The 56,197-nt window shown below is 70.9% G+C and carries 56 protein-coding genes and 1 riboswitch (2 of these 57 cut by a window edge); of the genes, 34 read left to right on the forward strand and 22 right to left on the reverse strand.

All coding sequences use genetic code 11. The annotated features are described in order from the left end of the window. Together AC6CCG_RS14280 and AC6CCG_RS14285 are read left to right on the forward strand one after the other, a co-directional pair. On the forward strand, positions 1-3,610 hold the 3' portion of the coding sequence (locus AC6CCG_RS14280; protein WP_496655211.1) for a DNA-directed RNA polymerase subunit beta'. It extends 248 nt beyond the left edge of the window; 3,610 of the gene's 3,858 nt are visible here — the last part of the coding sequence; its start codon lies beyond the left edge, outside the window; it ends in the stop codon at positions 3,608-3,610. 83 nt (positions 3,611-3,693) lie between these two features. Beyond that, positions 3,694-4,515: a helix-turn-helix domain-containing protein gene (locus AC6CCG_RS14285; RefSeq protein WP_496655212.1), complete on the forward strand. Its 822-nt coding sequence runs from the start codon at positions 3,694-3,696 to the stop codon at positions 4,513-4,515. On the opposite strand, the gene AC6CCG_RS14290 is transcribed toward AC6CCG_RS14285, so the two are convergent. The 6 genes from AC6CCG_RS14290 to AC6CCG_RS14315 all read right to left on the reverse strand — a co-directional run bounded on the left by AC6CCG_RS14290 (position 4,512) and on the right by AC6CCG_RS14315 (position 11,361). Then, the gene (locus tag AC6CCG_RS14290) at positions 4,512-5,423 is read right to left on the reverse strand and encodes an NAD(P)-dependent oxidoreductase (protein WP_496655213.1); all 912 of its coding nucleotides are present in this window, start codon (positions 5,421-5,423) and stop codon (positions 4,512-4,514) included. The genes AC6CCG_RS14285 and AC6CCG_RS14290 overlap by 4 nt on opposite strands. 100 nt (positions 5,424-5,523) lie before the next feature. Next, positions 5,524-6,471 (reverse strand): SRPBCC family protein, encoded by a 948-nt coding sequence (locus AC6CCG_RS14295; protein ID WP_496655214.1) that lies wholly within the window; start codon positions 6,469-6,471, stop codon positions 5,524-5,526. Then, the gene (locus AC6CCG_RS14300) at positions 6,468-6,815 is read right to left on the reverse strand and encodes an ArsR/SmtB family transcription factor (RefSeq protein ID WP_496655215.1); all 348 of its coding nucleotides are present in this window, start codon (positions 6,813-6,815) and stop codon (positions 6,468-6,470) included. The genes AC6CCG_RS14295 and AC6CCG_RS14300 overlap by 4 nt, the downstream gene beginning before the upstream one ends. Positions 6,816-6,871: 56 nt before the next feature. Beyond that, complete coding sequence (locus AC6CCG_RS14305; protein WP_496655216.1) at positions 6,872-7,765, reverse strand: phosphotransferase family protein; 894 nt, start codon at positions 7,763-7,765, stop codon at positions 6,872-6,874. A gap of 41 nt (positions 7,766-7,806) precedes the next feature. Further along, the gene (locus AC6CCG_RS14310) at positions 7,807-10,722 is read right to left on the reverse strand and encodes a helix-turn-helix transcriptional regulator (protein WP_496655217.1); all 2,916 of its coding nucleotides are present in this window, start codon (positions 10,720-10,722) and stop codon (positions 7,807-7,809) included. An 87-nt stretch (positions 10,723-10,809) separates the two neighbouring features. Next, positions 10,810-11,361 (reverse strand): P-loop nucleotide/nucleoside kinase family protein, encoded by a 552-nt coding sequence (locus tag AC6CCG_RS14315; RefSeq protein WP_496655218.1) that lies wholly within the window; start codon positions 11,359-11,361, stop codon positions 10,810-10,812. Positions 11,362-11,431: 70 nt separating this feature from the next. Between AC6CCG_RS14315 and AC6CCG_RS14320 the strand changes: the two genes are divergently transcribed. The 6 genes from AC6CCG_RS14320 (at position 11,432) to AC6CCG_RS14345 (ending at position 16,475) form a co-directional block, all read left to right on the forward strand. Then, positions 11,432-12,151, forward strand: a complete 720-nt coding sequence (locus AC6CCG_RS14320) for an MgtC/SapB family protein (RefSeq protein ID WP_496655219.1) — start codon at positions 11,432-11,434, stop codon at positions 12,149-12,151. Between the two features lie 38 nt (positions 12,152-12,189). Beyond that, positions 12,190-12,585, forward strand: a complete 396-nt coding sequence (locus tag AC6CCG_RS14325) for a TOBE domain-containing protein (protein WP_496655220.1) — start codon at positions 12,190-12,192, stop codon at positions 12,583-12,585. Then, positions 12,582-13,367 carry a molybdate ABC transporter substrate-binding protein gene (gene modA, locus AC6CCG_RS14330; protein ID WP_496655221.1) on the forward strand — a complete coding sequence of 262 codons (786 nt, stop codon included), beginning with the start codon at positions 12,582-12,584 and terminating at the stop codon, positions 13,365-13,367. The genes AC6CCG_RS14325 and modA overlap by 4 nt, the downstream gene beginning before the upstream one ends. Next, positions 13,351-14,157, forward strand: coding sequence for an ABC transporter permease (locus tag AC6CCG_RS14335; RefSeq protein WP_496655223.1), 807 nt, complete (start codon positions 13,351-13,353; stop codon positions 14,155-14,157). Before modA ends, AC6CCG_RS14335 begins: the two co-directional genes overlap by 17 nt. Further along, positions 14,154-15,284 carry an ABC transporter ATP-binding protein gene (locus AC6CCG_RS14340; RefSeq protein ID WP_496655224.1) on the forward strand — a complete coding sequence of 377 codons (1,131 nt, stop codon included), beginning with the start codon at positions 14,154-14,156 and terminating at the stop codon, positions 15,282-15,284. Before AC6CCG_RS14335 ends, AC6CCG_RS14340 begins: the two co-directional genes overlap by 4 nt. A 138-nt stretch (positions 15,285-15,422) precedes the next feature. Continuing rightward, positions 15,423-16,475 (forward strand): phosphotransferase, encoded by a 1,053-nt coding sequence (locus tag AC6CCG_RS14345; RefSeq protein ID WP_496655411.1) that lies wholly within the window; start codon positions 15,423-15,425, stop codon positions 16,473-16,475. A gap of 8 nt (positions 16,476-16,483) precedes the next feature. On the opposite strand, the gene AC6CCG_RS14350 is transcribed toward AC6CCG_RS14345, so the two are convergent. Beyond that, positions 16,484-17,065, reverse strand: a complete 582-nt coding sequence (locus AC6CCG_RS14350; RefSeq protein ID WP_496655225.1) for a hypothetical protein — start codon at positions 17,063-17,065, stop codon at positions 16,484-16,486. A gap of 60 nt (positions 17,066-17,125) precedes the next feature. Then, on the reverse strand, positions 17,126-17,920 hold the full coding sequence (locus AC6CCG_RS14355; protein ID WP_496655226.1) for a helix-turn-helix domain-containing protein: 795 nt from the start codon (positions 17,918-17,920) through the stop codon (positions 17,126-17,128). An 87-nt stretch (positions 17,921-18,007) separates the two neighbouring features. On the opposite strand from AC6CCG_RS14355, the gene AC6CCG_RS14360 reads away from it, so the two are divergent. From AC6CCG_RS14360 to AC6CCG_RS14370, 3 genes are all read left to right on the forward strand, one after another. After that, on the forward strand, positions 18,008-18,382 hold the full coding sequence (locus AC6CCG_RS14360) for a nuclear transport factor 2-like protein (RefSeq protein WP_496655227.1): 375 nt from the start codon (positions 18,008-18,010) through the stop codon (positions 18,380-18,382). A 14-nt stretch (positions 18,383-18,396) separates the two neighbouring features. Further along, on the forward strand, positions 18,397-19,026 hold the full coding sequence (locus AC6CCG_RS14365; protein ID WP_496655412.1) for a hypothetical protein: 630 nt from the start codon (positions 18,397-18,399) through the stop codon (positions 19,024-19,026). Between the two features lie 61 nt (positions 19,027-19,087). Next, the gene (locus AC6CCG_RS14370; RefSeq protein ID WP_496655228.1) at positions 19,088-19,597 is read left to right on the forward strand and encodes a mycothiol transferase; all 510 of its coding nucleotides are present in this window, start codon (positions 19,088-19,090) and stop codon (positions 19,595-19,597) included. Between the two features lie 7 nt (positions 19,598-19,604). Here the strand turns inward: AC6CCG_RS14370 and AC6CCG_RS14375 are convergent, their stop codons facing one another. Both AC6CCG_RS14375 and AC6CCG_RS14380 read right to left on the reverse strand, forming a co-directional pair. Further along, entirely contained in the window at positions 19,605-20,789 is a 1,185-nt protein-coding gene (locus AC6CCG_RS14375; RefSeq protein WP_496655230.1) for an MFS transporter, read from the reverse strand. Continuing rightward, positions 20,782-21,537: a DeoR/GlpR family DNA-binding transcription regulator gene (locus AC6CCG_RS14380; RefSeq protein ID WP_496655231.1), complete on the reverse strand. Its 756-nt coding sequence runs from the start codon at positions 21,535-21,537 to the stop codon at positions 20,782-20,784. Before AC6CCG_RS14380 ends, AC6CCG_RS14375 begins: the two co-directional genes overlap by 8 nt. 209 nt (positions 21,538-21,746) lie before the next feature. Here AC6CCG_RS14380 and AC6CCG_RS14385 point away from each other — a divergent pair, with 209 nt between their 5' ends. Then, positions 21,747-22,850, forward strand: a complete 1,104-nt coding sequence (locus AC6CCG_RS14385) for a DNA glycosylase AlkZ-like family protein (protein ID WP_496655232.1) — start codon at positions 21,747-21,749, stop codon at positions 22,848-22,850. 9 nt (positions 22,851-22,859) lie between these two features. Here AC6CCG_RS14385 and AC6CCG_RS14390 read toward each other — a convergent pair whose 3' ends face one another. Both AC6CCG_RS14390 and AC6CCG_RS14395 read right to left on the reverse strand, forming a co-directional pair. After that, a complete protein-coding gene (locus AC6CCG_RS14390) occupies positions 22,860-23,753 on the reverse strand; it encodes a TIGR03619 family F420-dependent LLM class oxidoreductase (protein ID WP_496655233.1) in 894 nt (297 codons plus the stop codon). After that, positions 23,750-24,271 (reverse strand): nucleoside deaminase, encoded by a 522-nt coding sequence (locus AC6CCG_RS14395; RefSeq protein ID WP_496655234.1) that lies wholly within the window; start codon positions 24,269-24,271, stop codon positions 23,750-23,752. Before AC6CCG_RS14395 ends, AC6CCG_RS14390 begins: the two co-directional genes overlap by 4 nt. Before the next feature lie 52 nt (positions 24,272-24,323). Here AC6CCG_RS14395 and AC6CCG_RS14400 point away from each other — a divergent pair, with 52 nt between their 5' ends. The 6 genes from AC6CCG_RS14400 (at position 24,324) to tuf (ending at position 30,026) form a co-directional block, all read left to right on the forward strand. Then, positions 24,324-24,707 (forward strand): MerR family transcriptional regulator, encoded by a 384-nt coding sequence (locus AC6CCG_RS14400; RefSeq protein ID WP_496655235.1) that lies wholly within the window; start codon positions 24,324-24,326, stop codon positions 24,705-24,707. A 10-nt stretch (positions 24,708-24,717) separates the two neighbouring features. Continuing rightward, positions 24,718-25,389 (forward strand): MOSC domain-containing protein, encoded by a 672-nt coding sequence (locus tag AC6CCG_RS14405; RefSeq protein ID WP_496655236.1) that lies wholly within the window; start codon positions 24,718-24,720, stop codon positions 25,387-25,389. A gap of 271 nt (positions 25,390-25,660) precedes the next feature. Continuing rightward, positions 25,661-26,032 (forward strand): 30S ribosomal protein S12, encoded by a 372-nt coding sequence (gene rpsL / locus AC6CCG_RS14410; protein WP_152361955.1) that lies wholly within the window; start codon positions 25,661-25,663, stop codon positions 26,030-26,032. Continuing rightward, positions 26,032-26,502 carry a 30S ribosomal protein S7 gene (gene rpsG, locus AC6CCG_RS14415; protein ID WP_179751233.1) on the forward strand — a complete coding sequence of 157 codons (471 nt, stop codon included), beginning with the start codon at positions 26,032-26,034 and terminating at the stop codon, positions 26,500-26,502. The genes rpsL and rpsG overlap by 1 nt, the downstream gene beginning before the upstream one ends. Positions 26,503-26,592: 90 nt before the next feature. After that, a complete protein-coding gene (gene fusA, locus AC6CCG_RS14420; protein ID WP_496655237.1) occupies positions 26,593-28,689 on the forward strand; it encodes an elongation factor G in 2,097 nt (698 codons plus the stop codon). A 140-nt stretch (positions 28,690-28,829) separates the two neighbouring features. Beyond that, a complete protein-coding gene (gene tuf / locus AC6CCG_RS14425) occupies positions 28,830-30,026 on the forward strand; it encodes an elongation factor Tu (protein WP_496655238.1) in 1,197 nt (398 codons plus the stop codon). A 69-nt stretch (positions 30,027-30,095) separates the two neighbouring features. Here the strand turns inward: tuf and AC6CCG_RS14430 are convergent, their stop codons facing one another. Further along, positions 30,096-30,707: a GNAT family N-acetyltransferase gene (locus AC6CCG_RS14430; protein WP_496655239.1), complete on the reverse strand. Its 612-nt coding sequence runs from the start codon at positions 30,705-30,707 to the stop codon at positions 30,096-30,098. A gap of 94 nt (positions 30,708-30,801) precedes the next feature. Here AC6CCG_RS14430 and AC6CCG_RS14435 point away from each other — a divergent pair, with 94 nt between their 5' ends. From AC6CCG_RS14435 to AC6CCG_RS14460, 6 genes are all read left to right on the forward strand, one after another. Then, a complete protein-coding gene (locus AC6CCG_RS14435; protein ID WP_496655240.1) occupies positions 30,802-31,671 on the forward strand; it encodes a TetR/AcrR family transcriptional regulator in 870 nt (289 codons plus the stop codon). Between the two features lie 203 nt (positions 31,672-31,874). Beyond that, positions 31,875-33,968, forward strand: coding sequence for a hypothetical protein (locus tag AC6CCG_RS14440; protein ID WP_496655241.1), 2,094 nt, complete (start codon positions 31,875-31,877; stop codon positions 33,966-33,968). Positions 33,969-34,175: 207 nt separating this feature from the next. Beyond that, entirely contained in the window at positions 34,176-34,745 is a 570-nt protein-coding gene (locus AC6CCG_RS14445; RefSeq protein WP_496655242.1) for a dihydrofolate reductase family protein, read from the forward strand. Between the two features lie 59 nt (positions 34,746-34,804). Next, the gene (locus tag AC6CCG_RS14450) at positions 34,805-35,710 is read left to right on the forward strand and encodes an ABC transporter ATP-binding protein (protein WP_496655243.1); all 906 of its coding nucleotides are present in this window, start codon (positions 34,805-34,807) and stop codon (positions 35,708-35,710) included. Beyond that, positions 35,707-37,332, forward strand: a complete 1,626-nt coding sequence (locus AC6CCG_RS14455; RefSeq protein ID WP_496655244.1) for an ABC transporter permease — start codon at positions 35,707-35,709, stop codon at positions 37,330-37,332. Before AC6CCG_RS14450 ends, AC6CCG_RS14455 begins: the two co-directional genes overlap by 4 nt. Positions 37,333-37,370: 38 nt before the next feature. Further along, a complete protein-coding gene (locus AC6CCG_RS14460) occupies positions 37,371-37,841 on the forward strand; it encodes a GbsR/MarR family transcriptional regulator (protein ID WP_496655245.1) in 471 nt (156 codons plus the stop codon). Here the strand turns inward: AC6CCG_RS14460 and AC6CCG_RS14465 are convergent. Continuing rightward, positions 37,762-38,313, reverse strand: coding sequence for a hypothetical protein (locus AC6CCG_RS14465; RefSeq protein ID WP_496655246.1), 552 nt, complete (start codon positions 38,311-38,313; stop codon positions 37,762-37,764). The two genes, AC6CCG_RS14460 and AC6CCG_RS14465, sit on opposite strands and share 80 nt — an antisense overlap. 49 nt (positions 38,314-38,362) lie before the next feature. On the opposite strand from AC6CCG_RS14465, the gene AC6CCG_RS14470 reads away from it, so the two are divergent. After that, the gene (locus AC6CCG_RS14470; protein ID WP_496655247.1) at positions 38,363-38,866 is read left to right on the forward strand and encodes a MarR family winged helix-turn-helix transcriptional regulator; all 504 of its coding nucleotides are present in this window, start codon (positions 38,363-38,365) and stop codon (positions 38,864-38,866) included. Between the two features lie 4 nt (positions 38,867-38,870). On the opposite strand, the gene treY is transcribed toward AC6CCG_RS14470, so the two are convergent. Then, positions 38,871-41,123, reverse strand: coding sequence for a malto-oligosyltrehalose synthase (gene treY, locus AC6CCG_RS14475; RefSeq protein ID WP_496655248.1), 2,253 nt, complete (start codon positions 41,121-41,123; stop codon positions 38,871-38,873). 50 nt (positions 41,124-41,173) lie between these two features. On the opposite strand from treY, the gene AC6CCG_RS14480 reads away from it, so the two are divergent. Next, positions 41,174-41,791, forward strand: a complete 618-nt coding sequence (locus AC6CCG_RS14480; protein WP_496655250.1) for a mycothiol-dependent nitroreductase Rv2466c family protein — start codon at positions 41,174-41,176, stop codon at positions 41,789-41,791. Between the two features lie 63 nt (positions 41,792-41,854). Here AC6CCG_RS14480 and AC6CCG_RS14485 read toward each other — a convergent pair whose 3' ends face one another. Continuing rightward, on the reverse strand, positions 41,855-42,847 hold the full coding sequence (locus tag AC6CCG_RS14485) for an SDR family oxidoreductase (RefSeq protein ID WP_496655251.1): 993 nt from the start codon (positions 42,845-42,847) through the stop codon (positions 41,855-41,857). A 176-nt stretch (positions 42,848-43,023) separates the two neighbouring features. Here AC6CCG_RS14485 and AC6CCG_RS14490 point away from each other — a divergent pair, with 176 nt between their 5' ends. Further along, positions 43,024-43,812 carry an IclR family transcriptional regulator gene (locus AC6CCG_RS14490; RefSeq protein WP_496655252.1) on the forward strand — a complete coding sequence of 263 codons (789 nt, stop codon included), beginning with the start codon at positions 43,024-43,026 and terminating at the stop codon, positions 43,810-43,812. Here AC6CCG_RS14490 and AC6CCG_RS14495 read toward each other — a convergent pair. The 4 genes from AC6CCG_RS14495 to AC6CCG_RS14510 all read right to left on the reverse strand — a co-directional run bounded on the left by AC6CCG_RS14495 (position 43,751) and on the right by AC6CCG_RS14510 (position 47,856). Further along, positions 43,751-44,596, reverse strand: a complete 846-nt coding sequence (locus AC6CCG_RS14495; protein ID WP_496655253.1) for an ABC transporter ATP-binding protein — start codon at positions 44,594-44,596, stop codon at positions 43,751-43,753. The genes AC6CCG_RS14490 and AC6CCG_RS14495 overlap by 62 nt on opposite strands. Next, positions 44,596-45,624 (reverse strand): FecCD family ABC transporter permease, encoded by a 1,029-nt coding sequence (locus AC6CCG_RS14500; protein ID WP_496655254.1) that lies wholly within the window; start codon positions 45,622-45,624, stop codon positions 44,596-44,598. The genes AC6CCG_RS14495 and AC6CCG_RS14500 overlap by 1 nt, the downstream gene beginning before the upstream one ends. 95 nt (positions 45,625-45,719) lie before the next feature. Further along, on the reverse strand, positions 45,720-46,937 hold the full coding sequence (locus AC6CCG_RS14505; RefSeq protein WP_496655255.1) for an ABC transporter substrate-binding protein: 1,218 nt from the start codon (positions 46,935-46,937) through the stop codon (positions 45,720-45,722). An 87-nt stretch (positions 46,938-47,024) separates the two neighbouring features. Beyond that, a riboswitch (cobalamin riboswitch) is annotated at positions 47,025-47,228 on the reverse strand. 205 nt (positions 47,229-47,433) lie between these two features. Next, positions 47,434-47,856, reverse strand: coding sequence for a PPOX class F420-dependent oxidoreductase (locus AC6CCG_RS14510; protein ID WP_496655256.1), 423 nt, complete (start codon positions 47,854-47,856; stop codon positions 47,434-47,436). Positions 47,857-47,925: 69 nt separating this feature from the next. Between AC6CCG_RS14510 and AC6CCG_RS14515 the strand changes: the two genes are divergently transcribed. Next, complete coding sequence (locus AC6CCG_RS14515; RefSeq protein WP_496655257.1) at positions 47,926-48,162, forward strand: hypothetical protein; 237 nt, start codon at positions 47,926-47,928, stop codon at positions 48,160-48,162. 8 nt (positions 48,163-48,170) lie between these two features. On the opposite strand, the gene AC6CCG_RS14520 is transcribed toward AC6CCG_RS14515, so the two are convergent. Continuing rightward, complete coding sequence (locus AC6CCG_RS14520) at positions 48,171-50,027, reverse strand: DUF2207 domain-containing protein (protein ID WP_496655258.1); 1,857 nt, start codon at positions 50,025-50,027, stop codon at positions 48,171-48,173. Positions 50,028-50,137: 110 nt separating this feature from the next. Here AC6CCG_RS14520 and AC6CCG_RS14525 point away from each other — a divergent pair, with 110 nt between their 5' ends. The 6 genes from AC6CCG_RS14525 (at position 50,138) to AC6CCG_RS14550 (ending at position 56,160) form a co-directional block, all read left to right on the forward strand. Next, positions 50,138-51,049: an ABC transporter ATP-binding protein gene (locus tag AC6CCG_RS14525; protein WP_496655259.1), complete on the forward strand. Its 912-nt coding sequence runs from the start codon at positions 50,138-50,140 to the stop codon at positions 51,047-51,049. Further along, positions 51,046-51,906 (forward strand): ABC transporter permease, encoded by an 861-nt coding sequence (locus AC6CCG_RS14530; RefSeq protein WP_496655260.1) that lies wholly within the window; start codon positions 51,046-51,048, stop codon positions 51,904-51,906. The genes AC6CCG_RS14525 and AC6CCG_RS14530 overlap by 4 nt, the downstream gene beginning before the upstream one ends. A gap of 63 nt (positions 51,907-51,969) precedes the next feature. Continuing rightward, positions 51,970-53,190, forward strand: a complete 1,221-nt coding sequence (locus tag AC6CCG_RS14535; RefSeq protein WP_496655261.1) for a sensor histidine kinase — start codon at positions 51,970-51,972, stop codon at positions 53,188-53,190. Continuing rightward, positions 53,187-53,810 carry a response regulator gene (locus tag AC6CCG_RS14540; protein WP_496655262.1) on the forward strand — a complete coding sequence of 208 codons (624 nt, stop codon included), beginning with the start codon at positions 53,187-53,189 and terminating at the stop codon, positions 53,808-53,810. The genes AC6CCG_RS14535 and AC6CCG_RS14540 overlap by 4 nt, the downstream gene beginning before the upstream one ends. Before the next feature lie 87 nt (positions 53,811-53,897). Then, positions 53,898-55,325, forward strand: a complete 1,428-nt coding sequence (locus AC6CCG_RS14545; RefSeq protein ID WP_496655263.1) for a hypothetical protein — start codon at positions 53,898-53,900, stop codon at positions 55,323-55,325. A 10-nt stretch (positions 55,326-55,335) separates the two neighbouring features. Further along, positions 55,336-56,160 (forward strand): PfkB family carbohydrate kinase, encoded by an 825-nt coding sequence (locus tag AC6CCG_RS14550; protein WP_496655264.1) that lies wholly within the window; start codon positions 55,336-55,338, stop codon positions 56,158-56,160. Here AC6CCG_RS14550 and AC6CCG_RS14555 read toward each other — a convergent pair whose 3' ends face one another. Then, positions 56,161-56,197, reverse strand: the end of a protein-coding gene (locus AC6CCG_RS14555; protein WP_496655265.1) for a helix-turn-helix transcriptional regulator. 890 nt of this gene lie beyond the right edge of the window; 37 of the gene's 927 nt are visible here — the last part of the coding sequence; the start codon falls outside the window, past its right edge; it ends in the stop codon at positions 56,161-56,163.

The raw sequence follows: 56,197 nt of genomic DNA on the forward strand, positions 1-56,197 counted from the left end.
CCGGTCCAACGTCCGGCGGGACCGGATGGGCCACATCGAACTGGCCGCTCCGGTCACCCACATCTGGTACTTCAAGGGTGTCCCGTCCCGGCTGGGCTACCTGCTCGACATCGCGCCGAAGGACCTGGAGAAGGTCATCTACTTCGCCGCGTACATGATCACCGAGGTCGACGTCGACGGCCGGCACCGCGATCTGTCCTCGCTCGAGGCCAAGATCGACGTCGAGCGCAAGCAGCTCGAGGGCCGCCGCGACTCCGACATCGAGAATCGGATGCGCAAGCTCGAAGAGGACATGGGCGCGCTGGAGGCCGAGGGTGCCAAGGCCGACGCGAAGCGCAAGGTCCGCGAGGGTGCCGAGCGCGAGGTCAAGCAGCTGCGCGACCGCGCCCAGCGCGAGCTGGACCGGCTGGACGCCGTCTGGGACCGGTTCAAGAACCTCAAGGTCCAGGACCTCGAGGGTGACGAGGTGCTCTACCGGGAGATGAAGACCCGGTTCGGCAAGTACTTCTCGGGCTCGATGGGCGCCCAGGCGATCAAGAAGCGGCTGGAGACCTTCGACCTGCAGGCCGAGGCCGCCAACCTGCGCGACACCATCCAGAACGGCCGCGGCCAGCGCAAGACCCGGGCCCTGAAGCGGCTCAAGGTCGTCTCGGCGTTCCTCACCACGAAGAACAGCCCGGCCGGCATGGTGCTCGACTGCGTCCCGGTGATCCCGCCGGAGCTGCGGCCGATGGTCCAGCTCGACGGTGGCCGGTTCGCCACCTCCGACCTGAACGACCTGTACCGCCGGGTGATCAACCGGAACAACCGGCTGAAGCGCCTGCTCGATCTCGGCGCGCCGGAGATCATCGTCAACAACGAGAAGCGGATGCTGCAGGAGGCCGTCGACTCGCTGTTCGACAACGGCCGCCGCGGGCGTCCGGTCACCGGCCCGGGCAACCGGCCGCTGAAGTCGATCTCCGACATGCTCAAGGGCAAGCAGGGCCGGTTCCGGCAGAACCTGCTCGGTAAGCGCGTCGACTACTCCGGCCGTTCCGTGATCGTCGTCGGCCCGCAGCTCAAGCTGCACCAGTGCGGTCTGCCGAAGGCGATGGCGCTGGAGCTGTTCAAGCCGTTCGTGATGAAGCGGCTGGACGACCTGAACCACGCCCAGAACATCAAGTCCGCGAAGCGGATGGTGGAGCGGCAGCGGCCGGTCGTCTGGGACGTCCTGGAAGAGGTCATCGCCGAGCACCCGGTGCTGCTGAACCGCGCACCGACCCTGCACCGGCTGGGCATCCAGGCGTTCGAGCCGCAGCTGATCGAGGGCAAGGCCATCCAGATCCACCCGCTGGTCTGTACGGCCTTCAACGCCGACTTCGACGGCGACCAGATGGCGGTGCACCTGCCGCTGGGCGCCGAGGCGCAGGCCGAGGCCCGGATCCTGATGCTGTCGACGAACAACATCCTGAAGCCGGCCGACGGCCGCCCGGTGACCATGCCGACCCAGGACATGATCATCGGCATGTACTACCTGACCATGCAGTCCGACGAGGCGGCGGGCGCCGGCCGGGTGATCTCCTCGATCGCCGAGGGCCTGATGGCCGCCGACCACGGCGAGCTGAGCGTTCAGGCGCCGATCCGGATCCGGCTGTCCGGGATCACCCCGCCGGCCGGTGAGGAACTGCGTGCCGACGGCACCATCCTGCTCGAGACCACCCTCGGCCGGGCCCTGTTCAACGAGGCCCTGCCGGCGGACTACCCGTACGTCAACTACGAGGTGGGCAAGAAGCAGCTGGGCCAGATCATCAACGATCTCGCCGAGCGCTACCCGAACGTCGAGGTGGCCAACTGCCTGGACGCGCTGAAGGATCTCGGCTTCCACTGGGCGACCCGGTCCGGGGTCACCGTGTCCATCGGCGACGTCGAGACCCCGCCGGACAAGCCGGAGATCCTGGCCGCGTACGAGGAGCGGGCCGCCAAGATCGACAAGCAGTACGATCGCGGCCTGATCACCGAGGACGAGCGGCGCCAGGAACTGATCGAGATCTGGACCGACGCGCTGAGCCGGGTCGGGATGGCGATGGAGAAGAACTTCACCAAGACCAACCCGATCTTCATGATGGTCGACTCGGGTGCCCGCGGAAACATGGTGCAGATGCGCCAGATCGCGGCCATGCGAGGCCTGGTGGTGAACCCGAAGGGCGAGATCATCCCGCGGCCGATCAAGGCGAACTTCCGCGAGGGTCTGTCCGTGCTGGAGTACTTCATCTCCACTCACGGTGGTCGTAAGGGCCAGGCCGACACCGCGCTACGGACCGCCGACTCGGGTTACCTGACCCGTCGTCTGGTGGACGTCAGCCAGGACGTGATCATCCGCGAGGAGGATTGCGGCACCGAGCGCGGCCTGAACAAGATCATCGCCGAGGAGATCGACGGCAAGCTGGTCGTCGACGAGCACGCCGAGACCGCCGTCTACGCCCGGACGCTGGCGACCGATGTCACCGGCCCGGACGGCGACGTGCTGCTGCCCGCGGGCACCGACCTGGGCGATGTCAACATCGCCAAGCTGGTCGAGGCCGGGGTGACCACGGTCAAGGTGCGCAGCGTCCTCACCTGTGAGGCGATCACCGGCACCTGCGCCATGTGCTACGGCCGCTCGCTGGCCGCCGGCAAGCTGGTCGACGTCGGCGAGGCCGTGGGTATCGTCGCGGCCCAGTCCATCGGCGAGCCCGGCACCCAGCTGACGATGCGTACCTTCCACACCGGTGGTGTGGCCGGTGACGACATCACGCAGGGTCTGCCGCGGGTCCAGGAGCTCTTCGAGGCCCGGGTCCCGAAGGGCAAGGCGCCGATCGCCGAGGCCGCCGGCCGCGTCGAGATCGTCGACGGGGACCGGTCCAAGAAGATCGTCGTCACGCCGGACGACGGCTCGGAGCCGACCGAGTACACGGTCACCCGCCGGGCCCGGTTGCTGGTCGAGGACGGGGAGCGGGTCACGGTCGGGCAGCAGCTCACCGCCGGCACCGCCGACCCGCAGGACGTGCTCCGGATCCTCGGTGTCCGCAAGGTGCAGGAGCACCTGGTGGACGAGGTCCAGTCGGTCTACCGGACCCAGGGCGCGCCGATCCACGACAAGCACATCGAGGTCATCATCCGGCAGATGCTGCGCCGGGTGACGGTGATCGAGTCGGGCGACTCCAACCTGCTCGCCGGTGACCTGGTCGACCGCCTGATGTATGAGGCGGAGAACCGCAAGGTCGTCGCCGAGGGCGGCACCCCGGCCTCCGGCCGTCCGGTCCTGATGGGCATCACCAAGGCGTCGCTGGCCACCGATTCGTGGCTGTCGGCGGCGTCCTTCCAGGAGACCACCAAGGTCCTCACCGACGCGGCGATCCACGGCAAGTCGGACTCGCTGGTCGGCCTGAAGGAGAACGTGATCCTGGGCAAGCTGATCCCGGCCGGCACCGGCCTGGACCGGTACCGCAACATCCGGGTCGAGCCGACCGAGGAGGCGAAGGCGCAGGCGTACTCGATGGTCGGGTACGACCCCTTCGACTACGACTTCGGCTCCGGTTCCGGTGCCGCGGTCCCGCTCGAGGACTACGACCTGGGCAGCGACTACCGCTGATCTGTCGATCAGGAACGCCCCTTCCGGATTCGTCCGGGAGGGGCGTTTCTCTTTTCCGCGGGCGGTGGGGCGAAGATGAGCGGGTGGACGGTACGGAGTCGGGGTTTCGGTTCCGGGCCGGCGCGGGCGGCCGAGCCGTGCAGCGATGGGCGGTGTCGCTGAACTCGGTGGCCTACTCGCGGCACCGGCACGAGAGCTATGCCATCGGGGTGACCCGGGCCGGCGTGCAGCGCTTCTTCTACCGCGGTACGCACTGGGCCGGGACACCGGGCGAGTGGCACGTGCTGCATCCCGACGAGGTACACGACGGCATGCCCGGCGACGGTACGGGTCTCGGCTACCGGATCTTCTACCTCGACCCTGCCGCCGCGCTGGCGGCCGGTCCGACCGGCAGACTGCCGTACGTGACCGAGCCGCTGGTGCGGCCGGACCGGGTGCCGGCGTCGGCGGCGGAACTTCTGGAAGGCCTCGACGAGCCGCTCGAGGAACTGCGCGAGATCGAGTTGATCGCCGACCTGGCCCAGTGGCTGACCGAGCTCTCCGACGGGCGGCGGCCGCCGCCCGAGACCCGTCCCGATCGGTCGGCCGTCGGCCGGGTCGCGGCAATGCTGCGGGAGGAACCGGAACGATCGCACACCGGCCCGGAGCTGGAGTCGCTCTCCGGCCTGAGCCGCTGGTCGCTGGCCCGCCAGTTCCGGGCCGCCGTCGGGGTGAGCCCCAGCCGGTTCCGGCTGGCCAGCCGGGTTCGCCGGGCGCAACAGTTGATCTTGGCCGGCGTCGAGCTGGCCGGCGTCGCCGCCCAGGCCGGGTTCAGCGACCAGGCGCACCTCACCCGCGCCTTCCGTTCGGTGCAGGGCATCACGCCGGGTCGCTGGCGTACCGGCGTAGCGGCGGACGGCACCTAGCGGCGATCGCTGGGGTGACCCGGCCCGCCTTCGTCGCGGGCCGCGATCGCCTTGATCACCGCGGCCATGTCCTGGTCCGCAACGCCGAGCGAGACGGCCTCCCGGAACAGCACCCGGCAGTCCTTCAGCAGGGGGTCGGCCGCGCCCACGGCCACGGCGGCGTCGTGGACGAGATCGCAGTTCTTCAGGACGTCAGCGATCGCGGCCTGGGCCGGGAACGTGTCGTCGACCAGCTGGGCCGCCTTGCCGCGGGACACCACCGACGCCATCGGCCCGGCATCCAGGATGTCGCGGAGCAGGCCCGGGTCGAGGTTGTTGCGGCGGGCGAAGTGAAAGGCCTCGGCCAGTCCGGTGACCATCGTGATCAAGAAGATGTTCACGGCCAGCTTCATGATCAGCGCTCCCGGTACGGCGCCGCAGTCGAAGCGCTGGGCGCACAGCGCGTCGATCACCGGCGCCACCTCGGCCACCGTGACCGGCTCGCCCGCGAGCATCGCCACCAGCGTGCCGTCGGTCGCGGGACCGCGGGAGCCGGAGACCGGCGCCTCGACGTAGTGTCCGCTGGCCGCGGTCACGTCGGCGGCCAGCGCGCTCGAGAAGCCGGGCGAGAACGTACCCATCTGGACCACGACGCGGTCCCGGACCAGTGACGCGAACTCGGGCGTGCCGCGCCGCAGCACGGCGTCGACGGCCGGCTCATCGGCGAGCATCAGGATGATCGTCCGGCAGCGGGAGAACACCTCGGCGACGTCCGAGGCGACCACCGCCCCGCCTGCTGCCAACTCCGCCGCGGGCTCCGGTGATCGGTTCCAGACCACCAGCGGGTGACCCGCGCGGAGCAGGTTGAGGGCCATCGGTCGTCCCATGATCCCGAGGCCGATGAAGCCGATCGGTTCGTTGTCGTCCATGCCGGCGACGGTAGGCACCGGCACCGACGCCGGTCTTGAACGGCTGTGCGGCACGGACTCCTCGGTCGGTACGAACCCGGACGCGGCGGCCGCCGAGCGGTCAGGCCAGGTCGGCGGCGTACTCCCGCTCCAGTTCCTCGGTACGGTCGGCGGGCCAGGGGCACCGGACGTCGCCGAACAAGGCGGCGTAGAACAACTCCAGGTGCGTGTGCCACGCGGCGAGCACGGTCGGCCGGAGATCGGCGAGCCGATCCGGGATCGTCTGGACGAGCTCGACCCGGGTGCCGGCCGCTGGGTCGGCGACGATCATGAACTCGACCGTGCCGGCCGGCTCGCCCCGGTGCAGCCAGGTGTAGCCGAGGGCATGCGGCGGCGCCGACCGGATGACCGGGCCCGGCTCCACGTACCCGTGGGTGGCGGGCAGCGGCGCCTGGCCGCCCACCTCAGGAGAGTCGCCGCCGGTGAGCAGGTCCCAGACGGTGTCGGCGGATCGCCAGACCAGGTCGCGGACGAACCGGACCCGGTAACCGTCGGCGGTGTCCTCGACCTCGCCGCGATCCAGACCGAACCGCCTCAGATAGTGCTCCATCCGGGGCAGCGGGCTGGTCTCGACCGGCGGTTCCCGTCCGTCGAGGCGCGTCTCCAGGGCGGCCAGGCAGGCGTCCCAGCCGGCCGCGTTGCGCGCCGCGCCCAGCCTGGCGATCGCCCCGCCGCCCAGCTCGTGGGTGAACGTCAGCCGGGTGCCCGGACCGTCCGGGGTCAGCTCGATCCGCAGCACGTCCGTGTCCCAGCTGAACGCGAACCGGCGCGGCGGGTCCACCTCCAGCACCTGGCCGGTCGTGTGCGGGTCGTCCTCGCCCTCGCCGGCCATCCGGAACCTGATCGGCGCTCCGGGCTCCAGCCGCAGCTCGACCTCGGCGGGGAACCAGTGGGCGAGTTCCGCCGGCTCGGTCACGGCGCGCCAGACCAGCTCCGGCGGATGCGGGTAGCGGCGTTCCAGGACGAGCACGGCGGTGCCGCCGCGGTCGGTCAGCGTCCCGTCGGTCATCGATCGGTTTCCTTCCGGTCGGGGTCGTCGTGGTCGGCACCGGCCAGGGCGTCGAGGCGGTCGCCGAGCCGGTCCAGGGCGCCCTCCCACAGGGCTCGGTACGGAGCGAGCCAGGAGTCGAGCTCGGCCAACGGCTGCGGCTCCAGCCGATAGAAGCGACGCTGGGCGTCCCGCCGCACCGTGACCAGGCCGGCCCGGCGCAGCACGGTCAGGTGCTTCGACACGGTCGGCTGGCTCAGCTCGAGCCGGCGCACCAGCTCGCCGACCGGACGCTCCGACTCGCGCAGCAGATCGAGGATCTGCCGCCGCCGGGGCTCGGCCAGCACCTCGAAGGTAGATGCCATACGGGCAATATAGCCCATTTGGCATATACGCGCGGGCTGGGAAGCTCGAGGCTGGCTCAGCCGAACAGGGCCTCGGCCAGCTCGTCGAGTGTCGCGAACTGGTGCAACCCGACGAGTTCGTCGATCGCGGTGACGGCGTTGAACTGGAACTCCAGGACACCCTGCAGGGCGCGGCGCGGGAAGTCGTCGGAGCGGGTCCAGCCGGCGCCGTCGAGCATGATCGAGAACAGTCCGGCGTCGCCGTCGAGGGCGTCGAAGCGGGTCGCGACGAGCTCGCAGTACGGGTCCGCCGGGATCGCGTCGGCCCAGTCGATGATCCCGGCCAGACCATGATCATCGAGGAAGACGTGATCGGCGGTGAGGTCCGCATGCACCAGGACCCGTTCCGCCGAGGCATCGGCGAGGAAGTCCGGCACCTGCTCGGCCAGGCGATCCGGCGGCCCGAACCCGCGGAGTCGCTCCGGTGCGGCGGCTCGCCAGCCCGGCAGGGGATCGCGGGCGGCGATCACGTCCGGCACCGGCAGCCGGTGCAGCCGGCCGATCGCCGTACCGAGTTCGGCCGCCACGGCCGGAACCGACGGGGCGGTCCGGGCCTCTCGGATCGGCACCGAGGTCAGCCGTTCCATGATCAGGTACGGCCACGGCCACGGCCAGTGATCATGATCGTCGTTCAGGCGGCCCGACGCGACCAGGCCCGGGGCCGGGATGCCCGGCTCGGCGGCCAGCAACTCGGCCATGGCCAGCTCGGCGGCGAAGCAGTCGGCGCCGTCGAACGTCTCCCCGAACAGCTTCACCACCACGTCGCCGGCCAGGAAGGTCGGGAACGTCCCGACGAACGGTGCCTCGATCCGGTCGGTCGGCAGCCCGGACCGCTCCAGGGCCGCACGGACATAGGCGCCCCAGTAGTCCACGTCGCCGAGGTGTTGCCCGTAGTGCGGCTGGTCGGTCACCGGTCGAGGAAGGGCCACGGAGTCCGCCTGACCGTCCCGGGTCAGCCGAGCAGGCCGCGGCGGCGGGCCAGCGCGGCGGCCTCGGTCCGGGTGCCGGCGCCGAGCTTGGTCAGGATGTTCGAGACGTGCACGCTCGCCGTCTTCGTGCTGATCGTGAGCCGGAGCCCGACCTCCCGGTTGCTCAGTCCCTCGGCGACCAGCGCCAGCACCTCCTGCTCCCGCGGCGTCAGGACACCGGCGCCGCCCGGCCGGTCGGCCGGGGCGAGCGCGGACAGTTCGGCGAGCATCGGCCGGGCGTCGAGCTGCTCGGCCACGGCACGGGCCTCGGCCGCGACCTGCCCGGCCTCCTCGACGGCGCCGGCCAGCCGCAACGCGGCGGCGAGCCGGATCCGGCTCCGGGCCAGCTCCGGAACGCTCGGGAAGTCCTCGAACCCGGCCACCGCCACCCGCCAGGCGAGGACCAGTGCGGCGGGGTCGACGGGCAGCCCGAGCCGCTGGTCCAGCCGGAGCCGTTCGGCCCGGAACCGGTGCACCCAGGCCCGGCTCTCCACGCCGAGCGGTCGCCGGGTCTCGGCGTCGAGCACGATCGTCTCCACCTGGCCCAGCAGCCAGTCGGCGCGGTCGGTCCAGCGCTGCCGGTCGGCCGCGGTGGTGCCGACGTGGTCCGCGGCGATGCCGAGGATCAGCGCGCTCAGCCTGATCTTGGCCTGGACGTCGGTCCAGGCGGCGTCGATCTCGTCGGTCAGCTTCCGGTACTGGTGCCAGGCCCGGTCCAGGTCGCCGGTCTGCCCGTACAGCTCCATCGCGGCGCCGCCGGCGTGCAGCGAGACCACGGCGTCGGTGCCGGTGGCCCGGCCCGCCCGGCCGAGCAGGGTCAGCCCGGCCTGCTCGCCGCGGCCGGCGGCCACGTACATCTCGATCGCGGCCAGCGCGGCGTCGGCGACCATCGGCGGCCGTTCCCCGGTCGTGTCGACGATCTCCAGCACCTGGTCCCAGCGGCCCAGCGTGTAGGCCGCGACGCCGGCGATGATCCTGGCGTCGATCCCGTACGGGGCATAGCGGCGGCCGGTCTCGGCGGCCCGGTTCGCCCCGGCCAGGTAGAGCTCGAGCGCCTCGGCCACCTCGCCGAGCTCGTAGTGGATGCCGGCCAGGTGATAGAGCGCCCGCAGCTCGGTGGCGTCGCCGCGGGCCCGGGCGTCGGCGACGATCATCCGCAGCGCCGCCCGGGACGCCTCGGTGTTGCCGAGCCGGTCCTGCAGTTTGGCCAGCAGGGCGGACACGTCGGTGGCGATCTCGGGCAGCCCGAGCCGCTCCGCCATCGCCAGTGCCTCCTCGGCCCAGCGGGTCGACTCGTCGTGGCGATACCGGTCCGCGAGCACCTGCGCGTGCGACCGCAGCACCCGGCAGCGCAGTTCGCTGTCCGGCTCGGCCGGCACCAGCGTCATCGCCTCGGTGGTCAGGGCGAGCACGTCGATGTTGAGGTCGGTCAGCATGGCCGCCGCGGCGAGCGACTGCAGCAGCCGGGCCCGGATCAGCGGGTCGGCGTCGGCCGGCAGCTGGGACAACTGGTCCTGCACCAGCGCCACCCCGCGCTCCGGCATCCCCGCCGAGACCGCGGCCGTCGCCGCCCGGACCGTGATGTCGACCGGATCCGCGATCGCCGGGTCCACCTGCGGGTCGGCGAGCAGCTCGAGCACGACGAGATAGTGGTGCACGGCCTCGTCCGGGCCGCCCATCGTCTGCGACTCCTCGGCCGCCCGCAGCCCGGCCGTGATCGCCGTCGCGTGGTCGTGCGCGTTGCGGGCGTGCCGAGCCAGGTCGGCCGCGGTCGCCCGCGGATGATCACGCAGCGCGGCGACGTAGCGGGCGTGCAGCCGGACCCGTTCGCCCGGCAGCAGGTCCTGATAGACGGCCTCGGCGAGCAGGGCGTGGCGGAACGCGTACGTGTCCGAGCGGTCGCTGATCAGCACGAACCGTTCCACGGCGTTGCGCAGGGCCAGGTCGAGCTCGGTCGGGTCGAGCTCGGTGACCGCCTGCAGCACCTCGTGACTGACCCGCCGGCCCGCCACGGCTGCCGACCGGACCACCTGCCGGGCGGCCGGCTCGAGTTGGTCGAGGCGCAGGATGAGCAGGTCGGCCAGATCGTCCGGGACCCCGCCCGGCACCGTACCCGCGGCGACCAGTTCCTCGGTGAAGAACGCGTTCCCCTCGGCCCGGTCGATCACCCGGGCCAGTTCTACGTCGGACATCCCGGACCGGAGGTTGGTCGCCAGATCCCGTACCGCATCGTCGGGGAGCGGCCCGAGCTCCAGCCGCTCCACCGTGTGCAACTGGATCCAGCCGGTCGCGACGGGGCGCAACGGATGCCGGCGGTGCAGGTCGTCCGAGCGGTACGTGACGATCATCGACACCGGCGCCGGGAACGGCCGGGTCAACAGGAAGCTGATCAACTCGAGGCTCGACCAGTCGGCCCAGTGCACGTCCTCGATCACCAGCAGCAGCGGCCGGGCGCCGGCCAGATCGGTCAGGATCGCGTGCACCGACTCGAACAGCACCCCGCGGTCCGGCTCCGGCGCCGTGCCGTCCGCCGACCGGGCGATCAGCGGCCGCACGCCGGGGTGTCGCTCCAGCAGCAGCCGGCCCTCCTCGGTCCCGGTCAGCCGGCCGAACAACTCGACGAACGGAAGGTACGGCAGCGGGCTGCGGCCCAGGTCCATGCACTGCCCGAGCGCGACCCGCCAGCCGCTCTCACCTGCCGCGCCGATCGCCGCCGAGACGATCCGCGACTTGCCGATGCCCGCGTCCCCGGAGAGCACCACCAGCCCGCCCGGCCGGCCGGTCGACTGGCCGATCAGCTCCAGCAGCCGCGCCAACTCCCGCTCCCGGCCGACGAGCGGGCGCGCATCAGGACGCCCGCGCTCCGAGAACGAGGGTGAGGCCGGCGAGGTCACGGTCACGGCCCCATCATGTCCCAGACCACCGACAAACACGGCCCGATTTAGCCATCGGCAGCGCAGCCCGGACGGCCGGGCCGGGCCGGCGGCTCAGACGGCGGCTTGGTCGAGGTTGCTCAGGATGTCGTCGACGGTCTCGTCGGGCGTCTGCACGCTGGAGTCCAGCCAGTAGCCGATCCGCGCGGTCTCGCGGCGCAGCAGTTCGTCCAGCTGGTTCGGCGAGAAGCTCCCGTAGCCGTCCTTGGCCCGCTGTGCCTCCCGGATCTCCAGGGCGGAGACGGTCGGCGACAGGACGACCAGATAGCGCTGCTTGGTCTGGATCTGGTCGATGAAGCCGGCCAGGTCGGGGCCGATGATGACGTCCTGCACGATCGCGTCGAAGCCCTGGTCGGCGAACCGGTCGGCGGTGTGCGCGGCGAGTTCGTACCGGAGCTGGAGTTGGTCCAGCGCGGCCGGGGTCGGCTGCGGCGTCATGTCCGCGCGGCCGTTGACCATCATCTTGCGGAACACGTCGCCCCGGATGTGGACGGAGCAGGGTAACCGGCCGGCCAACAACTCGGCGACCGTCGATTTGCCCGCGGCCATCGCTCCGGTGATGACGATCACCCGGCCGCCCGTTCCGCCCTGATCTGGCTCCCCCACGGGCGTTATTCTTCACTACCGCGCTCGACAGGTGAATCGGGTTGCGATTCCGGCCGGTAGCGTGGCGAGAATGCCGTACGAACTCTCGTCGTCCCCGTGGCTCGCCCAACTGCAACTGCTGCCCGAGTTGGGCGCCGCGTTGATCCTGTCGATGGCGATCGGCCTGGAACGCCAGTATCGCGGCAAGCAGGCGGGCGTCCGTACCCACGCCCTGGTCGGGATCGGGTCGGCACTGTTCATGCTGGTGTCGAAGTACGGCTTCGCCGACCTGCTCGGCGATCCCGGCATCGGGCTGGACCCGAGTCGGGTCGCGGCCCAGATCGTGTCCGGGATCGGGTTCCTCGGCGCCGGCATCATCGTGTTCCGTTCCGACGCGGTCCGCGGCCTGACCACGGCTGCCTCCATCTGGCTCACCGCGGCGGTCGGGATGGCCTGCGGGTCCGGGCTGTTCATCCTGGCCGCCGCCGTCACGCTGTGCCACTTCCTGGTCGTCCTGATCGGGCCGCGGCTGAACCGGCTGCGCCGCCGGTCCCAGCGGTACGAACTGTGGGTGGAGTACCGGGACGGCCGCGGGCTGCTGCGGGACATCGTCACGGTGATCACCGACCACCAGTGGCGGATCGCCCAGTTGCGGACGGCCGGCCACCGGCTGGATCCCGGTTACGTCGGGGTCTACCTGACCACGGAGGGCCGGCTCGACCCGGCGGCGCTGCTCGACGCGGTCTCCGGCGTCTCCGGCGTCCGGGAGGTCGAATGGCGCGATGAGAACGAGGTCGAGGAATCCAGCTGACTTAGCACTTCCGCAGTTGCGGAGCTTATGCTCCATTCATGCCGAAATATCGGATCTCACAGGCTGCCGCCCTGCTCGGGGTCAGCGACGACACGGTCCGCCGCTGGATCGACACCGGCCGGCTCGGCGCGCTGAACGGTGGCGGGCCGACGATGATCGACGGTGCCGACCTGGCCGCGCTGACCCAGCAACTGGCCACGGCTCCGGCGCTCGGGGCGTCGGTCGCCGAGAGCGCCCGGAACCGCTTCACCGGACTGGTCACCAAGGTGGTCAAGGACGGGGTGATGGCGCAGGTCGACCTGCAGTGCGGGCCGTTCCGGGTCGTGTCGCTGATGTCCGCCGAGGCGGCCACCGAGCTCGGCCTGGAGCCGGGCGTGCTGGCCACCGCATCGATCAAGGCGACCAACGTCGTCGTCGAGGTGCCCGAACCATGATCAGGAACCTCCGCGCCGGAATCGCGGCCCTGTTGATCATGGTCGTCGCCGGCTGCGCGGCACCGGGCGGCTCGCCTGCTCCGCCGTCCGGTGCCGCCGGCGGGCCGACCGGGGAACTCACCGTGCTGGCGGCCGCGTCACTGACCGAGACGTTCACCGCGATCGGGCACGACTTCGAGGCGGCGCATCCGGGCACCAAGATCATGTTCAGCTTCGGCTCCAGTGTCACCCTGGCGACGCAGATCACGGCCGGTGCGCCGGCCGACGTGTTCGCGGCGGCCAACGAGTCGACGATGCGGACGGTGGCCGACGCGAAACTGGCCGTCGACCCGCAACCGTTCGTCACCAACACGCTGCAGATCGCCGTGCCGCCGGGCAACCCCGCCAAGATCACCGGGCTGGCCGACTTCGCCGACCCGGCCAGGCGGATCGCTCTCTGCGCAGCCGAGGTGCCGTGCGGCGCGGCCGCGCAGCAGGTGTTCCGGGCCGCCGGGGTCGAGCCGAAGCCCGACACCCTGGAGGAGGACGTCAAGGCCGCCCTTCAGAAGGTACGGCTCGGCGAGGTGGATGCCGCGCTGGTCTATCGGACCGACGTGATCGCGGCCGGCGCGGACGTCGAGGGGATCGACGTCGACGAGGCGGCCGCGGCCGTGAACACGTACCCGATCACGGCGGTCACCGAGGCCCGCAACCCGGAGCTCGCGGCGGCCTTCGTGGCCTGGGTCCGCGGGCCGGAAGGCCAGCGGGTGCTGAGCAAGGCGGGCTTTGCCTCGCCGTCCTGACCGGGCGGCGTCGTCCCGGGTCCCGGTGCTGCTCGCGGTGCCCGCCGTGCTGGCGCTGCTGCTGTTGATCTTGCCCTTGCTGGGGCTGGTGATCAGGGCGCCGTGGGGCCGGCTGCCGGAGTTGATCACCGGCCCGGATGCGCTGGCCGCGCTGCGGCTCTCCATGATCACTGCCACCGCCGCCACGGTGATCGCGGTGCTGCTCGGGGTGCCGGCGGCCTGGCTGCTGGCCCGGCCCGGGCTGCCGGGTGCGGGCGTGGTCCGGGCGTTGATCACGGTGCCGCTGGTGCTGCCGCCGGTGGTCGGTGGGGTCGCCCTGTTCACCGTGCTGGGCCGCTCCGGGCTGATCGGGCGGCCGCTCTACGAGGCCACCGGCTTCGCCTTCCCGTTCACCCCGTACGCGGTCGTGCTGGCCCAGGTGTTCGTCGCGCTGCCGTACCTGATCTTGTCGGTGGAGGGCTCGCTGCGGGCCGCCGACCGCCGCTACGAGGACGCGGCCGCGACCCTCGGTGCGACGCCGCTGACCGTGTTCCGGCGGGTCACGCTGCCGCTGATCGGCCCCGGTGTCGCGGCCGGTGCGGTGCTGGCCTGGGCCCGCGCGCTGGGCGAGTTCGGAGCGACGATCACATTCGCCGGCAACCTGCCCGGCAGCACCCAGACGCTGCCGATCGCGGTCTACCTGGCGCTGAACACCGATCCGGACGCGGCCCTGCTGCTGTCGGTGCTGCTGCTCGCCGTGTCCGTCGCCGTACTGGTGCTGCTCCGGGGCCGATGGGTGGCCCGCTGGTGAGACTCACCCCACGACGCAGTTCTCCTCCGCTGCGCTCCCCCGAACTGCGCCGCGGGGACCCCGAGGCCGGACTCGACGCGGAGCTGCGGGTGTCCAGGGGCACCTTCCGGCTCGACCTGCCGCTGCGGGCCGAGCCGGGCGAGGTGGTCGCGCTGCTGGGCCCGAACGGGGCCGGCAAGTCCACCGCGCTGCGCGCCCTGGCCGGACTGTTGATCATGGACGGCGGCCGGATCGAGCTGGCCGGGCAGCAGCTCGCCGGTCCGGCCCGGCCGTGGCCGGCGCACCGGCGGCCGATCGGCGTGGTGTTCCAGGACTACCTGCTGTTCCCGCACCTGTCGGCGCTGGACAACGTGGCCTTCGGGCCGCGCTGCCGGGGCCGGTCCAAGGCCGACGCCCGCGCGCTGGCCGCGGACCTGCTCGCGTCGGTCGGGCTCGCCGACCTCGGCCCGGTCCGACCGCGGCAGCTGTCCGGCGGGCAGGCGCAGCGGGTCGCCCTGGCCCGGGCCCTGGCCGGGAATCCCGAACTGCTGCTGCTCGACGAGCCGCTGGCGGCGCTGGACGCACGGACCCGGCTCGAGGTGCGCGGGCTGCTCCGGCGGCGGCTGGCCGACTTCGGCGGCGTCACCGTCCTGGTCACCCACGACCCGGTCGACGCCGCCGTACTGGCGGATCGGGTGGTGGTGATCGAGGCAGGCGCTCCGGTGCAGTCGGGCACGCCGGCCGAGATCGCCCGGCACCCGGCGACCGACTACGTCGCCCGCCTGGTCGGGCTCAACCTGCTCTCCGGTACGGCAGCCGGCACGACCGTCCGGCTCGAGTCGGCCGGCACCGTACACCTGGCCCACCCGGCCGCCGGCCCGGTCCAACTGGCCTTCCCGCCGAACGCCGTCGCCCTGTTCACCGAACGGCCGACCGGCACCCCACGCAATCTCTGGTACGGCAGCGTCGCCGGCCTGGAACCGCACGGCGACGAGGTCCGGGTCGAGGTCGCCGGCGTACCGGGCCCGGACAGCGCGATCCTCGCCGAGGTGACGCCGGGCGCCGTCGCGGAACTGGGCCTGGAGCCGGGCTCGGGGGTCTGGGCCAGCGTGAAGGCGTCAGCGATCACCAGCTATCCCCGTGGCTGAAGGCAAGGACCTCCGGAGCAGCGACTTCCCCACACTTCTTCACGCTTTACCAGAGAAGCTTCTGTGGTGAAGCGTCAGTTTTTCACGGGACGTGAAAAACTGACGAGCCGTCCCGGAGGGAGCCGTGCGTACGTGATCATGGAACTGGAACAGGAACCGCGGTTCGGGCCGCTCCGTCCCGAGCCGCCGCCGGCGACGCTGGCGCGGTTGACCGGGGCGTCCACCGGGACCAGCTGGACCGCCGAGCGAACGGGCGGAGACCTCGGCTACCCGAACGGCGGGCTGTGGCGGGTCACGGCCGACCGGCGCGACGGCGACGGGCCATCCTCGGTGATCGTCAAGCGGACCGGGCCGATGCATCTCGGGACGTTCCCGGTCTGGCGGCTCCGGGCCGACCCGGCCGATCCGCAGTGGTGGGGGAAGGAGGCCGCGTTCTACGCGTCGGACCTGGCCCGGACCGGCTGGACCGGGGACGTCCGGCCGCCTAGGTGCGAGGTCGATGATCATGACGGCCGCCGCGATCTCTGGCTCGAGGAGCTGACCGGCATCCCGGGCTCGCTCGACGTCTGCCGGCGCGCCGTCGCCGGGCTGGCCCGGTGGCAGGTCGCCAACGCCGACCATGATCAGCCGTGGCTCACCGGCGGCTGGATCGCGAAGCACGTCGAGCGGCAGGAGTTGGACAACGCCCGCACGTTGGCCCATCCGGCCTGGCCCTCGGCGGTCGAGCGGGGCCTCGCGCCGGAGCTCCGCGACGTCGTCGCGGCCCGGGTCACCGATCCGGCCGAGGTGGCCCGGCGGCTGGCCGGATTCCCTGTCCTGCTGGCGAATCACGACTTCCACAACGGCAACATCGGCGTGGCCGACGACGGTGCGGTCGTGGTGATCGACTGGGCCTATGCCGGTCCGGGACCGATCGGGCACGACGCCGGCCATCTCGCACTCACCCTCGAACCGCCGGGAGTCGTCGAGCCTGCCGTGGCCTGGCGAGTCCTCACGTCGGCGTACACGGAGGCCTTGATCAATTCCGGCTGGACCGGCGACCCGGAACAGGTCCGGCGGTCCATGATCGTCTCCAACCAGCTCCGGCTGGGCTGGTGGACCGACGCGCTGCTGGGCGCCGCCGACCAGCTCGGCGAGGCCGACCTCGCGGCGAAGTCGCGGTTGTTGATCTTCCTGGCCGACCTGTCCTGACCGGTCCGTCACACCTCGCGCCAGGTCTCGGCGAAGGCCAGGATGGCCGAACTCCCGAACCAGCCGGACGGGCACCGGACCTCGCCCCGGGCCGGCACGCCGTCGACCCGGATCTCGGCGGTACGGCACGGCTGCGCGACGACCGAGCACTCGAAGCCGGTCGGATGGGTGGTCACCTGGATGCACTCCAGCAGGTCGCGCCACTCGAGTTCGATCACGCTCGGCCCGGCGACGCAGGTGATCCGGTGGAACTGCCCGGCCTGCGCGACCTCGGTGAAGTGGGCCGGCACCGGTGGCCCGGTCTCGATGCCGCGCCCGCGGATCGGTGTGTAGTCGCGGTAGAAGTTCTCCCAGACATAGCCGGCCAGCTCGGCGTTGTCGGTGTAGATCCCGGCCGGGGCGGCGTCGCCGAGTCCCGAGCCCTCCGGGTCGAGCCAGATCAGCAACGCCCGGCCGGTGCCGACGGGGGAGTAGGCCGCCGTCCAGAGACTCACCAGCGCGATCATCTCGTCGCCCTCGGGCGGGTAGAGCACGATCATCGGATTCTCACCGGCGATCTTGATGCCGTGCCGGACGACGGGTTCGGACATGGCGCCATTCTCGCCGAAGCCGGCCGGGAGCAGGTACGGCGAACGGCCGCGGGCCCAGGATCAGCCGGGATCCCCGGCGAGCCGGCGCAGCAGCCGGGCCGTGGCGGCGTCGGCCGGGAAGAAGGTCTCGATCGCGATCTCGTCCAGGGTCACGTCGCGCGGCGAGCCGAAGACCGTGGTGGCGTAGAGCAGCGCCAACTCCCCGTACTCGGTGATCATCCGCAACGGCAGCACCAGCTCGACGCCCGGCGCCGGCTCGGCCGGCACCGGGTCGTCGGGCACCGGATAGCCGGCCAGTTCCTGGCACAGCTCGGCCAGGCCCGGATCGGCCGTCCGCTCCACCTGACGCCGGACCCGCCGCAGGACCTGGGCGTGCCACTGGGCGAGGTTCAGGATCTGCGGCGCCAGACCGTCCGGGTGCAGGGTGGCCCGGAGCACGTTCAGCGGCGGCCCGGCCAGGTGGGACGGAAGATCGCCGAGGAACGCGCGCATGGCCTGGTTCGCGTCCAGCAGCTCCCAGCGGACGTTGATCGCCAGCGCCGGATTGGGCTCGTGCCCGGCGAGCACGGCCCGCACCGCGGCCCGGGCCTGACCAAGATCATCGAACGGCCGTTCGGCGTGCGGCGGCGCGAAACCGGCCGCCAGATGCAGCGTGTTGCGTTCCCGCAGCGGCACCTCCAGCTCCTCGCAGAGCCGTTCGATCATGGTCCGGCTCGGCCGGGACCGACCGGTCTCGATGTAGCTCAGGTGCCGGGTGGACAGCTCGGCCGCGATCGCGACGTCCAGCTGCGACCGGCGGCGCCGCTCCCGCCAGCGCCGGACCAGTGTGCCGACCGGTTCCGTGGTCACCGTCATGGCGCCAGCGTGCCCGGATCCTGAGTCCGTACGCAATGACCTCGGAGGTTATCGACCACCCGCAATCGGCGACGCAGGATCGAGGCCATGATCACCAACGAAGCAGTACGCGCCTCCGTCGACACCTACCTTGCCTTCCTGAATGCCGCCGCCCCGGCGGGCCAGGCCCTCACCGACGACGTCGAGTACGCGGCCCCGGTCGGCGTGCTCAGCGGGCCGGCGGCCCTGATCGACTTCCGGGACCAGTTCCGCGACCACTTCGACGCGGTGGCCGTCCGCGCCCTGGCCGACCCGGAGACGCACCACGACCGGGCCCGGCTGCGCTGGGAGATCACCGTGGCCGGCAACAGGTTCGCCGCCGGCACCGACGTGATCACCGTCGCCGCGGACGGCCGGGTCGCCGCGGTGACCACGTTTCTGGACCAGGCGCCCGAGGGCTTCGACCCGGACGCCCACCACTGAGGGAGCACGTGATCATGAACCTGATCGAGATCACCGGTCCGCGCGGCGGGCTGACCGAGGCGGACCGGGCCGAGCTGGCCGGAACGATCGTGTCGGGCCTGCTGACCACCGGCGACGAGGACGTACCGGAGGAGACGCTGCGCCGGGCCCGGGCGATGACCCACCTCGGCTTCCGGGAACTGGACGACTGGACCACCGGCGATGGTCCCTGGCGGCCGCCGGCCCCGCCGCCGCTCTGGCTGACGATCACCGTGCCCGAACGCTGGCGGGAGGAGATGGCGCGGCACGTGATCGGCTGGATCCGCCGCGCGGTGCGGCAGCTGGACCAGCGGCACGGCTGGCAGCGTGACCCGGCCTCGCTCTGGATCAACCTGACCGGGATCCCGGACGGCAGCATCGGCCTCGGCGGCCGGCCCAGCACGGCCGACCAGGTGCTGGACCACCTGACCGAGGAGTTCCGGGCCAATCTCGATCATGGTCGGGAGATCCCGGCGGGTCGGGTGGTCGACCCGGTCTGCGGCATGCTGGTCCGGCTCGGCCCGCGAGCGATCACTCTTGATCATGACGGCATGACGTACGGCTTCTGTGCCGAGAACTGCCGGGACGCCTACGCCCGCCGGCACTCGCTCCCGACCGCGTCCTGAGCCTGTCGAAGGGCCCTAGGAGGGTGGTGTCGAACGGTGACCACCCTCCTAGGCTGTCCGCATGACCGAGGAACGGGCCGAGCCGCCGATGGACCTGACCGACGCCGGCGAGCTGGTGCGGCAGTATCTGGACTACTACCGCGACACGGTCTGGGCCAAGGTCGACGGCCTGTCCGAGCAGGACCTGCGCCGGGCGGTGCTGCCGTCCGGCTGGTCCCTGCTGGAGTTGCTGCACCACCTCCTCTTCGTCGAGCGGCGTTGGCTCCAGTGGGGTTTCCTGGGCCTCGGCGACAAGCTGCCGCGCGGCGACTGGGACCTGGACGCGGACCGCTGGGCGGTGCCGGACGGGACCAGTGCCGAGGACGTACGGACGGCGTTCTGGCAGGAGGTGGAACGGAGCCGGCGGCTGGTCGCCGAGCACGAGCTGTCGGAGCGGTCGGCGCGGTCCCGGTCCGACGCCGAGCCGCCGACGCTGGCCTGGGTGCTGTTCCACCTGCTCCAGGAGTACGCCCGCCACGCCGGCCACGTCGACGTCGTCCGTGAGCTGATCGACGACAACACCGGCGAGTAGGGCCGGTTCAGCGCCGGAGGACGCGCGACGCGATCACGATCCCGGCGCAGAACACCGGGAGCACGCCGAGGGCGAGCGGCAGCGAGGTGACGTGGGCCAGGCCGCCGATCAGGGTCGGGCCGAGCAGGAAGCCGGTCCGGCCGGTGCCGTCGGCCAGCGCCAGCGCCGGCCCGGCCGGGGAACCGGTCCGGCCCGCCTCCGCGGCCGCGGCGCTGAGGCAGACCGGCACGATGCAGGCGATCCCGAGCCCGTACAGGGCGAGGCCGCCCATGACCACGGCCGCCTGCCCGGAGAGCAGGCCGACGGCGAGCCCGACTGCGCCCACCGCGGCCAGCACGGCGACCACCCGGGCGCCGCCGAACCTGGCCACCCAGCGGTCCCCGAAGGCCCGGCCGACGAACATCGCCAACGCGAACGCCGTATAGGCCAGCCCGGCCAGCTCCTCGGGCGCATGGACATGATCACGCAGATAGAGCGGTGCCCAGTCCGCGGCCGCGCCCTCGCAGAGCAGCGCCGCGAACATGATCGCGGCGATCATGATCAACCGCGGGCTGAGCCAACTCAGTCGCCGGCCGGTGTCGGCCCGGCCCGGCTCGGCCTCCGGTACGTGATCGTCGGCGTACAGCCAGCGGCCGAGCACGATCATGCCGACCACCATGATCACGCCGAGCCCGGCCTGCTGCAGCGCCAACGGGGCGTCGACGGCCAGCGCCAGCGACCCGAGCCCGGCCCCGATCGCGGCGCCGATCGCCCAGATCGCATGGAAACTGGACATGATCGGCCGGCCGTACCGGTGCTCGATGGTCACCGCCTGGGTGTTCATCGACACGTCCATCGACCCCTGGAACGCGCCGAAGATCACCAGCGCGCCGAACAGCGCGGGCAGCGAGTCGGCCAGCCCCACCAGCGGCGCGGCGGCGGCGAAGCCGACCATGGTGATCCGGACGATCTTGACGCTGCCCCAGCGGGCCAGCGCCGGCCCGGTGACGATCACCGCGATCAGGGCGCCGACCGGTGCACCGAGCAGGGCCAGGCCGAGGGTGCCTTCGTGCAGCCCGAGCCGGTCCTTGATCGCGGGGATGTGCGGCGTCCAGGCCGCGTAGAGCAGGGCATTCAGCGCGAAGATCATCGAGTCGACCCGGCGGGCCTTCCGCGCGATCAGCGGTGCCACGGCGGCGACGGCACTAGACACGCTGCACCTCGATCCCACGCTCGACGAGCCGGTCGGTCTGGTCGGTCGGTGCCGCGTCGTCGGTGATCACGGTGGTGACCCGGGACAGGTCGTGGAAGCGGGCGAACGCGCCGGCACCCCACTTGGTCGCGTCGGCCACGACCACGGTGCGCCGGGCGGCGGCGATCGCGGCCGCCTTCACGGCGGACTCGTCCAGATCGTGCCCGGTCAGGCCGTCCTCGGCGTCGATGCCGCAGCACCCGATCACCGCCGTGTCGAACCGGAGCACCTCGAGCGCGTGCACGGTGAGCGGGCCGACGAAGGCCAGCTCGACCGGCCGGACGTCACCGCCCGGCATGATCAACCGGATCCCGCCGGCCCGGCCCAATTCGGTCGCGACATGCAGGCTCAGCGGCGTCACGGTCAAGCGATGATCATGAAGCCGGCGGGCCACCTCGAGCGCCGTCGTCCCGCCGTCGACGAGGACGGTCTCGCCGTCGCTGATCATGGCCGCGGCCGCTGCGGCGATCCGCCGCTTGGCGTCGACGGCGGTGGCCGACCGGACCGGATACGGCGTCTCCTCGGCCGTCGACCCGGTGACCGCGCCGCCGTGCACCCGGCGCAGCAGGCCGAGCCCGGCCAGCCGGTCCAGATCGCGCCGCACGGTCATCGCCGAGCAGTCCAGTTCCTGCGCCAAGTCGTCCACCGAGACCCGCCCCCGGTCCCGCAGGCCACGCAGGATCACTTCCTGCCGGTTCGCACTCTCCACGTGTTCATTCAAACATCTTTCCTGTGCGAATGTCCAAGTCTCTCAGACCACTGCGCGCGGACCGGACTCCCCGCCGAGTAGACACTTCAACCTGGATTTCGGCCGATCTGCCGGTCAAGGTTTCCACTCGATGAGTCGCTCGCCAGGGAGACGGCGGCGGACCGGGCGGGCGGAAGATGATCATGGAAGGTCGGGACTACCCTGACGGCGTGACCGTGCATCAGCTGACCCGGCAGGACGCCCGCCGGATCGCGGTCCGCGCCCAGCTGCTCGACGCTCCCTCCGGCGGCGACGCCCGGCCCGATGACCTGCTCGGGACCGTACGCCATCTCACCCTGCTGCAGGACGACCCGACCAAGGCGGTCGCGCCGAACGCCGGCCTGGTGGTGTGGAGCCGGCTCGGCTCGGCCTGCCCTCGCGATGCCGTACCGGAAGCGGTCGACGAGCTGGCCCTGATCGACCTGCGTGGCATGCTCCGGCCACCCGAGGACCTCGCGCTCTACCGCGCCGAGCTCGACGACTGGCCGGGGAGAGCCTGGCCGCGCCAGGTGGACTGGGTGGAGGCCAACGACGGCTTCCGGCGCGAGCTGCTCGCCGAGCTGCGGCGGGACGGGCCGCTGACCCGGCATGAACTGCCGGACACCTGTGTCGTCCCCTGGCAGTCGTCCGGCTGGAACAACAACCGCAACCTCGCGATGATGCTCGAGTTGCTGGTGCTGCGGGGCGAGGTCGCCGCCGCGGGCCGGCGCGGCCGGGACCGGCTGTGGGACCTCGCCGAGCGGGTCTACCCCGACGAGCCGCCGGTCCCGGTTGACCGGGCGTGCCGGATCCGCAACGAGCGGCGGCTCCGCGCGCTGGGCATCGCGCGCTCCCGCAGTACGCAGACCATGGTCGAACCGGACGACGTCGGCGAGGCCGGCGAACCCGCCGTGATCGACGGTGTCCGCGGGGAGTGGCGGGTCGACCCGGCCTATCTCGGTGGCGACTTCCACGGCCGGGTCGCGATCCTGTCGCCGCTGGACCGGCTGATCTTCGACCGGAAGCGACTGGCCGACCTGTTCGAGTTCGACTACCAGCTGGAGATGTACAAGCCGGCGGCCAGGCGGCGCTGGGGCTACTGGGCGATGCCGATCCTGTACGGCGACCGGCTGGTCGGGAAGGTCGACGCGACCACGGACCGGAAGCTCGGCGTCCTCCGGGTCGACGCGATCCACCAGGACGTGCGCTTCGGCCGGCTGATGACCGCCAATGTGTACCGCGAGCTGGGTGACCTCGCCGAGTGGCTCGAGGTCGACCTCACCCTGCCCGACTGATCGGCCGGGTCAGCCGAGCCTGTCCCGGATCAGCCGCAGGTCCCGCTGCTCGGCGGCGAAGTCGCGGGCCTGCGGCCGGTCCGGGTTGGTGTCGAGGACGACCTCGGCGGCACCCAGGTCGGCCAGAGCCCGGACATCGCCGACGACCTGGTCGAGCGTGCCCACTCCGAGCGGCCGTCCGGCCCTCGCCGGCTCCGGCTGCAGTCGCGCCTTGATCCGTACGGCGAGCTCCGGCACGGCCCGTTCGGTCGCCGCCGCTTCGGCGACCAGGGCCGGCAGGCCGATGTCGCGGAGCCAGTCCAGCTCCGGGTTGATCGGATGCCAGGCGCTGCCGTACCGGACCGCGCGGCGGATCGCCGCTCGCGACTGGCCGCCGATCCACAGCGGCAGCGCGCCGCCCGGCGGATTCGGCCCGGTCGCGACGTCGGTGAAGGCGAGCTCGTCGGCGTCCGCGCTGATCAGCGGCTCGGCCCAGGCCCGCGTGATCACGTCCAGGTAGGCGTCGGTGGTCCGTCCCCGTACCGCCGAATCCAGGCCCAGTGCCGCGAACTCGGTCCGCGCCCAGCCGGTGCCGACGCCGAGCACGAACCGGCCGCCGCTGTACGCGTGCACCATCGCGCTCATTCGGGCCGTGTGCAACGGATGCCGGTACGGCAGCACGACGACCGACGTGCCGAGCCGGACCGTCGACGTCTGCCCGGCCAGCCAGGCCAGCAGGACGAACGGGTCGTGGAACGGCATCGGATAGGTCGCCGCCACCTCGGGCGTCGGCGCGACGTGGTCGGACACGACGACCAGGTCGAACCCCGCCTCCTCGGCGAACCGGGCCCAGTCGACCAGTGCCGCCGGCTCGGCCTCGGGCCCGAAGTTCGGCAGATTGAGGCCGAGCCTGACCTCGGTCACCCGAGCGTCCGGAGATAGGTCGCGAACGGCGCCGCCAGCTCCTCGGTCGACAGCCCGGACTCGCCGGCCCGGGCGATCCCGGGCACCAGTTCCGCGACCGCGTCCATCAGCGCACCGGTCCGCTCCGGGTTCGGGTCGATCCCGGCCGGCACCAGCTCCCGACCGGCCGCGTACACGATCTCCGTCACGCCCGCCGCGGCCGCCACGGTCCGGCAGATCGCGCACGGTTCGCAGCTGGAGATCACGACGGAGCCGACCAGCGACTCCAACCCGGCCCGGCGTCCGGCGTCGCGGATCGCCTCCACCTCGCCATGGGCTGCCGGATCGGCGTCGATCAGGATCCGGTTGGCGCCGACGCCGATCACCCGCCCGTCCTTGATCACCAGCGCGGTGAACGGTGGGTGGCCGGCGGCCGCGTGCTCCTCCGCGAGACGTACGGTGCGCGCCAGCAGGTCGGTCTCGGACAGGGTCGCGTCGAGCAGCTCGGTCAGGCCGCGGGGAATCGGATGCTGGGTCATGCCGGGAAGATAGAGCCTGACGCCGATGTCAGGGGCAAGAGGAGGTTCGACGATGCGGATCGGGGAGTTGGCGACGCGGACCGGGGCGAGCGTGCGGTCGATCCGTTACTACGAGAGCCAGGGCCTGCTCGAGGCGAACCGGACCAGCAGCGGGCAGCGGGTGTTCGACGCCCGGGCGGTGGACCGGGTGGCATTGATCCGGCGGCTGCTGGACGCGGGACTGAGCAGCCGGACGATCCTGGATGTGCTGCCGTGTCTCACCGATCCGACACTGCGCACCCCGTACCTGGCTCGTCGGCTCGGCGAGGAACGGGCCCGGATCCTCGCCGAGGCCGATCAGTTGACCCGGACCGCCGCTGCTCTGGACCGGGTGATCGTGGAGTTGGCTGCCGTGCCGGAGAAAATCCGCTCGGAGTCGCGGGGGAGCGGACCGTAGGCTCGGCCGGGTGGGACACGTAGCGTCGATCAACGTCGGGCGGGCGGCGCCGAACCCGTACAAAGATGAGACGTCGACCGGGATCGACAAGCGACCGGTGGCCGGGCCGGTGCAGGTCCGGCCGCCCGGACCGAAGCACGGCGGGCTCGGCAGCGGGCTGGTCGGCGACTTCATCGGGGACCGGAAGAACCACGGCGGCGACGACCAGGCCCTGTACGTGTTCCAGCGGGAGGACCTGGCCGCCTGGTCGCACCGGCTGGGCCGCGAGCTGGCCGACGGGTACTTCGGCGAGAACCTGACCACCAGCGGGATCGACGTGAACGAGGCCCGGATCGGGGAGCGCTGGCGGATCGGTGCCCGGGTGGTCGTCCAGGTCACCTCGCCACGGATCCCGTGCGCGACGTTCCGCGGCTGGACCGGCGAACGCGGCTGGCTGAAGCACTTCGTCCGGGACCGGCGGCCGGGGGCGTACCTGCGGATCCTCGAGGCGGGCGAGCTGAGCGCCGGCGACCCGATCGAGGTGATCCACCGGCCCGCGCACGACGTGACGATCGCGTACGCCTTCGCGGCCCTGATCGACGCGCCCGAACTGCTGCCGGGCATGCTCGCCGCGGGCCCCGAGGACCTGGGCGAGGAGCTGCACGGGATGGCGTCCCGGGGCGAGACCTTCAGCCTCGGCTGACCGATCGTGCAACACGCGCCGGTGGTGCCCGACCGGCTTGGTCCGCGCGCCTATTCTGGAGGTCGGAAAGCCCCTGGTCACGGCGCCACCGTGCACGCTTTGACCGGCGAGGACTGACCGGATAACCTTGTCCACTGTGTTCGGGCTTGCCCGAATCTTGGTGCGTGCCCGGCTTTGATCCCCGTGATCCTGCGTGTTCGCACAGCTGTCCGGCCGGGTCTCCCTGGCAGGGCGCACCCTCAGATCCGGTGACAGAAAGAGATATTCAGCGGTGCCCACAATTCAGCAGTTGGTCCGGAAGGGCCGCGCAGACAAGGTGAGCAAGTCGAAGACGCCTGCGCTCAAGGGTTCGCCCCAGCGTCGCGGCGTGTGCACGCGGGTGTACACCACCACACCGAAGAAGCCGAACTCGGCTCTGCGCAAGGTCGCCCGGGTCAAGCTGTCCTCGGGGGTCGAGGTCACCGCCTACATCCCCGGCGTCGGCCACAACCTGCAGGAGCACTCGATGGTGCTCGTCCGCGGCGGTCGAGTGCGAGACCTGCCGGGTGTCCGCTACAAGGTCATCCGCGGCTCGCTGGACGCGCAGGGTGTCAAGAACCGCAAGCAGGCTCGCAGCCGGTACGGCGCGAAGAAGGAGAAGTAATGCCCCGCAATGGCCCCGCCCCGCGGCGCCCGGTGATGGTCGATCCCGTGTACGGCTCGCCGCTGGTCAGCCAGCTGGTCAGCAAGGTGCTCGTCGACGGCAAGAAGACCATCGCGCAGAACATCGTGTACTCGGCCCTGGAGGGCACCCGGGCCAAGACCGGTGTCGATCCGGTGCAGACGCTCAAGCGGGCACTGGACAACGTGCGCCCCGCCCTCGAGGTGAAGAGCCGCCGCGTCGGTGGCGCCACCTACCAGGTGCCGGTCGACGTGAAGCCGGGCCGGTCGACGACCCTGGCGCTGCGCTGGCTGATCTCCTTCTCCCGGCAGCGTCGCGAGAAGACCATGTCCGAGCGGCTGATGAACGAGCTGCTGGACGCCTCGAACGGGCTTGGCGCTGCGGTCAAGCGTCGCGAGGACACGCACAAGATGGCCGAGGCCAACCGCGCCTTCGCCCACTACCGCTGGTAACAGCGGCACCCCCACCGCCCCGGTGCCGGATTCGATCCGGCACCAGGGGCACCGCAATTTTCGTACAAAGAAGAGGTTGAACGCGTCCCCATGGCCGTCGAGATCAAGACTGACCTGGGCAAGGTCCGCAACATCGGGATCATGGCCCATATCGATGCGGGCAAGACCACGACCACCGAGCGGATCTTGTTCTACACCGGGATCAACTACAAGATCGGTGAGGTCCACGACGGCGCGGCCACGATGGACTGGATGGAGCAGGAGCAGGAGCGCGGCATCACGATCACGTCCGCCGCGACGACCTGTCACTGGAAAGACCACCAGATCAACATCATCGACACCCCGGGACACGTCGACTTCACCATCGAGGTGGAGCGCAACCTGCGGGTGCTCGACGGTGCGGTCGCCGTCTTCGACGGTGTGGCCGGCGTCGAGCCGCAGAGCCAGACCGTGTGGCGGCAGGCGAACCGTTACGGCGTCCCGCGGATCTGCTTCGTCAACAAGCTGGACCGCACCGGCGCCAGCTTCGACTTCTGCGTGAAGACGATCAAGGAACGGCTGAACGCCATTCCCGCCGTCATGCAGCTGCCGATCGGTGCCGAGGGCGGCTTCATCGGCGTCGTCGACCTGGTCAAGATGCAGGCCCTGACCTGGCGCGGCGAGACCGCGATCGGTGAGGACTACGAGGTCGAGGAGATCCCGGCCGACATGAAGGAGCGCGCCGAGCAGGCGCACGCCGAACTGGTCGAGCTGGTCGCCGAGCACGACGACGAGCTGATGGAGCTCTACCTGGAGGGCGAGGAGCCCACCGCGGAACAGCTCCAGCACGCCGTCCGCCGCGCGGTGCTGTCCAGCGCCATCACGGCCGTCTTCTGCGGCTCCGCGTTCAAGAACAAGGGCGTCCAGCCGCTGCTGGACGCGGTGATCGCGTACCTGCCGGCCCCGACCGACATCCCCGCCATCATGGGCTTCAAGCCCGGCGACGAGTCGGTGGAGATCGAGCGCCATCCCAGCGACGACGACCCGTTCGCCGCGCTGGCGTTCAAGATCGCGGCCGACCCGCACCTCGGCAAGCTGACCTACATCCGGCTGTACTCCGGCCGGCTGGAGGCGGGCAGCCAGGTGATCAACAGCACCAAGCAGCGCCGCGAGCGGATCGGCAAGATCTACCAGATGCACGCGAACAAGCGTGAGGAGATCGCGTCGGTCGGTGCCGGGCAGATCGTCGCCGTGATGGGGCTGAAGGACACCACCACGGGTGAGACGCTGTCCGACCCGAACAACCTGGTCGTGCTGGAGTCGATGGACTTCCCGGCGCCGGTGATCGAGCAGGCCATCGAGCCGAAGACCAAGTCGGACCAGGAGAAGCTGGGTGTCGCCATCCAGCGGCTGGCCGAGGAGGACCCGACCTTCCGCGTCCACACCGACGAGGAGACCGGCCAGACGATCATCGCGGGCATGGGCGAGCTTCACCTCGAGGTGATGATCGACCGGATGAAGCGCGAGTTCAAGGTCGAGGCCAACATCGGCAAGCCGCAGGTGGCCTACCGGGAGACGCTGCGCCGCAAGGTGGAGAAGGTCGAGTACCTGCACAAGAAGCAGTCCGGTGGTTCGGGTCAGTACGCCAAGGTGTTGATCGATCTCGAGCCGCAGGAAGCCGGTTCGGGTTACGAGTTCGTCAACGGGATCACCGGTGGCCGGATCCCGCGGGAATACATCCCGTCGGTGGATCAGGGCATCCAGGAGGCCATGCAGTTCGGCGTCCTGGCCGGTTACCCGGTCGAGGACATCAAGGTGACCCTGACCGACGGTGCGTACCACGACGTCGACTCCTCCGAGCTCGCGTTCAAGATCGCCGGCTCGATGGTCTTCAAGGAGGCCGCGCGCCGGGCCGATCCCGCGCTGCTGGAGCCGATGATGGCGGTCGAGGTGACCACGCCGGAGGACTACCTGGGTACGGTGATCGGCGACCTCAACGCCCGCCGCGGCCAGGTGCAGGAGATGAAGGACCAGCACGGCAACAAGGTTGTCGACGCCCTCGTACCCCTGTCGGAGATGTTCGGCTACGTGGGCGATCTCCGGTCCAAGACGTCCGGTCAGGCGAGCTACACGATGGAGTTCCACTCCTACGCCGAGGTGCCCAAGACGATCTCCGACGAGATCGTTCAGAAGTCCCGCGGTGAGTGAATTCCTCACGGTTTGACCTGAACGAAGACAACCACAACACTTAGGCCGGGCTGTGTCCGATCAAGCAGGGTCCGACCTAGCAGAACCGATAGAAATATGCGCCCCGCTACCGCGTGGCGACAAACCCAGAAGGAGCCCAAGTGGCAAAGGCCAAGTTCGAGCGGACTAAGCCGCACGTCAACATCGGCACCATCGGGCATATCGACCACGGCAAGACCACGTTGACCGCGGCGATCTCGAAGGTGCTCCACGACCACGATCCCGTCGGCAACCCGAACACCGAAGCCTTCGAGAACATCGACAAGGCGCCGGAAGAGCGGCAGCGGGGCATCACCATCTCGATTACCCACATCGAGTACCAGACCGAGGCGCGGCACTACGCACACGTCGACTGCCCGGGTCACGCCGACTACATCAAGAACATGATCACCGGCGCGGCTCAGATGGACGGCGCGATCCTCGTGGTCGCGGCGACCGACGGCCCGATGCCGCAGACGCGCGAGCACGTGCTGCTGGCCCGTCAGGTCGGCGTTCCGGCGATCGTCGTCGCGCTCAACAAGTGCGACATGGTCGACGACGAGGAGATCCTGGAGCTGGTTGAGCTCGAGGTGCGGGAGCTGCTGTCCAGCCAGGAGTTCGACGGCGACAACGCCCCGATCGTCAAGGTCGCGGCCTTCCCGGCGCTGAACGGCGACGAGAAGTGGGCCGGTTCGATCCTCGAGCTGATGAAGGCCGTGGACGACTACATCCCGCAGCCGGAGCGCGACGTCGACAAGCCGTTCCTGATGCCGGTCGAGGATGTCTTCACGATCACCGGCCGTGGCACCGTGGTGACCGGCCGGATCGAGCGTGGCGTCGTCAAGGTCAACGAGACCGTCGACATCATCGGCATCCGCGACACCAAGCAGACCACCACGGTCACCGGTGTCGAGATGTTCCGCAAGCTGCTCGACGAGGGCCAGGCCGGTGAGAACGTCGGTCTGCTGCTCCGCGGCACCAAGCGCGAGGACGTCGAGCGCGGCATGGTCATCATCAAGCCGGGCACCACGACCCCGCACACGGAGTTCGAGGCGCGCGTCTACATCCTGAGCAAGGAGGAGGGCGGCCGTCACACGCCGTTCTTCAACAACTACCGCCCGCAGTTCTACTTCCGGACGACCGACGTCACCGGCGTCGTTCAGCTCCCGGAGGGCACCGACATGGTGATGCCGGGCGACAACACCGACATGTCCGTTCAGCTGATCCAGCCGATCGCCATGGAGGAAGAGCTGAAGTTCGCGATCCGTGAGGGTGGCCGCACCGTCGGCGCCGGTCGGGTCACGAAGATCATCAAGTGATCAACTGATCATCCGGCGAAGCCCCGGTCCGCAGCAGCGGACCGGGGCTTTGTCTTTCCCTGAAGGTGATCAGGGGCGCCTGAACCACATGGGGATCAAGGTCGGTCCGCCCTCCGGCAGGGGATGCGGGCGCCCCTCGCGGCGGAAGCCGCACCGGGCATAGAGCCGGGCTGCTCGCTCGGTGCTGGCCTCCAGGAACGCCGGCACTCCCTCGCCCTCCAGCAGGGCCAATCGGGTCTCGAGAAGCGCGCGCCCCGCGCCCTGGCCCCGCCGCTCGGGCACGGTGACCATGACCTGCAGATAGAGATGCGGGAACTCCCGGGGGTGCTCATCGGCGAGGTAGGCCGTCACGGCGGCGAGCCGGCGGAACGGGGCGAAGTCCGGGTTCTGCCGGTGTAGTTCGCCGGCACCGTCGGCGTCCGTCCGGAACCGGTCCACCGACTCGACCCGCTGCCAGATAGCGACGGCCCAGACCTCGTCGCCGAAGCCGGCGATCCAGACCTCGTCCTGCTGCAGGCCCGAGTCGATGATCAGAGGGACCTGCTCGTCCCGGAACGACGCGTCGGACTCGCCGGCCACCACCCAGGACGTCACCACCTCATCGGTGCATCGGCCGAACGCGTGGATCACGGCGTCGCGGTCCGCGTCCGTCGCGCGCCGCACGGTGAGCGGATCTGGCATGCTGGCTCCTCCCGGTGATCACTGTGTGTCCGGCCAGATTAGGTTTGAGAAGCGGGGTCTCCCACCGTTTCGTCACAGCGGCTAGTGTGACGAAATGGCGTACGAACGGGTTCGGGCGAGCTGCCGGGAATGCGGCCGCAGCCTGGTTCAGCCCGAGCGTGGCCGGCGCCGCCGCTACTGCTCCCGTTCCTGCCAGGCCCGCTCGTACCGCTCCCGCCGGGACGCCGTCAGCACGGCGCCCGAACCCGCCCCACGGCGCCGCGGCCGGCCGTTGACCGCGGTCTCCATCGCGCGGACCGCGGTCCAGCTGGCCGACCGGTTGGGCCTGGACGCCCTGTCCACCCGGCGGTTGGCGACCGAGCTCGGAGTCGCGACCGCCGCGCTCTACCGCTACTACGCCGATCGCGACGCCCTGCTGGCCGCGATGGCCGAGCTCGTCCTCGCTGACGTACCGGCGCCGCCCGGGTCGGCGGACTGGCGGACCCGGCTCCGCCACGAGGCACGTCAGGAATGGGAGCTCTACCGGAGCCACCCGTGGCTGCTCACCGTGCTGGCGCGGATCCGGCCGCCGGTCGGGCCGGCCCTGTTCGAGATCCTGGAGCGCTACCTGACCGCCCTGGACCGGCCGGGGTTGCCGTCGCGCGACCTGCTGGCGGGCTACCTGGCCGTCTCCGGCCTGGTCCAGGGCATCGCGCTGCTCTGGAGCGCCGAGGCCGTGCCGCGTCGCACCGCCCCCGCTCCCGCAGGGTCCGTTCCCGCGGAGTCGGCGCACTCCGATCTGGCCGAGCTGCTGGCCCCGAACTCCTCGGCCCTGATGTCTCGGCTGTTCGGCGGGGAGGACCCGCCCGACCTCGACCTGGACGCGGTCCTCGACGCCGGCCTCGCCCTGCTGCTGGACGGCATCGCCCTCCGCTTCGGCCCCACCGCCGATTCCGCCGACCGGTCACCCAAGCAGCGGTTCTGACGGTGTGTCGCTGCGCAAGTGACCGGTCGGCGGGAAGGGTTCGGGATCGTTGCTGCGCTCGAGACCGGGGGCGGCGGGGCGGGACTCACGGCCCGCGGGCGGCGGCGGGCTTGGGGCCGGTGGTCGAGAACCCGGCTCCGCCGCGGACCACCGCGCCGGATACTCTCACCCGAGAAAGCGATTTCTCACCCCGAGGGGGAACGGTGGACGGCATCGATCGGCAGGCGGTGGTGCGGCGGCACGAGGTGGTGCTGCGGGAGGCGGATCCGCGGTCGCCGCTGACGGTCGGCAACGGAGAGTTCTGCTTCACGGCCGATCTGACCGGTCTGCAGACCTTTCCCGAGCACTATCCGGTCGGCCCGCGGGATCCGGAAGCGGTGGACGGGACGCTGCTCGGCACGATGAGCCAGTGGGGCTGGCACAGTGTTCCGCCGGCGGAACCGTACCGGATCGCCGATTCCATGATCACGTACGAGAGCCCGCGCGGCCCGGTTCGCTACGTCGACCAGACCGGAGCGGTCAAGGGCGGCACCGAGCACGGGACCAATGATCGTGATCTCTGGTTGCGGGCCAATCCGCACCGGCTGCATCTCGGCCTGCTCGGGTTCGTCCGGACCGACCGCGGGCCGGCCGGCGAGGCGATCGGGCCCGCCGACCTGGAGTCGCCCGAGCAGCGCCTGGACGCCTGGAACGGAGCCCTGCACAGCACCTTCACCCTGGCTGGTCACGAGGTCCGGGTGATCACCGTCTGCGACCCGGACCGGGATCTCGTCGCGGTCCGGATCGTCTCGTCCGCACTGTCGACCGGGCTGCTGGCGATCCGGCTCGACTTCCCGTACGGCAGCGAGGACTGGCACCGCTCGGCCGACTGGTCAGCACCCGACCGGCACCGCACCGAGCTGGAGTCGACCGAGGACGGGTGGGCGATCCGGCGCGACCTGGACGACACTCACTACGAGGTCCACCTGGCGGCGACGCCGGGAGCGAGGCTGCACCGGGGCGGCCCGCACACGCTCCGGCTGGACCCGGGTGACGCGAACGAGCTCGAGCTGCGCGCCTGGTTCGGGCCCGAGCGGCTCCAAGATCAACTTCCGGCGTTCGCCGACGTCCGGCGGCGGGCGGCGGCCTGGTGGTCCGGCTACTGGTCCGGCGGTGGAGCGGTGGACCTGTCCGGCACCGACGATCCGCGGGCGGCGGAACTGGAACGGCGCACGGTGCTGTCGCAGTACCTGACCGCGCTCAGTGCCGGCTCGACGCCGCCGGCCGAGACCGGCCTGATCGGCAACTCCTGGCGCGGCAAGTTCCACCTGGAGATGCATTGGTGGCACAGTGCCCACTTCGCGCTCTGGGGTCGGCCGGACCTGCTGTTGCGCAGCCTGCGCTGGTATCACGGCGCCTTGCCGGCGGCCCGGGCGATCGCCGCAGATCAGGGCTATCGGGGCGCGCGCTGGCCCAAGCAGATCGGGCCGGACGTCCGCGAGGCGCCCAGCTCGATCGGCCCGTTCCTGGTCTGGCAGCAGCCGCACCCGATCTTCCTGGCCGAGTTGGCCTACCGGGCCCGACCGGACCGTGCGGTGCTGGAGGAGTTCGCCGACGTCGTCTTCGCCAGTGCGGACTTCATGGCGGACCTGGCGGTGCCCACCGACCGCGGGTACGAGCTCGGCCCGCCGCTGATCCCGGCCCAGGAGAGTTACGGCGGGATGCGGGCCGAGCTGTGGAACCCGACGTACGAACTCGTCTACTGGCACTGGGCCCTGGACCTGGCCTGCCGTTGGCGGGGGCGGCTCGGCCGTCCCGCCGACCCCGCCTGGCGGGAGGTCTCCGACAAGATCATCGCGCCGGTCCCGCGGGAGGGTCGTTACCCGGCGATCGGCGTCGACCCGTACACGATCCGGACCGATCACCCGTCCATGCTGTGCGCCCTCGGCGTGCTGCCGCAGACGACCAAGATCAACTCCGCGGTGATGGCGGCGACCCTGGACGACGTCCTCGGCGACTGGGACTGGTCCAGCACCTGGGGCTGGGACTACCCGGTGATCGCCATGTGCGCCGCGCGCCTGGACCGGCCCGACGTCGCGATCGACGCCCTGCTCGCCGATCGGCACAAGAACGAGGTGCTGCCCAACGGACACAACCGGCAGACCAGTTCGCTGCCGCTCTACCTGCCGGGCAACGGCGGACTGCTGGCCGCCGTCGCGATGATGGCCGCCGGCTGGACGGACGGGCCCAGGCGGGTGGCGCCGGGCTTCCCGGCGGACTGGCTGGTGCGCTCGGAGGGGCTGGTTCCCGCTCCCTGACCCGCCCGGCGGGAGGACCGTGGCCGGCGGCCGCACGCTCGTGGGTGCTGAAGCGGTGGCGTCCCGGCCACGGTCGGACCCCGGACACTACCGGCGCGGCAGTCCGACCGAAGGTGCGATCGACGTGACTCCCGTCGCACTGCTCGCACTTGTAACCACTCCGCTTGAAGTACTATGCTTGAAGTACTTCGAGGAGAGGATCACAGGATGCGCAAGCTCGTCTACTACGTCGGGGTGTCCCTCGACGGCTACATCGCCGGCCCCGGTCAGGAGGTCGACTTCTATCCGGTGTCGGAGGAGATGATGAACTGGATCAACGAGCGCTACCCGGAGACCCTGCCGACGCATGTCCGCCGAGCTCTCGGGTTCGACGGCGCCGAGAACAAGGCGTTCGACACGCTGATCATGGGCCGGGGCACGTTCGAGCCGGCCCTGGAGATCCCGTCGACGCACCCGTACGCGCATCTTCGGGAGTACGTGGTCTCCAGCACGCTGGAGGTCGACGACCCGACGGTCGAGGTGGTCGACGACCCGATCTCGCTGGTGCGCCGGCTGAAGGCCGAGGCATCGGAGCTCGACATCTGGCTGTGTGGTGGCGGCAAGCTCGCCGCCTCGGTGCTGCCGGAGGTCGACGCCTTGATCATCAAGAGCTATCCGGTCGTCGCCGGCGCCGGGATCCCGATGTTCGCCGGTGGGTTCGATCCGACTCGGTTCAGGCCGACCCGGCGCGAGGAGTTCGACAATGGCGCCCAGGTCACCTGGTTCAGCCGCGCCTGAGTCGAGCACACAATTCACAATCTTCACAAATCTGTGAATATCGACGTACGCTGACAGGCGTGACTCCCATCATCGAGATCGCCGGCCTGCGCAAGGCGTACGGCACGAACGTCGCCCTCGACGGGCTCGACCTGCAGGTCGGGTCCGGCGAGGTGCACGGCTTCCTGGGCCCCAACGGGGCGGGGAAGTCCACCACCATCCGGATCCTGCTCGGCCTGATCCGGGCCGACCTCGGCGTCGTCCGGCTGTTCGGCAATGACCCCTGGCAGGACGCGACCGAGCTGCATCGTCGGCTGGCCTACGTGCCCGGCGATGTCGCCCTCTGGCCGAACCTCACCGGCGGCGAGGTGATCGATCTGCTCGGCCGGCTCCGTGGTGGACTCGACCCGGCCCGGCGCGCCGAACTGATCGAGCGGTTCGACCTCGACCCGCGCAAGCGGTGCCGTACCTATTCCAAGGGCAACCGGCAGAAGGTCGCGCTGATCGCGGCGCTGGCGGCCCGGGTGGACCTGTTGATCCTGGACGAGCCGACCTCCGGCCTCGACCCGCTGATGGAGGCGGTCTTCACGGACTGCATCCAGCAGGAGCGGTCCGCCGGGCGGACCGTGCTGCTGTCCTCGCACATCCTGTCCGAGGTCGAGGCACTGTGCGACCGGGTGACGATCATCCGGTCCGGCCGCACGGTGGAGTCCGGCACGCTCGCGGACCTGCGTCACCTCACTCGCACCTCGATCACCGCCGAGCTGACCGGTCCGGTGCCGGACCTGGCCGGACTGGCCGGCGTACACGACGTCCGGCTGGCCGGTTCCATGATCAACTGCCAGGTCGACGCGCACGCGCTGAGCGAACTGCTCGGCGCGCTGGCCCGGGCCGGCGTCGGCAGTCTGGTCAGCCGGCCGCCCAGCCTCGAGGATCTGTTCCTCCGGCACTACCAGACCGAGGAACCGGTCGGAGCGGTCCGATGATCGACGGGAATCCCTTCCAGGGAACGGGATTCGCGGTGCGGCTCGGCCTGCGCCGGAACCGGGTGCTGCTGATCGGGACCGTCGCGTTCCTGGTGCTGCTCGGCATCGGCACCGCGTTGCAGTACGCGCGGACCTTCCCGTCGGTCGCCGACCGGGAGGCCTTCGCCGCCGAGGTCGGCGGCAACACCGCACTCACAGCGTTCACCGGGCAACTGGGCGGTGCCACGCTCGGCGCCCTGGTCGTGTGGAAGATCGGCGACATCCTGTACCTGCTGCTGGCCCTGTTCGCGATCATGATCGTGATCCGGCAGACCAGGGCCGAGGAGGAGTCCGGCCGGCTCGAGCTGGTCCGGGCCGGCCTGGTCGGCCGGCACGCCTCCTGGCTGTCCGGCTTGATCATCGGGCTGGTGGTCGTGATCATCACCGCTGCCCTGATCGGGGTGGGCCTGATCATGCTCGGCGCCGGGGTCGGTGGCAGCCTCGCCTTCGCCGCCGCGCTGGTGGCGGCCGGCGCGGTGGCCGCGGTGATCGCCGTGTTGGCGGCCCAACTGACCGAACGGGCTCGGGGCGCCACGGTGCTGGCGGCGGTCGCGCTGGGGCTGGCGTACCTGATCCGGTTCGTGGCCGACGGCAGCGGGTTGCTCGGCCTGCGCTGGCTGTCCTTCACCGGCTGGAGCCATCTGATCGCCCCGTACGGGGGTGAGCATTGGGCAGTCCTGCTGGTGCCGTTCGCCGCTGTCGTGGCGGGAATCGTCGTCACGGCTCGGCTGGCCGACCGGCGGGATCTCGGCTCCGGCGTGATCGCGGCCCGGCCGGGGCCGGACGCGGCCGCACCGAGTCTGTCGGGTGCGCTCGGGCTGGCCTGGCGGCTGCAGCGTGGCTTCCTGGTCGGCTGGCTGGCTGCCTGCACCGGGATCTCGCTGGCCACCGCCGGCGTCGCGGCCGGGATGCCCGAGATCGCCGACCGCGGCGGGCCGCAGATCCAGGAGTTCCTGGGTCGCTATGCGGCCCGGCCGGACGCGCCGATCGCCGACACCTTCATCTGGATGATCTTGGTCTCGATCGCCGGCACGGTCGCGCTCGATCCGGTGCTGGTGCTGGCGCGGCTTCGCGCCGACGAGGCCGGCGGGCTGGCCGAGGTCACCCTGTCCACCACGATCAGCCGCCGGGCCTGGGCCGGCGCCCAGTTGCTGATCGCCCTGGCCGGGAGCCTCGCGATCATGGTGGCCAGCGGGCTCGCCGCAGGGCTCAGTTACGGCGTCACCTCCGGCACCGGGCCGGCCCAGGTCGGCCGCGTGCTCGCGGCGGCGGTGATCCAGGTGCCGGCGATCTGGGTGCTCGCCGGGGTGATCATGGCGTTGATCGGGCTGGCCCCGCGGATCGCGGTGGTCGGCGGCTGGCTCGCCTGGATCTTCGTCAACGTGTTCGGCGAGAGCCTCGGTCCAATCCTCGGGCTGCGCTACGCCGCGGCGAACCTCGTCATCCCGTTCGCGTACGTGAGCAAGATCATCACCGGGGCCGCCCTGCAGGTCGTTCCGCTGATCGTCCTGACCGTGATCACGGCGGGGCTGGCCGTGATCGGGTTGCAGGCCTTGCGTCGCCGGGATCTCCGGACCGGCTGAACGGCCGGTAAGGTGCCACAGAGGTGACGGGAGGGACGATGGTCGAGTCACGGGTCGAATTCATCGAGAGTCTGGCGTTGGTGCTGGCCGGATCCGGGCTGCAGCGGATGGCGGCCCGGGTGCTCGGCGCCGTGCTCTCGTCGGAGACCGGCAGTCTGACCGTACCCGAGCTGACCGAGACCCTGTCCGTCAGCCCGGCCGCGATCAGCGGTGCCGGACGCTCGTTGATCCAGGCCGGGTTCCTGATCAAGTCCCGCAATCCGGGTGAGCGGCTGGACTCGTACTCGCTCGGCAGTGATCACTGGTACGAGGCCGTGATCTCCCGCAATCCCGTCTATCCGCGGCTGGCCGCCGAGTTCGACCGCGGTGTCGACGCGGTCGGCGAGGACACCGCGGCCGGCCGGCGGCTGGCCGAGACCCGGGACTTCTTCAGCTTCGTGGCCGAACGGACTCCGGCGCTGGTCGCGGAGTGGCAGCAGCTCCGTGCAGCGCGCGGCGGAGGATCATGATCAACCAGATCATGCAGAACGGGATGATCGTCACGTTCTTGATCGCGAGCAACGCTGCCCAGAACAGGTCCTGAGCCGACGCCGGGACCAGCAGCGGACCGACGCCCTCGAGCAGGTTGTTGAAGATCAAGGTCAGGGCCAGCAGGTAGCCGGCGTGCCACAGCTGCACCCGCCAGGAGGCCACCAGGCCGCGCCCGATCCGCCGGGCCGACTCGGGGAACGACGACCCTTCGGGTTCGCGAGCCAGCAGCCGCCAGCCGAGCCAGGCGACGAACGCGGCCCGGACTCCGAACGTGAACACCTCCCCGGCCAGGTTCGCGGCGGCGGGCAGTTGATCGCCGAACAGCACGGAGCCCGCGCGCTGGATCGAGGCCAGGACGCCGAAGCCGAAGACGACCGGGTAGTTGCGGCCGAAGAACCGGATCGCCTCGCCGAGGGTGTCCAGGGCCTGCCGCCAGGTGGGACGTGTCATGATCGATTCCTTCAGAGAGGTGAATGGTTTAGATGACTAAAATAGTTTCATGAGCCGGGACGGACGACATCAGGGCAACCCTGGACCGGACCCCGGTGCGGCCGACCTCGATCCGGGCCGGCTGGGCGCCGAACTCAGCGACGCCATCGTGTTGTTCCACGAGGCGATCGGTGCGGTGAGCGGATTGTCGGCAACGGACCACAAGGCGTACGGGATCGTGGCCCGGCACGGCCCGCTGACCGCGACCGACCTGGCCCGCCGGACCGGTCTGACGCCCGGCGCGATCACCGGCCTGGTGGACCGGCTGGACCGGGCGGGGCTGGTCCGCCGGGACCGGGATCCGGCCGACCGGCGGCGGGTCGTGATCATCGCGGTGCCGCGGCCGAACCCGCGTGCGGCGGCCGCGTTCCGGTCACTGAGCCGGTCGATGGCCGAGCTCGCCGAGCGGTATCCGCCCGATCAGCAGGCCGCGATCGCCGACTGGATCGTACGGACGACGGCCGTGCTCCGTCGGGAGACCAGGGCCCTCACCGATGCCCCCGACGGGCTCTGAGGGCTCACCGGGCCGGGGCCAGCAGCGCGACCGGGTAGTCGGTCAGCAGGGTGGCGAGCTCGGTGGGCCCGCCGGCGACCTCCCGGCCGGTGATGCGGTCCCGGAGCCCGCTGGGCAGGTCGACGGTGCTGTCGGCCCAGCCGGTCCGGGCCAGCCCGACCGGTAGCCGGGTGGCGAGCGTGATCACGCCGCCACGGTCGAAGCCGACCAGGTGCGCGGCCGCGGGCCCGGTCGCCGGCACCGGCCGGTAGCCGGTGAACAGGCCGGGCACCTCCCGGCGCAGCCTGAGTGCGCACCTGGTCACCCAGAGCTTCGCCGCGCCGCTGGCGTCGACCGGGGGAGCATGATCAAGCCCGGCCAGCAGCGAGGCTCGCCGGCCGAAGTCGACCGGACGCCGGTTGTCCGGGTCGACCAGTGAGTCGGTCCACAGTTCCGTACCCTGATAGACATCCGGGACACCGGGCGCGGTCAGCTGGAGCAGCTTCGCGGCCAGCGCGTTGGACCGCGCCGGGCCGGTGATCATGGTGTCCAGCCGGTCCCAGGCCGCGCGTAGCTCGGGGTCGTCGTAGGCGAGGTCGACCGCCGTCCGCAGTGCGCTCTCGTACCCGGCATCGACCCGGGTCCAGCCGGTCTCCTCTGCGGCCTCCCGGGCCGCCTTCTCCGCGTACGCGTGCAGCCGGTCCCGTTCGATCGGGCCGGTGCCGGCCAGGGTCTGCGCCAGCAGGTAACCGAACCGGCGATTCGGCAGCCCGGTCCGGTCCAGGAAGGTCGTGGCGAAGCCGGCCCAGAGTTCACCGAGCTCCGGGAGTACGGCGAGCCGGGCCCGGACGTCCTCGCCGCGCTTGGTGTCGTGGGTGGACAGCGCGGTCATCGCGTCCGGGCTGCGGTCCAGTCGCCGCCGTTGCGCGGCATGGAACTCCTCGACCGTGCCGCCGACCCGGGCCGGATCGCCGCCCACCTCGTTGCCGCCGACGAACCTGCTGTAGCGGTAGTAGGCGGTGTCCTCGACCCCCTTGGCCATCACGGCCCCGGCCAGCTGCTGCAGCCGTGCCGCCAGCTCGTCGGCCGGATCGCGGAGCCGAGAATCCAACCCGGAAAGGGTTTCCGCAAGGTCCGGGCGCCGCCGCGTGGCCTCGTCGATGGCCCGGTCCAGCCGGTCGCCGCCGATCGGCAGGTAGGACCGGTAGACCTCGTAGGCGACGGCGACCTCGGCCAGCGCCTCGCCGGTCCGCTCGACGTCCGGGGCGAGCCGGGCCAGCCGCCGCTGCTCGGCCTGGAACAGGGTCTCGGCAACCATCCGCTTGCCGCGCTCGACGTGCTCCGCGAAGCTCGCGTCGTCGCCGGTCAGTTCGCGGTACAGCTCGGTCAGCGGCCCGTCCTGATCTTGGTCGCGGAGCACCCGGTCCACCTCGGCCAGGGCGTCGTACCCGGTGCTGCCGGCGATCGGCCATTCGGCCGGCAGTTCCTCGCCGGGCTCCAGGATCTTCTCGGCGACGATCCAGGCGTCCGGAGCGAGCCGGCGCAGCCGGCCCAGGTAGCCGGTCGGGTCGGCAAGCCCGTCCGGATGATCGATCCGCAGCCCGTCGATCCCGTCCGCGACCAGGTCGGCGATCTTGGCATGGGTCGCCGCGAAGACCGACTCGTCCTCGACCCGTACCCCGGCCAGGGTGGTGATCGAGAAGAACCGCCGGTAGGTCAGGTCATGATCACCGCGGGACCAGTGCACCAGTCGGTAGTGCTGTCGATCATGAACGGCCGCGGCGTCGTCGCCCTCGGACCAACTGCCCGGCGCCAGCGGGAACCGGTGCTCGAAATAGCGCAACTCGCCGTCGACCAGTTCCGGCGAGCCCTCGTCACCGAGGATCGGCAGGATGATCGGTCCGGCGGCCCAGTCGACGTCGAACCAGCCGGCGTAACGCGACTCCGGCCCGTGGGTCAGCACATCCCACCAAGCCGGATTCTCCTGCGGCACGGAGATCCCCAGGTGGTTCGGCACGATGTCGACGACCACGCCGAGCCCGTGCTCGCGGGCCGCCTCGAGCAGCGCCCGCCAGCCCGCGTCGCCGCCACGGTCCGGGTCGATCACCGTCGGGTCCGTGGTGTCGTACCCGTGATCGGAGCCGCTGGTGGCCCGCAGCAGCGGCGAGAGGTACACCGCGCCGACGCCCAGCTCGGCCAGATAGCCGGTCAGCTCGGCGGCGTCGGACAGGGTGAAGCCGGGTCGGATCTGCAGCCGGTACGTCGAGCTCGGGATCACCCGGCGAGCCTACGGGAATAGCTGCCGGCGGCGCTGGGTTGTCGTTGTGCGTGACTGATACCACTGCGCGCGATCGCGCCGACTTCTGGTTCGACCCGCTCTGCCCGTTCTGCTGGATCACGTCCCGCTGGATCCTCGAGGTGGAGAAGGTCCGCGACATCGAGACCAAGTTCCATGTGATGAGTCTCGCCGTGCTGAACGAGAAGCAGGACATCTCCGACGACTACCGGAACGGCGTCGCCCGCGGCTGGGCCCTGCAGCGGGTCGCCATCGCGGCCGCCCGGCTCAAGGGCGACGAGATCCTGAGCCCGCTCTACACCGCGTACGGCACCAGGATCCACAACCAGGGCAACAAGGACTTCGCCGAGGTGATCAAGGAATCGCTGGACGAGCTGGAGCTGCCCCTGGAGTTGGCCGAGGCCGCCGAGTCGACGGAGTACGACGAGGAGATCCGGGCCAGTCACCACGAGGGCATGGACAAGGTCGGCAAGGACGTCGGCACGCCGACGATCCACGTCAACGGTGTCGCGTTCTTCGGACCGGTGATCACCCGGATCCCGCGCGGCGAGGAGGCGGGCAAGCTCTGGGACGCGACGGTCACGCTCGCCTCGTTCCCGTACTTCTTCGAGATCAAGCGCGAGCGGACCGACTCGCTGCACTTCGACTGATCGACAACGTTCCCTGAGCTTGTCGAAGGGCAAGATCCGATCCGGCTCGGCCCTTCGGCAGGCTCAGGGCGCGCTGGTGGCGAGGCCGACCAGCGTGTCGTAGACGTCCTCGAACTCCTGGTTCGGCGAGGCGAGCGACGGGTCGGCGTCATAGGCGGCGACGATCCGTCGAGCCCCCTCCGCGTACGGCACCTTGCAGACGTAGGAGGGCACCACGGACTTGATCTTGGTGTTGTCGAACACGACCGAGTGCGCCTTGTCGCCGAGCAGGCCGGGTCCCTGGCTGGGCGCGTAGCGGGCGATGGTCTCGGAGGAGACGTGCACCAGATTCGGTTCGGCCCCGGCGGCGGCGCCGATCGCCCGGTAGACCTGGTCCCAGGTGAGCGCCTCGTCGGACGTGATCGTGAAGCTGTCGCCGACCGTCCGCCGGTCGCCGAGCAGCCCGGTGAACGCGACGGCGAAGTCGGAACTGTGGGTCAGGGTCCAGAGCGAGGTGCCGTCGCCGTGCACCAGCACCGGCCGGCCGGCACGCATCCGGTCGATGTCGGCGTGCCCGCCGAGCAGCGGCGTGCGCAGTTCGTCGTAGGTGTGCGACGGACGGACGATCGTGGCCGGGAAACCCTCGTTCCGGTAGGCGTCGATCAAGACGTTCTCGCAGGCGATCTTGTCCCGGGAGTATTTCCAGAACGGGTTGTGCAGCGGGGTCGACTCGGTGATCGGCAGCCGGCCGACCGGCTTCTGGTACGCCGACGCCGAGCTGATGAAGATGAACTGGCCGGTCCGGCCGCGGAACACCTCGATGTCGGCCGCCACGTGCTCGGGCAGGAACGCGACGAAATCGACCACCACGTCGAAGCGGCGGTCGCCGATCGCGGCGCGGACCGAGTCCGGGTCGCGGGCATCGCCGCGCAGCGCCTCGACCCCCTCGGGCAGCGGGCGCCGGGTGGTGGTGCCGCGGTTGAGCACGGTGAGCGCGATGCCGGCGTCGACCGCGCGCCGGGCGCACCAGCTGCTGATGGTGCCGGTGCCGCCGAGGAAGAGTACGGAGAGCGTCATGCGGGCCATTCTTCGCCACGATCCGGCAGGCGAGGCCTGACGGTAACCGGATTCCGAAACGTGGCGCAACGATTGCGAAACGTGGAAATCGGGCGGATACTACGACCTGGCCCTGAGTGCTCGACACGTGGTGTTCGACACCACCCAGGCTCATCATCTCGGGCGGAGGAACGGACATGTTGCGTCCCGCTGATCAGTCCGGCGACGCGTCGGCACAGTCCTCGCTGCTGCGCGGCCTGGCGTTGCTCGACCTGTTCTCCGAGCACGACGTCGAGCTGAGCATCAGCGAGATGGCCCGGCGCTCCGGCATCCCGAAGTCGACCACGCACCGGCTGGTCGGCGACCTGGAACGCTGGGGTGCGCTGGAACGCGGGCCGCGCGGGATGCGGCTCGGCGTCCGGCTGTTCGAGCTCGGCCACCTGGTGCCCGACCACGCGAAGCTGCGCGAGCTGACGATTCCGTACGCGCACACGCTGAACGAGATCACCCGGCTCACCTGCAACGTCGCCGTCCCGCGGGGCTCGGAGATCATCTACATCGAGAAGATCTCGCCGGCGGCGAACCGGGTGAACCACTACCGGCCGGGCGGCCGGGCCCCGATGCACGCGACCGGCCTGGGCAAGGCGATCCTGGCCTTCAGCTCGCCGGCGCTGGTGGAGTCGGTGCTGGCCGGCCCGCTGGAGGCCCGGACCGGCAAGACGATCACCCGGCCGGACCAGTTGCGCCGTGAACTCGCGCGGATCCGGGAGTCCCGGATCGCCTACGACGTCGAGGAATCCCGGCCCGGGCTGTTCTGCGTCGCGGCGCCGGTGTTCCACCGCCGCCGGACCGTCGTCGGCGCGATCTCGGTGACCGGCGCGACCGAACTGGCCCAGGCGCGGCAGTTCGCGCCGGTGGTCCGGTCTACCGCGATGGCGATCTCCCGGGCTCTGGATGCGGGCGGTCGGCACCGGGCTGCGAGCTGATCACCGGGCCGAAGGTCCGGGTCGCCGCGTCGAACCGCGCGGAGGGGGTCTCGAACACCCCGGCGATCGCACCCGACGTGATCAACTCCTCCGGCGTGCCGGACCGGACCGTGCCGTTGTCGATCAACCACGCCGCGTCGGCGGTCCGCAGGGCCAGCTCGACCTCGTGGGTCGACACGACAACGATCAGGCCCTGCTCGGCGGCCAGTTCCCGCAGCAGGATCATCAGCTCCACGCGGGCCCCGACGTCGAGGAACGAGGTCGGCTCGTCCAAGATCAACAACTCGGGCTCGGTGATCAGGGCGCGGGCCAGCAGGATCCGCTGCCGCTGGCCGTCGGACAGCTCGGCGAACCGGCGGTCGGCCCACGGCTGCGCGTGCAGGCGGTGCAGCACGCCGTCGACCAGGTCACGCTCCCGGGCACTCAGCCGTCCGGTCAGGCGCGCGTACGGATGCCGGCCCAGCTGGGCCACCTCACGCGCGGTGAGCAGGCCGGCGTCGACCCGGTCGGTCAGCACGACGGCCAGCCGACGGGCGCGTACCTGAGCAGGGAGGTGGTCGATCGGCTGGCCGTCCAGCAGGGCCCGGCCGGCCAGCAGCGGCTGCAGCCCGACGATCGAGCGGAGCAGGGTGGACTTGCCGGCGCCGTTCGGCCCGAGCAGTGCGGTCACCGTGCCGGAGTCGGCGTCGACCTCGATCCGGTCGGCGATCACGGCGGCGCCGGTCCGCGGCCGGTGGGCCCGGTAGCCGACGGCGACGCCGGTCAGGCTGAGGCGGTGTTCCATCAGACCGCTCCCGCCGCCAGTCGGCGCGACCGGACCAGCACCACCAGTACGACGGGCACCCCGACCAACGCGGACACGACGTTCACCGGCAGCACCAGGTCGCCGGGCGGCAGCTGGGTGATCATGGAACAGCCGACCGCGATGATCACTCCGAGCAGCAGTGTCGCCGGCAGCAGGATCCGGTGGTCCGAGGTGCCGATCAGAAGCCGGGCCAGGTGCGGTACGGCAATGCCGAGGAAGGCGATCGGGCCGCAGTAGGCGGTCACCGCGCCGGCGATGATCGCGGTCGCCGTGATCGCGGTGTAGCGGATCAGCCGGACCCGGACCCCCATCGTCACGGCATACCGCTCGCCGAGCAGCATCGCGTTCAGGCTCTGGCTCAGGCCGGCCAGGATGATCGCGGCGACGCCGACGATGATCATGAGCAGGACCAGGTCACCGCGCGGGACGCCGCTGAACGAGCCGAGCCCCCAGGAGATGAACTGCTGCAACCGTGCCGGTTCGGCGAACGCCAGTAGCAGCGAGGTGATCGCGCCGACCGCCGACGACACCATCACGCCGATGATCAACAGTGTGATCACCGAGGAGATCCAGCGGCCGAACAACAAGATCACCAACAGGACGGCGAGCGCGCCGGCCGCCGCCGCGACCACCACCCCGGCCCGGCCGGCACCGGTGATCGCGACGAACCCGGCGCCGACCGAGCCGCCGCCGAGCGTGACCAGGGCGACGCCGAGGCTGGCCCCGGACGAGATGCCGAGCACGTACGGGTCGGCGAGCGGGTTCGCGAACAGCGTCTGCATGACCAGCCCGGCCACCGCCAGCCCGGCTCCCGCCGTCGCCGCCGTACCGACGCGGGGGAGGCGGACCCGGTCCAGCAGCGTGGTCCAGGTCGGGTCTCCGGCATCGCCGGTGAAGAGGAACCGGAGCACGGCCGGCACCGGGATGTTGACCGTGCCGACCGCCGCCGCGACCGCGACCACGCCGACCGCGAGCACCAGCAGCCCGGCCAGGATCAGCACCCCCACCCCCCAATTCCGCCGACCGGTCACTGGTGCGGCGACACGCCGCGAGAACGGCTGCTTCGGTGACCGGTCGGCGGATGTCGTGGGGGTGGGGGCGGTCACGAGAGGGGTTGGTAGAAGGTGAAGGTGTGGTCGGGCAGCAGGTCGGGGTGGGTGATCGCGACGAGGTCGGCCAGGGTGAGGTCGGGCCGCAGCACGCCGAGCTCGAAGTAGTTGTTGCCGCCGGCGTCGTTGAGCTGCTTGCTCGGCGCCCAGAGTTTGCCCGACTTGTACGCGGTGAACTCGGCCAGCCGCGGCTCCTCGGCGGTGGCCTCCTTCTTGGTCCGCCAGTTGGCCGTGGTGATCCAGGTCCTGGCCGAGCCCGACTTGCCGAGGACGGCCTCCAGGTCGGTGTTGATCGACCCGGTGGACGGGTCGTCCTGCCACGGCCAGGTGCCACCAGCGTCCTTGATCATCTTGCCCGCGAAGCTGCCGCCGGCCGGGACCGACCAGACGCCCTGGTACGGCTGGCTGAGCACGAGGTCGACCGGTTCGGCGTCGGCGACCAGCTGCTTCGTCCTGGTGTAGTCGTCGCGGATCTTGTCGAAGATCGGTCCGGCCTCGGCCTCGGTGCCGGTCAGCGCCGCGAACAGCTTGAGCCACTCGGCCCGGCCGAGCGGGTCGGTCTCCAGGAACTCGGCGCCGCCGAGCACTCCGATGCCGGCGTCGCGGACCGTCGCATAGGCGGGTGAGTCGGTGCCGTCGGTGATCAGCACATCCGGCTTCGCGGCGACGATCGTCTCCGCGTCCGGCGTCCCGGCGGCCGCGTACTCGGTCACCTCGGCGCCGGAAGCCCGCTTCTTGGCCGCCTCCGAGGAGATGTACGCCTTCGCGGCGACCCCGGTCACCGTGTCCAGCTTGCCGAGCGCCTCGAGGGCGGGCAGGTGTGTCGTGGAGCCCGAGAAGAGGCTCGTCACGGGCGTCGTGATCACCTGCGCGCCGGCCAGGTCACCGGTCAGCTCCGGCTTCGGTGCTCCGCACCGGAGCAGGACGTAGCTCTCCGGCTTGCCGCCGACGACCGGCTGCTTCACCGTGACCACCTGGTACGACCCGTGGTAACTGATCGTGAAATTCTCGGCGAACTCGAGCTGCTGCTTCTGGGGGTAGTAGTCGGCCCCGGGATCGAAGCCCTGGACGCAGCCGGCGCTGTCGACGCCGGCCGGCGCCGAGGACGACGTCTGGGCCGGCGGTGCTGTCGTACCGCAGCCGGCCAAGCCGATCATGCTCGCGGTGATCAACAACGCGAGCAACCGCCCGCGGATGCCGTGAATGCTCACTGGTGCAAGGCCTTCCGGACCTCGGCCGCTGTGCGGCCGGACGTGGATCCGGCGGACCGTCCCTCGCGGCGCCGGACGCCCGGATCGGCGACCCGGACACCAGCGGCAGGTTTTCGGACTCGTGGGTTCCGGCCGTTGCCGACCTGCCGGCGGCCGCCGCTTCCCAGGCCCGCCTCACGGCTCAGGCCCAGTGCGTTCGGCGCGGTCGCCGTCGCCACTCACCGCTGCGGGGCAGTTCCGGGCTCGCACCGGATTCCCTCCCCGCTGGCGGCCGTCAGTCTAATCCCGATCCGCGACCAGGGCGCCCACCCCGGCGCGCACCCGAGCCGGGATGGCCGGCCTCGCCGGGCCATCCGCCGCGACCGCACCGAGCGGACGATCAGCCCCGGCCCTCCGCCGGTTCGGCCCGTCCGCGCATCCAATCGGCTTCGGGCGGCGCGGCCGGACGCTTTCGCTCAGATCTGACCGGAGTCGGAATCCCAGGTTGCCCGGCGCGTCACTCGGCCCAAGGGCCGACGCCGCCGATCCGGTCCACCTCGTAGCGGACCAGGTAGCCCGAGGTTCGCGGCGCCGGGAACTCCTGGCCCGGGCCCACGTACAGCTTCATCCAGTCGTTCAGCAGATCCCAGGCACGGTCGCTCTCGACGACGGTGCCGCGGGCCCGGAGCGTGACGTACGGGTGTTCCAGCTCGCCGGGCGTCCCGGGGGCGAGGAAGGACAGGACGGCTCGCGGATCCCGCTCGAGATTGCGCAGCTTGCGGATCCGGCCGAGGTGGGCCGTCACCAGGTCGTCGCCGTCCAGACCGGCCCAGACGACGGAGACCTGCGGGCCGCCGTCGGGGTTGATCGTGGTCAGGTGTACCAGCGGGCCGGCGGCGATCAGGTCGCGGAGTTCGTTCGGAAGGGTCAGGGTGCTCACGGAAATCGGCAACCGCGACGGGTGGGACGGTTATTCCGACGGCATCGCGGCTCCGGCATGATGTGGGTCATGCCCAACGGAAAGCCCGGTGATCATGCCCTGACCGACATCCTGGTGCACGGGTTCACGGTCTTCGGTGCCGAGCTGGACGGTCTGGTCCGCGAGATCGACGACCTCGGCGGCTCGGCGGACCTGGCCCGCGAGGTGGATCTGCGGAACTACGATCCGCGGCTCGGCGAGCCGGGCGATCGCGCGGAGCTACGGAAGCGGTTGATCACGCTGCGCAATCGGCTCCGGGCCGGCTGAGCCGGGACTCACCAGCCACCGCCACCGCCGCCGCCGACCCCGCCGCCGACCGAGCCGCCGCCGCCGAAGCCGCTGCCGCCGCCGGACCCGGATGATGCGGCCGTCATCGCGGCGCTGCTCGCGCTGGAGAACGCGTCCAGGCTGCTGCTGAAGCCGCCGGAGCCGTAGAACGCCGCGGCCCCGACGTACGGCCCGACATACCAGTCCGGCTGCGGCACGTCGTGGCCTCGGGCGGACAGATCGGCGAAGATCTTGGCCCAGCGGTCGGCAACCCCGAACACGATCGCGTACGGGAGATAGCGGGAGAACAGGTCCTCGCCCTCCTCGAACTTCAACTGCTCGGCCTCGGCGGTCTCCAGGTACAGCCGGAAGCCCTTGGCCTGGTCCAGCATCGCCGTGCCGGTGGCGGTCCGGGCCGGCATCCGGCCGGAGAACACGAAGGTCATCACGCCGAGCAGGACGATGCCGAGGCCGATGATGCCCCAGCCGATCGTCGCGGCCAGGACGGCGGTCGCGATCGCGCCGAGCACGACGATGCCGCAGCCGGCCAGGATCCAGAGACCGCGCACGGTGCCGGGGTTGGCCTTGAACCAGCCGCGTTCGTCGGTCACGTCGGTGAGCAGCTTGGCCGGTACGCCGGCGCCGGTGAGTCCGGCCATCGCCTCGGTCATCCGGATCGGGTTGCCCTTGTCGAACAGCCCGTTCAGCGCCGCGGACTCGTACCCGCGGAGCTGATCGGAGCCGCCCAGCCGGGTCAGTTCCCAGTCCTTGCCGCCGGGCAGCTTGGAGCCGGGCTCGGGCTCCACCTCGGCGATCCGCAGGTGCCCGCGGACCGCGAGGTCGATCACGGTCGCCGTCACGTCGCGCTGCTGCGCCTTCTCGTCGATCAGCGCGCCGACCTCACCGGGCCGGGCGTCGTCCGGCGGGGTGAAGCGGACCGCGACCGGGCCGCTGCTGCCGCCGACCGTGGTCGCCGCCCCGTCCGCACCGGCCGTCGGGGCCAGGCCCGGGGTCAGCCCGGCGAAGCGCTCGTCCCGGCCGCGGCGCCGGGCGATCGCGGCCAGGCCGCCGGTGCCGAGGGCCGCGATCAGCACGCCGCCACCGACGGTGATCGGGTTGGTGGTGAACGTGTTGCCGAGGTTGTGCCGCTTGGTCAGGATCGGCTCGGCACCGACGAAGGTGCCGCCCGGCCAGCCGGCGACGATCGTCATGCCCTGCCCTTCCGGCACCTCCGGCACTGTGAACTGCGAGCCGACGCCCGAACCCGACGCCTGGCACTGCTGCTGGCTGCCGGCCTGCCCGGTGAAGCACTTGACCGCGGAGATGTCGGCCGGGCCGTTGACGATGATCGACACGTTCCGCAGCGGCACCTCCCAGTTGCTGATCACGTTCCAGTTCAGCTCGTCCAGGCCGCCCTCGGCGCGCGGATTGATCAAGCCCCGGATCGTGTACTCGACGTGGTACGACTGCAGCCCGGAGACTTCCTTGTTCTCGTCGCCGATCTTGACGGCGAGCAGGCCGTTCTTGGTCTCGGTGTCGACGTCGGTCGGGGCCCCGGTGCCGCTGGTCACCGCGCCGAGCTCGATCGGGAAGCTGCGCCAGTGTTCCGAGTCGCCCGGGATGGCCTGCCGCGACGGCAGCACGAGGTACGGCCCGTGGCCCTCCTCGGCGCCGAAGTCGAAATCGAAGTCGACGCTGATCTTGGCGGTGCCGTCCTCGGCGAGCTGGACCGCCATCGCATACTTGGTGATCGCCCAGTCGTCCCCCTCGGCGGCGGCCGCCGGCGCGAGCGCGAAGAGGCCGGCCAGGGCCAGACCGAGGGCTGCGATCAGACGGACGAAGCGGGTGCCGGGTGAGCGTTTCACCCAGCCCACGATAGGACACGGTGTGGCCACGGGCGGGATGACAGATGTCATGGCCAACCGCTGACAATGCGGCTGGGTCGATCCGTCCGTACGCCAGCAGACTGAGACCCGTGAACGGTGAGCCATCCGAACCAGCCCTGGCCCTGACCGGCGTCCGCAAGTCCTACGGCTCGGTGACCGCGGTCCGTGACGTCGACCTGCGCATCGAGCCGGGCGAGATCGTCGCCCTGCTGGGACCGAACGGGGCCGGCAAGTCGACGCTGAACGAGATGATCTTGGGCCTGATCCGGCCGGACGCCGGCCAGGTCCGGGTGTTCGGCAGCGACCCGCTGACCGCGGTCCGGGACGGCCGGGTCGGTGCCATGCTGCAGGCCGGCGCGCTGCTCTCCGACTGCACCGTACGGGAGCTGCTGGCCCTGATGCACGGCCTCCACACGCACCCGCTGCCGCTCGACGAGGTGATCGAGCGGGCCGAACTGGCCGACTTCCTGAAGACCCGGACCGAACGGCTGTCCGGCGGCCAGGCGCAGCGGGTCCGCTACGCGCTCGCGCTGCTGCCCGACCCCGAACTGATGATCTTGGACGAGCCGACCGTGGCAATGGACGTCGAACTGCGGCGCCGGTTCTGGACGTCGATGCGGGACGTCACCGCGGACGGCCGGACCGTGTTGTTCGCCACCCACTACCTGGAGGAGGCCGACCAGGCCGCGGACCGGATCGTCGTCCTGGCGGCCGGGTCGGTGGTCGCCGACGGTTCCGGTGACGTGATCAAGTCGCGCGTCAGCGGCAAGATCATCGGGCTGGCCGCCGACCCGGCGCTCGACCTGGACGTGATCGGCAGCCTGCCCGGTGTGGTCCGGGTGGCCCGGGTCGGCGCCCGGCTCGAGCTGTCCTGCGACGACTCCGATCGAGCCCTCCGCGCGCTGCTGGAGCGGCAGCCCGCCGCCCGCGAGATCGAGGTCACCGCGGCCAGCCTCGAGGACGCCTTCCTGGCCCTGACCACCGAGGAGAGCACGGCATGAGAGTCACCACCGCCGGAATGACCGAGTCGGGCTCGCTCCCTGAGCTTGTCGAAGGGCAAGGCCCGATCCGGCCCGGCACTTCGTCAAGCTCAGCGCGCGGCGGCCTGCGCCCGGTGCTCCACTACACGCTGCACAGCACGTTCCTGACCGCCAAGAACGTCGGGTACGTGATCTTCACCTTCAGCCTGCCGCTGGTCATGTACGTGCTCTTCTCACAGCTGTTCGGGTCGGCGCCGTCGGCGGCCGGGGTCGAGTACTCCGCGTTGATCATGGTGTCGATGGGCAGCTACGGAGCGCTCGGCGCGGCGATGAGCGGCGGCGCCTACCTGGCCGTCGAACGGAAGTCGGGCTGGTTCCGGCAGCTCGGCCTGACCGCGCTGCCGCCGCAGTCGTTCCTTTGGGCCCGTGCCGCGGTGACGATGATCTTGGTGCTGCCGTCCATCCTGGTGGTGGACCTGGCCGGCTTCCTGATCGGCGGTGTCCGGGCCCCGCTCGGGGTCTGGCTGGCCTCGATCGGGCTGGTCTGGATCTCGCTGATCCCGATGATCGTGCTCGGCCTGGTGATCGGGCTCTGGGTGAAGACCGAGGCGGTCGGCGGGCTGACCACGCTGTTGCTGATGGCGCTCGCGCTGCTGGGCGGCCTGTGGATGCCGATGGAGTTCATGCCGCCCACCCTGCAGCTGATCGGGCGAGCCCTGCCGTCGTACTGGATCGGGGAGTTGGGCCGCTTCCCGTTCCTGCCGACCGGCACCGCCTTCCCCTGGATCGGGATCGCCGTGCTCGCCGGCTGGGCGGGGATGCTGACCCTGCTGGGCGCGCTGGGCTATCGTCGAGCCATCGCCAGCAGCAAACGGTGAATGCGACCCGTGCCTGCGCAAGGACCTCGCGGGGAGGCCGTGGCGAGTAGTTGGAGGAGTTCGGTGGCGAAGGTGCGGAAGCGGGCGCGGCCGTTCGGGATCGGCGAGGATCCCCGGGCCGCTCCCGGGGCACGGACCGACTGCGAGCCGGCGCGACCGCTGACGCTGCGCCGGGCCTGGCAGAACGGGCTCTGGATGTATCTGCTGGGCCTGGTCTTCCTGGCCCTGCCGCTGGCCAGCCAGGTGCAGCAGGGCGGGCCGGAGCTGTTCTGGATGAGCCTGCTGATCGGCACCGTGGCGATCCTCTACCTGGTGGCGCCGTGGGTCTGCGACGCCCCGATCTGGGGTCGGGTGATCTACCTCGTCGTGTTCACCATCGTGCTGCTGTCGATGATCCCGTTCATCGAGTACCAGCTCGTCTACTTCGGCGTCTATCTGGCGATCCTGCTGGCCACCCAGCTGCCGTGGCGGATCTCCCGGGTCGCGATCCCGGTCCTGGTGCTGCTGATCCTCGGCACCGCCGCCACCTTCCGGGACTGGGTGTCGGTGATCATCGCGGCGATGTCGCTGGTGATCGGGCTGTCGATCGCGATGGGGATCGAGAACTCGCGGATCGACCGCCGGCTCCGGGTGGCCGAGAAGCGGGTCGCCGGCCTCGCAGTGGTCGCCGAGCGGGAACGGATCAGCCGCGACCTGCACGACATTCTGGGCCACTCGCTGACCGCGATCTCGATCAAGGCCGGGCTGGCCCGACGGCTGCTGGCCGCCGACCCGGCGGCTGCCGGGCCGCAGATCGCAGAGGTGGAGCAGCTGGCCCGGCAGGTGCTGTCCGACCTGCGCAGCACCGTCTCCGGCATCCGTGAGGTACGGCTGGCGACCGAGCTGGCCAGCTCCCGGTCTGTGCTCAGCGCCGCCGGGATCCGGCCCGAGCTGCCGATCGCCGTACCGTTGCTGCCGGATCCGATCAGTGAACTCTTCGGGTATGTCGTCCGCGAGGCCGTCACCAACGTGGTCCGGCACAGCGAGGCGACCCGCTGCACGATCGTGCTCCAGTCCGACCGGGTCCAGGTGATCGACGACGGCATCGGCCATTCCAGCGGGAAGTACGGCTCCGGTCTGACCGGCCTGGCCGAGCGACTCAAGGACGCCGACGGGACGCTGGACCTGCTGCCCGCACCGGGCGGCGGGACAATGCTGGTCGCCGACCTGCGCTCGCCCGAGTTCCGCGAGTTCGAACGGAACCGCCAGTCCAACGGGCGGGGGCACCTCGAGGTCGGTTCATGATCACCGTGCTGGTCGCCGACGACCAGGCGCTGATCCGGCAGGCCTTCACCGCCCTGCTCGGCCTGGAGTCGGATCTCGAGGTGATCGGCCAGGCGGCCGACAGCGCCGAGGTGTTGCTGGCCGTGCAGCGGCGGCCCCCGGACGTGATCCTGATGGACGTGCAGATGCCCGGACCGGACGGGTTGGGCGAGGACGGCATCGCCGCGACGGCCAAGATCACCGCCGACTTCCCCGACACGAAGGTGATCATCCTGACCACGTTCGGCCGGCCCGGCTATCTGCGCCGGGCCATGGAGGCCGGCGCGGTCGGCTTCATGATCAAGGACGCGCCGGCCGAGCAGCTGGTGGACGGGATCCGCCGGGTGATGCGCGGGCTCCGGGTGGTCGATCCGACCCTGGCCGTGGACAGCCTGCGGCTCGGGGCGTCGCCGTTGACCGAACGCGAGGCCGAGGTGCTGGCCGCCGCGGCCGAGGGCGGCTCGACGACCGCGATCGCGAAATCCGTTCATCTGTCCGAGGGAACGGTTCGCAATCACCTGTCCGCGGCGATCGGCAAGCTCGGCGCCGGGAACCGCGCCGAGGCGGTCCGGATCGCCACCGACTCCGGGTGGCTGGACTGAAAGCCTGCCGCTAAGGTACCTCGGGGCGAGCGAACCGCACGCTCTCGTTTCTCGGTTTTCGCTTCATCCTTCTGATGGGGGTTTGACGTGTTCAATCGCAGGCGGGTGGCGACGAAGGCTGCCGCACTCATCGTCTCGGCCCTGATGCTCTCGGCCCTGGCGGCCTGCGGCACCACGGTTCGGGTGAACGGCGCGGAGGTGGACAACAAGGTCCCGTTCCTGACCGTGATCGAATCCGCTTGGCGGGACGGCTCGGCCACCGACCAGCATTCCCAGCAGGCGTCGGAGACGCACTGCTGGCTGCTCCGCGAACCGGACACCGGGACGCTGCAGCCGCGGGCCCTGTGCGGCCCGATCCGGCACCTGCGGGATCAGGGCAAGCCGGGCGTCTTCGACGAGGTCGGCTTCCAGCCGCAGGCGGTCGGCAACAAGGAGGTGACCGTCGATCCCGGCTCCATCGGGATGATGGCGACCGGGGTCGAGGTGCCGGAGGGCGTCGAGCTCTACCGGCCCGACGGCAAGAAGCCGATCGCGGCCGATCAGGTGCCGGAACCGCAGGCGCCCAAGGCGGAGCCGGGGATCGTCGCGCTCGGCGACCCCGCCCAGATCGTGAACGCCGGCTCGCCCAAGCAGGGCGTGATCATCGCGCCGGCGAACCAGCTGGAGGTGACCCGGTTCGGGCCGGTCGACCGGCTGCCCGCCGAGGGCGAGGTTCCGTTCTACGTACCGGCCGAGGGCGAGGAGTTCCTGGCCGTCACGGCGACCATCGAACCGCGCGACCACAGCTCGCTGACCAAGGGCACCGAGGCCGCCTTCTCGATCCGGGCCGAGGGCAAGACGACCGACCTGAAGGACTTCTTCGAGCTCGACGGCGGCTACGGCACCGAGAAGGCCGACACGAAGACGATCATCGTCTCGGTCCCGAAGGGCAAGGACGCCGAGCTCGTGGTCGGGGTGTCCGGCGTCGACCAGACGATCTCGATGCGGACCGGTGAACGTACGTCGAAGACGGCCCCCGCCTACTACCTGCCCAAGACCGAGTTCGGGGTGAACAAGCAGTTCGCCACCCAGACGACGAAGAACGGGTCCTTCGCCTACCAGCACGGGGTGACCTTCACGAAGGCCGTGCTGACCTCGTTCGACAACGACAACGGCTGGGCGCCCGAGGGGCAGATCTGGCTCGAACTGCACTGGGACAACGCGACCTCGCAGAAGGCGGGCGACCACACGACGGCCTTCGAGGACCCGACGTTCGACGTGGACAAGTCGATCCAGGTGACGGCGGACGGCAAGGCGGGCAAGGTGCTCGAAGGACTGCCCGTGTATTCCAACTACAGCGACGCCCCGCACGTCCTGGTCCAGATCCCGGAGGGTACGAAGTCGATCAAGGTCTCGTACGCGCCGCAGGGCACGTTCGCGACCGATGACTACGGATCGTCCGTCGAGACCATCCAGCCCAAGAGCGGCTCGTTCGGGTTCACCAAGCCGCTGGTCTTCGACCTCACGCTCTCCTGAGGTGGCCTGAATGGGGCGGGTGATCGTTTTCGGTTCGTTGAGCCAGGATCTGCACCTGGCGATGGAACGTCACCCGGGTCCGGGTGAGACCGTGATGTCGGGCGACATCGAGTACCGGTTCGGCGGCAAGGGGGCGAACCAGGCCGTGGCTGCGGCCCTGGCCGGGGCGCCGTCGCTGTTCATCGGACGGGTCGGCGAGGATCCGCACGGCCGGGAGTACGTCGAGCGGCTGGGCCGGTACGGCGTCGACACCGGCCGGCTGGCGATCGACCCGACCGCGCCGACCGGGACCGCGATCATCTATCTGAACAGCGAGGGCGAGAACATGATCGTCGTCGCCCCGGGCGCCAACGCCCGGGTCAGCCACGATGATCTTGCCCTGCTCGACGACTGTGGCCCGGGCGACGTGTTGATGGTGCAGCTCGAACTCGACCTCGAGGTGGTGGCCGCCGCCGTGCGCAAGGCGGCCGATCAGGGTGCCCGAGTGATCATCAACACCGCGCCCTACGCGGCGTTGCCGGCCGACGTGCTGGACCTGGCCGACCCGGTGATCGCCAACGAACACGAGGCGAAGCTGCTGGCCGAGGCGGGCGCCCGGCCGCGGTCGCTGTTGATCACGCTGGGCACCGACGGGTCCCGCTGGGGCGAGCTGACCGCGCCGGCCGACCGGGTCCAGGTGGTCGACACGACCGGCGCCGGCGACGCGTACTGCGGCACGCTGGCCGCCCGACTCTGCCTCGGCGATGATCCGGCGACCGCGATGCGCGCAGCGAGCGCCGCGGCCAGCCGCAACGTCACCCATCCGGGCGCCCAGCCGCCGCTGCCGGAGGCTTGATCAACTCCGATTGCGGGTGATCAACTCCTCGCCGATC

It is taken from the genome of Microlunatus sp. YIM B11417, from assembly GCF_059617205.1.

Bases quoted from the DNA above. Each gene is read 5' to 3' on its own strand.
- fusA (WP_496655237.1), top strand. From the start codon at position 26,593: ATGGCCGTCGAGATCAAGACTGACCTGGGCAAGGTCCGCAACATCGGG.
- AC6CCG_RS14365 (WP_496655412.1), top strand. From the start codon at position 18,397: ATGAACCTGATCGAGATCACCGGTCCGCGCGGCGGGCTGACCGAGGCG.
- AC6CCG_RS14325 (WP_496655220.1), top strand. From the start codon at position 12,190: ATGCCGAAATATCGGATCTCACAGGCTGCCGCCCTGCTCGGGGTCAGC.
- AC6CCG_RS14470 (WP_496655247.1), top strand. From the start codon at position 38,363: ATGAGCCGGGACGGACGACATCAGGGCAACCCTGGACCGGACCCCGGT.
- modA (WP_496655221.1), top strand. From the start codon at position 12,582: ATGATCAGGAACCTCCGCGCCGGAATCGCGGCCCTGTTGATCATGGTC.
- AC6CCG_RS14360 (WP_496655227.1), top strand. From the start codon at position 18,008: ATGATCACCAACGAAGCAGTACGCGCCTCCGTCGACACCTACCTTGCC.
- AC6CCG_RS14515 (WP_496655257.1), top strand. From the start codon at position 47,926: ATGCCCAACGGAAAGCCCGGTGATCATGCCCTGACCGACATCCTGGTG.
- AC6CCG_RS14370 (WP_496655228.1), top strand. From the start codon at position 19,088: ATGACCGAGGAACGGGCCGAGCCGCCGATGGACCTGACCGACGCCGGC.
- AC6CCG_RS14295 (WP_496655214.1), bottom strand. From the start codon at position 6,471: ATGACCGACGGGACGCTGACCGACCGCGGCGGCACCGCCGTGCTCGTC.
- AC6CCG_RS14455 (WP_496655244.1), top strand. From the start codon at position 35,707: ATGATCGACGGGAATCCCTTCCAGGGAACGGGATTCGCGGTGCGGCTC.
- AC6CCG_RS14490 (WP_496655252.1), top strand. From the start codon at position 43,024: ATGTTGCGTCCCGCTGATCAGTCCGGCGACGCGTCGGCACAGTCCTCG.
- AC6CCG_RS14395 (WP_496655234.1), bottom strand. From the start codon at position 24,271: ATGACCCAGCATCCGATTCCCCGCGGCCTGACCGAGCTGCTCGACGCG.
- AC6CCG_RS14350 (WP_496655225.1), bottom strand. From the start codon at position 17,065: ATGTCCGAACCCGTCGTCCGGCACGGCATCAAGATCGCCGGTGAGAAT.
- AC6CCG_RS14465 (WP_496655246.1), bottom strand. From the start codon at position 38,313: ATGACACGTCCCACCTGGCGGCAGGCCCTGGACACCCTCGGCGAGGCG.
- AC6CCG_RS14540 (WP_496655262.1), top strand. From the start codon at position 53,187: ATGATCACCGTGCTGGTCGCCGACGACCAGGCGCTGATCCGGCAGGCC.
- rpsG (WP_179751233.1), top strand. From the start codon at position 26,032: ATGCCCCGCAATGGCCCCGCCCCGCGGCGCCCGGTGATGGTCGATCCC.
- AC6CCG_RS14400 (WP_496655235.1), top strand. From the start codon at position 24,324: ATGCGGATCGGGGAGTTGGCGACGCGGACCGGGGCGAGCGTGCGGTCG.
- AC6CCG_RS14300 (WP_496655215.1), bottom strand. From the start codon at position 6,815: ATGGCATCTACCTTCGAGGTGCTGGCCGAGCCCCGGCGGCGGCAGATC.
- AC6CCG_RS14445 (WP_496655242.1), top strand. From the start codon at position 34,176: ATGCGCAAGCTCGTCTACTACGTCGGGGTGTCCCTCGACGGCTACATC.
- AC6CCG_RS14485 (WP_496655251.1), bottom strand. From the start codon at position 42,847: ATGACGCTCTCCGTACTCTTCCTCGGCGGCACCGGCACCATCAGCAGC.
- AC6CCG_RS14495 (WP_496655253.1), bottom strand. From the start codon at position 44,596: ATGGAACACCGCCTCAGCCTGACCGGCGTCGCCGTCGGCTACCGGGCC.
- AC6CCG_RS14550 (WP_496655264.1), top strand. From the start codon at position 55,336: ATGGGGCGGGTGATCGTTTTCGGTTCGTTGAGCCAGGATCTGCACCTG.
- AC6CCG_RS14430 (WP_496655239.1), bottom strand. From the start codon at position 30,707: ATGCCAGATCCGCTCACCGTGCGGCGCGCGACGGACGCGGACCGCGAC.
- AC6CCG_RS14320 (WP_496655219.1), top strand. From the start codon at position 11,432: ATGCCGTACGAACTCTCGTCGTCCCCGTGGCTCGCCCAACTGCAACTG.
- AC6CCG_RS14530 (WP_496655260.1), top strand. From the start codon at position 51,046: ATGAGAGTCACCACCGCCGGAATGACCGAGTCGGGCTCGCTCCCTGAG.
- AC6CCG_RS14460 (WP_496655245.1), top strand. From the start codon at position 37,371: ATGGTCGAGTCACGGGTCGAATTCATCGAGAGTCTGGCGTTGGTGCTG.
- AC6CCG_RS14345 (WP_496655411.1), top strand. From the start codon at position 15,423: ATGGAACTGGAACAGGAACCGCGGTTCGGGCCGCTCCGTCCCGAGCCG.
- AC6CCG_RS14355 (WP_496655226.1), bottom strand. From the start codon at position 17,920: ATGACGGTGACCACGGAACCGGTCGGCACACTGGTCCGGCGCTGGCGG.
- AC6CCG_RS14435 (WP_496655240.1), top strand. From the start codon at position 30,802: ATGGCGTACGAACGGGTTCGGGCGAGCTGCCGGGAATGCGGCCGCAGC.
- AC6CCG_RS14290 (WP_496655213.1), bottom strand. From the start codon at position 5,423: ATGGACGACAACGAACCGATCGGCTTCATCGGCCTCGGGATCATGGGA.